This window comes from Candidatus Eisenbacteria bacterium, assembly GCA_005893275.1.
GTDB lineage: Bacteria > Eisenbacteria > RBG-16-71-46 > SZUA-252 > SZUA-252 > WS-7.
Genome location: VBOW01000035.1, coordinates 1 through 57,671 on the forward strand (window position 1 = coordinate 1; position 57,671 = coordinate 57,671).

The window sequence follows — 57,671 nt, forward strand, 5'->3', positions numbered from 1 at the left end:
GCCGAGCGCGAGGCCGGCAAACGCGGCGCCAAGCCCCACGGGGCCGAGCCCTGCCGAGAGATCGAGCGCGTACCCCACGATATCCTTGATGTAGCGGAACGCGAACGACCCCGGATAGTGTAGGACGTACTCCAACACCCCCGGCAGATGAGCGCCGAGCATCCGCGACGACGAATAACCTGGATACTGCGGCGTGTAGAGGAGCATCGGATTCCCCTGGATCGCGAAACCCCCGCGCGCCCCCTGAATCGCGGCGAGCCACGGCACGCAGAGCGCCGCGTATACCGCGGCGAACGCGAAGGCGCGCGTCCATCGAGGCGCGCCTGCGCTGGGCTCGGACCGCGCCGCTATCCAGAGCCAGACCGGGAGGAACAGAAGCGATTCACCGCGCAGGTACCACGCCCCGGCGGCGGCCACCGCGGCCGTGCCGGCAGCCGGGATCCCACCTGAGCCGAGGAGGAGGATCCATACCGCGAGCTCGAGCAGGGCGGCGGGTACCTGGCTCATCCCCGGATTGTAGAAGTCGAGCAGGAGCGGACAGGCGAGCGCGCATGCCGCGGCCCACGACCCAGCGCGGGAGGAATGAACCTTCGCGCCCCACCAGTAGGTCAGCGCGACAAGCAGGGCATGAGCCACCGCGCCCAGGTAGAGGAAGCCTGCCGGAAGCGGGACGCCGAGCTTGAGCAGAAGCGCGCCGAGCACCGCGTAGAGCGGCATGCGCCAGAGCACGGGGAACGGCGACCCTTCGTGGCCCAGAAAAACGGGATAGGTGTAGAGGGACGTGAAACCCTGGCCGCGCGCGATCTGGCGGGCTTCCTGGGAATAATCCCAGAGATCGCTTCCGGGCGCGATCCCCGGGATCGCCGCGAGGGCGAAGACGCTCGCCGCCGCCAGCGCGAGGATCGCCCAGAGGAGCGCGATCCGCAACCGGGCTCCACCCTGGGCCGATGGCCCTGAGAATCCCATGTCCGCAGAATACAGCAGAAAGCGCTTCGCGCGACCTGAGCCTACGCTGCGACGCGATCGTCCGCGCTCTGCCTCGCCCGCCTCCCGCGGCCGAGCATCCAGAAGAGCACGCTCACAAGGAGTCCTGCGTAGATCGGCTCCAAAGACAGGAAATAGGCTCCGGAGGGGCCGGGCCGGTATCGCGAGAGCAGCCAGGCCAGCGATACCCCGCCGCTCACCGCGATGCTCCACGCCGCCGCGGGAGGGCGCATCCGCCATCGAGGGTGATAGGAGCTTGCGAGAGGAACGAGGAGCGCCGGGACGCCAATCGAGCCCACGTCGTGCCATAGATCCACGGCGGAGCGGAAAAATAGCGCGAGCACGACCGAGATGAGCGCCGTCACGAGAAATCCGATCTGTGCGTAGCGGTTCACCCGCGACTCATCCCGTTCCAGGCGCCATCGCCAAATCAAGTCCCGCCCGAAATTCACGCCGCCGATGAAAGTGTAGCCGTCGACGGTCGACATCACCGTCGCGAGAAGTCCGAGATAGAAGACCCCCTGCACGACCGGGGGAAGAAAACCGATCGCGAGTGCCGGGTAGGAGGCGGTCGGGTTCGGGAGCGCCGGCATGAGCGCCCGGGCGTACATGCCGGTGAACGTGGTGAGGAAATCAAAGAGCATCCAGAAGCCGATCGAGATGAGTACGCCGCGTTGCGCGGTCCTTTCGTCTTTCGCCGCGAAGCAGCGCTGATAGAACGTGGGCTCGACCAGCGTCTGAAGGGCGATGAAATACCACACGAAGACGTACTGGGGCGAGTTCCCCCCGTGCCATACGAAATGGGACGGCGGGACGTGCGTCCGCAAGAAATCGAGGCCCCCGAACCTCGCGGCGAGGAGCGGCAGCCCGACCAGGAATCCCAGGTACATGAGAACGAATTGGACGTTGTCGACATTGACCACCGACCGCATGCCGCCGCGGAAGGAATAGGCCGTGGAGAAGAACGTCCCCACGAGCACGGCCGGAATGAGAGCCCAGCCGAAGATCATCTGGATCAGGATGCCGAGCATGAGAACGTACGGGGCGGGAGAGGAAAGCACCTGGATGACTCCCGCCCCGAGGAGCGCAGCCGGCCGGCCGTAGGCGCGATCCAGCTGGTCCGGGACCGTGTAGAGCTCCGAGCGGCGCGCGCGGCGCGCGAAAAAGATCGCGAAGAGCGCGGCCCCGAGATAGTACGGCACGCCAAAGACGAGCCAGTTCGAGACGCCGTAGCGGTAGGAATATTCCCCCACGCCGAGCACCCCGCCGTACCACGTGGAAACGAGGGTCGCCACGAAGGAGGGGAGCGCCAGGGTGCGTCCCATGACCAGGTATTCGACGGGCCCTCGGCGAGCCACTCCGAAGAGACGCGCGCCCACGTAGAGGAGAAAAGCCGCATACGCTGCGATGAGCGCCAGGTCTACGGGGTGGAGCGGTGCGCTCAGAAGTCCGCCTTCAGGCTCGCGAAGACAGACCGCGTGGCGGCAGGATAGAAATACGGGACCTCCGCGTACACATATCCGGCCGTCTCGTAGCGGAGGTCCGTGAGATTCATGCCCCGCAATTCGAGAGAGAGGCGGCGCGCGCCAAGGGGCCCGAACCCGCCGGTCCCGCCGAGATCGAACGAAAGAAGTCCGTTCCATGTCGCGTGCTCTTCGATGAGCTTTTTCTGATACCCGGGAGCGCTCTGGAGCGCCGGGTTCTTCCGGTTGTCCTCGGAGTTGTCTAGGTATTGGCGGCCGGCTTCGTTCAGCGTGAGCGCCGCGCGCGCACGGCGATGCCTGTAACCGACCGTGAGATTAGCGAGTCGGCTTGGGAACCCCGCGATCGTATTCCCACCGAAGTCGTTCACCGTCGTCGAATCGACGAACTCGCGATAATCGCGGAATCGATTCCGGCTCAGGGAGACGTTTCCGGACACCTCGAATCCGCTCGCGTGGGCCCAGCCACCTTCGAGCTCGACCCCTTGGTGCACGGAGCGGGCCGCATTCCCCGTGATCGGGACCCCGAGAGCGTCGATCTGCCCGTTGGCCACGATTTCGTTTCGGAAATCAAGCCGGAACCCGGTGAGCCTCAGGTAGGAGTTCCCATTCCGGTAGCCGAGCCCCGCCTCGTAATCGTTCAGGTGTTCCGGGTCGATCAGGGGATCCCGGTAAACATGGGCCGCGACATCGACGACCCGGAAGAGCGGAACCGCCGTGGGATCGTCCGCCCGGTAGATCTCGCTCAGAATCGGCTCGGTCTGCGTGTGCGCATAGTTTCCGAACACGTTCCACCGTTCCGTAGCGTTCCAGTTGAGCCCGATCCGGGGACTCAGGAACGAGTACGTGAGGTGGAAGTCATACCCCGAGTAGCGGTCCTTTCCAATCGCGTACCGGGTCTGTCGCCACTGGAGACTCCCCGTCAGCTTGAGATCGGGCCGGAGCAAGTACCCCTCCTGCACGAACCCCGACAGGGCCCTGACCCGGCCCGCGTAGTCGTAGAAAACGTGGTTCGGGTCCGTTCCCAGCGGCAGCGCCTGGGCCCAGGTCAGCTCGCCCCAGTGCCGGCCCTCGTGCTCGCGCCACTCCGCGCCCACGGTCAGCTCGCCTTTTCCGTGCGAATACCTCGCGCGGGGGATCCAGCCGTAATGACGGTTCCTCACCCAGAGCCGCTGCGTCATGTCCGAGCCGATCACGAGGAATCGGCCGTCCGGTTGCATCGCCGGCGCTCCGGTTGAATCGACGGCGTAGTAGCCCGCCGGGTAGAGCGAATCGGAGTCCACCTCGAAGCTCGGCAGGCGCCGTGATGAGAAGCTCTGGGGGCCATACGGGAAGTCATCGTAATAGCCCTTCCCGGGGAAATAGAACGCGGACGAGGTCAGGGCGACGCGCTCACCGAGTTTCACATCCTGGATCAGCTCGTAGTGCGGCTCGAAGAAATTGTCGGTTTCGTTTCGCCAATTGAGCGGGTTGATCCTTCGGTCCTTCCCGGCGTCGCCCGTGATCGCGCCGTCCAGGTAGGGACGGTCCACGCCGTAAAACGCCAGGTGGAGCTGCTCGGGGCCGCCGTACAGGTTGAGCCGCGACGTGATCCAGGAGTCGATCCGCGCGGCCGAGAGGTAATAGGACCAAAGTCTGGACCACGAGAGGTCGCGATAGCCCTGAGAAATGATCCGCGAGTAGCGCCCGGAAAGCGCGTAGGTGCCGTCGAGAAGCCCCGATTGATAGTCCATCGAGAAGCGCCGCGTGTCGTAGCTCCCGACGCCGGTCTGAATGGAGAGCCTCCGTTCCGTGGGAATCGCGACCGTCTCCAGATTCACCGAGCCCCCGACCGCGCTCGCCCCGTAGAGCGCGCTCCCCACCCCCCGCTGCACCTGAAGCGATTGCGCGCTCGAGACCAGGTCCGGGTGGTCCACCCAGTAGACCTCATGCGTTTCCGGGTCGTTGAGGGGAATGCCGTTGATCGTGACCGCAACGCGGCGCTGGGGGAACCCGCGAATCTTGACGTAGGAGTATCCGATCCCGTTTCCGGCGTCGGAGTAGGCGTAGACGCTCGGGGTCTCGGCGAGGAGCATCGGCACGTCCTGTGCCCAATAGTGCTCTTGAATCGTCTTTCGATCGAGGTCGGTGAACGCGACCGCGGACCCGCGCTCGGTCGCGCGCGTGGTGGTCACCTCCACGGGCGGAACGGGCACCGGCTTGGGCTCGAGCCGGAACTCGACCGAGACCGTGTCCGCGCCCAGGCTCACGCTCCGCCTTTCCGGCGCGAAACCAAGCCGGGACGCCTCGAGCTCGTAGGTTCCCGGGGCGACATTCGAGAACAGAAACTCCCCGCCGCGGCCGGTGGCCGTTTCCATGGCAGGAGCGAGGATCCGCACCCTGGCATCCGAGAGGGGCTCTCCGCTCCGTGCGTCGAGCACGCGGCCTGTGAGCGGCGCGCCGGGATCCGCCAAGGCATGGCTCGAGAGCGCAATCACGAGCGTGGCTGCAACGATAGGCAGAGCGGGGCGAAGCTTCATCGACAGCACCGTCCTTTCGAAAATAATCGAGCCGCGCTCCGAGGGAACGCGGCACAGTACGGAAGGTCGGACTGTCCCCGTTTCCCTACGCTGGCATGACCCAGATCAGGTTTTTAGGGTTTGCTCTCAGGCCGGTTTTCTTCCGGCCACCCCTAACGGTTAGAACAAGCATTGTGCCGGAGAGAGAGTGTGTCAAGCGGGAGTTGTGAAGCGGCGTCGGGCGCCGCGTTACTGCGTCGCGAAGGCAGCCGGGTCGGAAACTTCCACCCGGTCGGGGAAGAGCACGGTGAGCTGCCAGCGATAGACCGTCTGCCGCTTCATCCTCGCGCCGAGCTCTTGAGGGATGACCCAGGCGTTGTTCGTGAGCCGCGGGCTCACGAAAAGAGATTCCTCCTGCACGCCCATGACCTTGACCCTGTAGCCCGAGGCCCCGGTCACATCACGCCACTCGAGCCTGACGCGGTTCGGCTTCGAGAACGTCGAGTGCATCTGGTAGAGGATCGGGCCCTGCTCCGGCACCCTAGGAACCGGCTTCCCGTGCGGGGCCGCGCGCGGGGAGACGAACCCGAGATAGAGCCCGCTGCACGCGGTCAGAAGCGCGAAACCAGCGACCGCGATGACCGACAAGGCTTCCCTGCGATTTGCCATCGTTTCCCCTCCGGTGCTAGGCTGGCGCTGCGGCCACGTTGTCCGATGAGGCAGCATACCACCAGCCACGATTGCGACCCGCGCGATGCCCTACGCTGTCATTCTCACGAACGGAATGCCGCCCACCGCCGCCGCGCTCCGCCGGGCGCTCACCCGCTCCGCGCTCTTCGTCTGCGCGGACGGAGGCGCGAACACGGCCCGACAATTCGGCGTGACGCCGGCGGCCATCATCGGCGACTTCGACTCGGTGGCCCCGGACACGGTCAGCCATTTTCGGGACGTACCTCAGATCCGCGACGCGGGCGAGGATCGCACCGATACCGAGAAGGCGATCGAATACGCGCTTGGGAAGGGCGCCTTCGACGAGATCAAACTGCTCGGCGGCGGCTCGGGGCGGCTCGATCACGTGATCGGCCACATCGGCCTTCTGCGGAAGTATCTCGGCCGCGTGCGGATCGTGATGGAGGGAGGCGACGGTCGTGCCTACGTCGCGGACAAGGATCAAGAAATCGAGTGCCCCCGAGGAACCGTGGTCTCCTTCTTCGCCGTCGCGAGCCCGGTGGAGGGCGTCACCACCGAAAATCTCCGCTACCCTCTCCGGAATCGCACGCTCGAGCTGGGACTTCAAGATTCCATCTCCAATATCGTGGAGGCGACTCCCGCCTGGATCCGCTTCAAGCGCGGCACCCTCCTCGTCGTGGAAGTCACGAATCCGCGGACCGGCCGCGGGTGATCGAGATGCCGACCGTCGTTCCCCGCCCTTCCCCGGGACTATCGATCGTCACCGTGCCTCCCATCATCTCGACCAGTTCCTTGACGATCACGAGACCCAACCCGCTCCCGCCGAACTTTCGCGTCATGGATGCGTCCGCCTGTGAAAATTTCTGGAACAGGAACTCGCGCCGTTGGAGCGGAATCCCGATCCCGGTATCCCGCACCTCGATGTCCACGTAGGGCGAGCCCGAGGGTGCCGCTACCGAGACCGACACCGACCCCTCGCTCGTGAACTTGATCGCGTTCCCGATGACGTTCACGAGGATCTGGCGGAGGCGCGCGGAATCGGCCTGGACCACAATCCCGGGACTCAAGCCCGCAGAGCTGAGTCTGAGCCCCTTCGCGCGCGCCTGGACGTCGAGGGTCTCGATCACATCGGACAGCAGCGGCTCGAGCATCACATCCTCCAGCTCCACTTCGAGGCGCCCGGCTTCGATCCGCGAGAGATCGAGCACGTCGTTGATCAGGTCGAGGAGGTGCGTGCTGCTCGCGAGCGCGTGGCGAAGCAGCTCCTTTTGCTCGGCTTCATCCTGGCAGAGGTCGTCGATGATCAGGTTCAAGAACCCGATGATCGAGTTGAGCGGTGTTCGCAGCTCGTGCGACGTGTTCGCGAGGAATTCGCTCTTCATCCGGTCCGCGGCGCGAAGCCGCTCCACGAGACGTTCGAGCTGATCGTTCTTCTCCTGAAGCTCCGATTCGTGCTGCCGAACCGACTCGACCAGCCGCACATTCTGCACGGCAGTCCCGATCTGATAACCCACCGCACGCAGGAGATCCGACTCGCGCGAGGAAAGCTTCTCCCCCGCGATGCTCAGAATGGAGATCACCCCCACCACCTCGCCTCGCGCGAGGAGCGGCATATGCACCACGGTGGCGATGCTCCGGTCGAGAAGCTCCGACTCGGCGACCAGCTCCCGCGTCTGCATGGCGCGAAGCACCGCTGGGTTGACCGAGTCGGGAATCATGCGGGGAGAGAGCTTGATCGAGGGGTTCAGGTAGCTGGCTTCGCCGACCAAGCGGAGAGCCGATTCCCCCGCGTCGTAGCGCTGGATCCAACACGCGTCCATGCCGAGGCCTTCCACCACCTGGCGCGAGACGGCGCCGAGCATCTCTTGAGGATCGTGGCTGCTTCCCGTCGCGACCGCGATCGCGGCGAACGCGGCCAGCTCCTGGGCGCGCCGAAGGGATTCCGCTTCGATCCAGCGCTGCTGACCCATCTCCACGACGGTGGCGATGTAACGCACCTCCGCGGACTCGCCGCCGGTGACCGGGGTGATCGCGAGCATCATCGGACAGGAATCGCCGAGGGAGGAGCGGAAGTCCACTTCCCCGGCCCAGCGCCCCTCGCGGTCGACCTCCTCGAAGATGCGATCCTCGAGATCGCCGGCCTGGTCCGACCAGAGGAAGCGCCGGAGGAACGATCCGGGCAGGATCGAGGAGTTGATCCCGGCGAGGCTGGATAGGGCGTGGTTCACGGCGACGATGCGCCGGTCTTTCGCGAGAAGAATCATCCCCACCGGCGTGCGCTCGAAATGCTCGCGCAGGGCTTCGCCCAGACCGGGTACCTGGACCGACGCCGGCAGCATGGTTTGTCGAAGCGGAGCCATTCGCGGGAAGTCCCCCAAAAGCCGGAGAGCAGCCTACCCAACGACTTATCGTCTCAGGATGGGGCCTTCTCCAGCCGTTTCTGGGGGTCTGGACGCCGCCGATCTGGGCGGTTATCTTCCGGTGCGGCATCTCCGAAGGCATGCACCCCACCCGGGGAGGGGTACGAGATGACGAAGGTTTCGGCGGGGGTCTTGGCCGGGGTCTTGCTCGGTTTCCTTTACGGGTTGTTCAACGCCCGCGGCGAGGGCTCCGCGGCGGCGATATCGGCGAGCCTCCTCGGCCGGACCTCGCAGGGAATCATCACCGGTATTCTGGCCGCCTACGCCAGCAAGGGCTCCACGCCGCTCTGGCGGGGTGCACTCTGGGGAGTCCTCATCGGGCTGGGGCTCGGCGTGCTCGCCGGCCTGCCCGCGCACGCGATCCCGCAATCGCTTCTACCTTCGGCGCTTCTCGGGCTCGCCTGCGGGCTCGCCGCGGCCAAGGCGAAGCGCTAGCGTCCTCGCCGCCTTCCCGGATCGGAGGGGCTACCGAGCGGAGGGCTTCGCCTTCGCTCCGGCCGCAGCCTCTTCCTTTCCCACCGCGACCCGCGTGAAGCGCGCGGGATCGAAATATTTCCGCGCGACCGAAGTCACCTCTTCCGGTCTGATCTTTCGAAGCATCTCCGGATAGCGATCCGCGAACTCGTAGCCCACGCCGGCCGATTCGTAGAAACAGAGGCGCTCTGCCTGCGAGGCGTTGTCTTGGATACCCAGGTAGTAACGGGACAGCATCTTCGCGACAATGTCCTTGAGCTCCGCCCTGGTCACTCCTTCGTGGGTCACGCGCGCGATGTCCTCGAGAACCCCCGCCGACGCCATCGAGAAATTGGCCGGGGTCACCCCCATCTCGTTTTGCGCGGACGCCTGCCCGAACCGGTCCGACATGTAGAACCAGGATCGATACGCGACGCCCTTCTCGTAGACGTATTTGAAAAAGAGCTTGTCACCGATCAGGCCCACGGCGGCCCTGAGCGGCACATAGTCGGGATCGCGGACGGAGCAGGCCGGCCAGCCGGTATTGTAGGTAACCTGCTCTTGATCCTTGTCCACGAACAGGACGTGGCTCTCGGGCGGCGCCTCATCGCGCGGCGCCCCCGTGGCGACGGAATCCCCCGCGCGTAATTTCGAAAACGTGCGGCGCGCCAATTCCAGGGCGGAGGCGGCGTCGAAATCGCCCACGATCGCGACGACGAGATTTTTCCCGGAGAACATCGTCTCATAGGCTCGACGCAGATCGGCGAGTTGAATCTTGGCGAGCGAGACCGTGTCGCCATGGACGGCGTGTCGATAAGGGGAGTTCTTGAACAATAGATTCTGGAACTGAACGTTGGTGTAGTCGAAGGGCCTGTCTCCGAGGCTCCTCGCGCGCTGCATGAGATCCTCGCGAACCTTCGCCACCTCACCGACAGGGAAGGTGGGGCGCGTGACCACGTCACGGAAAATATCCCACGCCTTGGCGAAGTGGTGCGACGGCACGCGCCAGGAGACCCCCGCGTAATCGGGCGTCCCCTCCGTCTCGAGGGTCATGCCGAGGGCATCCGCCTTCTCGGAGATCTCCCGCGCGCTCATGGCGCCCGCGCCCCGGCGCAGGAGCATCGCCGTCATATTCGACACGCCCGCGAGACCCTCCGGCTCGATCCACTGCCCGCCGGCCGCCATCGCCGAAACCGCGACCACGGGAGCGGCGTGATCCTCCTTGAGGAGAAGCGTCACGCCGTTCGTCAGCACCTCCTTCCGCAGGGCCGTCGTCGGCGCCGGGGCGGTCTGCCCGGCCCAGCTCTCACGCCACGGCGCGAGCATCGCGCGCACGTCGTTCTCGGAGGGGCCGCTCGCGTCCTTGGGACGCACGACGGAATAGGACACCTGATCGGCGGAGAGGTACCGCCTCGCGACACGCTGGAGATCCTCGGCCGTCACGCTTTGAATGAGCGAAGGCCAGAGCGGCTCGAGAGATACGTCCGACATGAGAGCGTAAAGACAGAGCCGCTCCGCCCGTCGGAAAAACAGCTCCGAAGCGAACGCGTACTGGGTTTGGAGACTCGATTTCACCCGATCGAGCTCGGCCGGAGGCACCGTCCCCGTCGCGAGCCGCTTGAGCTCGTCGCGGACGATTCCGAAGACCTTGGCCTCGTTCCGGGGCGGAAGCTCGGCGGAGACGAGAAACATCCCCGGATCCCTGCGGACCTCGAAGTCGGCGTCGACCGAGGTGACGAGGTTCTCGCGTTCCTTGAGCGCCTTGTAGAGTCGCGACGAAGTCCCCTTGCCCAAGAGGGACGCGAGCACGGTGAGCGCCGGCGCGTCGGGATCGGAATAGGGGGGCACATGGAATCCAAGGTAGGTCCAGGTGCTGGGGGTCTTCATGGTTTCCACGCCCATGCGGAATTCTGTCTGGGGCATTTCGGTGAGACCCTGCTCGAAATCCTCCCGCCCGCGTTTATAGCCCGCGAACGCCTTGGCCACTTTCGAGCGGACGGAGGCGGCGTCGAAATCCCCGACCAGCGCGAGGATCATTTGGTTGGGAACGTAACGCTCTTCGTAGAACGTCCGGAAGGTCGCGAGCGAGGCGTGCTCGATGACGTCTTTCAAGCCGATCGTGTCCCGCTTATACGGATGGTCACGGAACATGAGCCGCTCGATTTGATAGTAGACCTTGTAATCGGGCCGATCCTCGCCCTGGTTGTACTCCTCCATTACAACCTGCCGCTCCCGGGCGACTTTCTCCTGCGTCAATTTCAAATTCATCCACGCATCGATCGAGCGGTCGAGCGCTTCGTCAAAATTCTCCTTGGGGGCGGTGAACCCGTAGCAGGTGTAGTCGTTCGTCGTGTAGCCGCCGCTTTCCTCGCCGATCCGCTGCATTTGCTTCCGGAACTCGAGCTCGCCCTGCTTCAGGGAACCGCCGCGGAAGATGAGGTGCTCGTAGTAGTGGCTCAGGCCAGAGAGGGCAGGGGTTTCGGTGCGGCTCCCCCCGTTCACGACCACGCACGCCGCTACCAGCGGCTTCGAGTGGTTCTCGACGAGAAGGACTCGGAGCCCGTTCGGGAGCGCTTCACGGCGGATGATCTCGGACGCGGCGGCGCGCCGCGGGGCGACGGCTGCCGGCGCCAAGGCCAGGCATAAAGCCGCGATGATGATGGGACGCGTGCGCATGAACCCCCCTCTTAATGATTCGGCCCCGCGTCGCGGGGCCGGATTCGCGAGACCGCCAAGGTCTTCTCGGGCTCACGTTACGTGGTCTTCTGGAGCGCTCCGATGATTTCCTTCGACTCGGGGAATCGGCCTACCGATTTCTTGGAGAAGATGACTTTTCCGTCCGCGGAAACTTCGAACACACCTCCACCGCCGGCGATCAGCTTCGATTCAACACCCAACTGTTTCTTCAGCTCGGCCGCCAAACTGGAGGCCCTGGGGAGATAGTTTCACTCGCTACAGTACACGATCTCGATTTTCATGGGGGCCCTCCTTGGTGGGCGCGGCCGGGCTCGTGCCAGCACCGGCGCGCCACGGGTATTCTCCGCCCGCCCCGACGTGCTGTCAAGCTGCTGGGGTCCGCTTCCCGGCGATCATCCGGTCGATGGACAGGTTCCCCGCGCCGCCGATCAGGAGCGCCAGCGAAACGAGGAGGAGCGTCAGGGGATACTCGTAGCCATGTCCCCGGCCGGCCTCGCCCATCCAGTTCAGGAAAAAGCCCCACTTCCAGTGCGTGGTCACGATCGCAACCAGCATGTTGATCGCGAGCCCGAGCGCGAAGAATCGCGTCAAGAATCCCAAGAGCATGGAGAACGCGCCGAGGAACTCGGTGAAGGCGGCGACGTATCCCAGGAATGAGGGCATTCCCATGCTGGCGACGTAGCCCGCGAATCCCTGCAGGCCGGGGCCGTGATACATGCCGAGCACTTTCTGCGCCCCATGCATCCAGAAGACGAGAAAGAGCGCCAATCGAAGCGGGAGTTGCCAGTTCGTCGCGGTCGTGGAGAAAATGGATTTCATCCTCAGTCCTCCATTTCCTTGTGGGAATTGTAGAAGTCTCCGCCCCCCATCGCACCCGAAGACCCCATAGAGGTATCACAATCAGAATGAAATCGGGAACGATTCGACCGAGGCAAGCCAGCGCACGCGCCACGGGCTTTGACCCGGCTCGGGGCGGCCGACCCAGAAAGGGATCGCGATCCGGAGCGGTCCCGCCACGAACGCGATCCCCGCGTCGGCAAGGGCGCGGCCCACGAGATCTCCCCCGGCCCCCTCGATCCGCCCCAGGTCGGCGAAGACCGTGACCGGGGTCCCGGGCAACCCGACGTCCGCGCCGGCGCCCCACGCGCGCTTCCCCAGCGCCGCCCGCCCGCGATAACCCCTGAGCCCGCCTCCTCCGGCGAGGAGATAGTGCCCGGAGGCCAGAAGGGGCCCGCGGTCGTTCAGGTAGAAGCGGTCGAGCGAATCGACGCGGCTTCCTTCGCCGGCGTCGAAGAGCAGCTCGCGCGGCGGGCGATGGAACGTCGAGCCGGCAAAAAACCTCCAGGAGACATGCGCGTTTCCACGCGGCAAGAGATCCAGCTCTTGACGCGCTTCGATGGAGGCGCGCTCGTAGGTAAACTCGGGATCATCGTTCGAGCGAAACGCAGAGGATCCGCCGCGGAGGTCGAGGCTCACGCGCTCGGCGCGGCGCGGACCCTGCGTATCGAGTGTGAAGGAAGCTTTGCCGTGAAGCCCTCTTCCGGGCGACCAGTAGCGTGGATCGACAGGTGCCAGGTCGTAACGGTCCCGGTAGTCGAGCGAAAGCTGCCAGGCACGAAACGGGTGGCGCCTCGAGGGGGCCGTGGCGAGGTTGCCCACGCGGATCCCGCTCCGGAGAAGGCCCTCATCGCGAGCCCCTTCGAACGCGAGCCGCCCACGGGCGCCGAAAGCGCCGAGCCGCCGCCCGACCCGGGCGCTCCACGCGAGGGCGCCGCGCCGCGTGCCGAATACGATACGCCCGCCCGCGTCCAGGATCCCCTCGGGGAAGTCGCTCGAAGGAAGATACCGCCCCGCCGTCCAGAGGCCGAGCCGCGCGCCCTCAGCATTGCCGTGCCAGATCATCGGCCCGTAGAGAAACGTCAGCGCCTCCGAGGAGCTGAAGTCGAAGAGCGGCTTGAACCGGAGCGGCGGCAGACCGTTCCGGTTGTCGAGGCCGATCTCCGCCGTCCCGGTCCCCTCGAGCCAGGGCCGAAACCACCCCCCGAGATCGCGCCCCGAGGCGCGTTCGGCGGCTTTCACCACATCGGCCGGTCGGGGATGCCCGAGAAGGTTCGAGCGGTAGTACTCGCCGATGAACTCGCCGAACGTAGAGTCGCCGAGGTGGCCGCGCAGGGCGTACAGCATCATCGCGGGCTTCGAGTAGGCGCCGACTGCGTAGCTCGCAAAGCCGTGATAAGCGTCCGCGGGTGTGGTCATGGGCTGCTCATCCCGCGCGTAGGCGCGGGAGAGGTAGCGATTCTCGTCCAGGAAAAAACCCCGGAGGGGGCTCGCCCAGGGGATGAGCTTCCGTCGCTGGAACAGCCCCCTGGGGTATTTCCAGTCGCCGTAGCGGTCCTCCATGTACTGTGTGAAGCCTTCATCGAGCCATGGGTGGGCGCGCTCATCGCTCCCCAGCATCCCGTAAAACCAGTTGTGCGCCACCTCGTGCGCGATCGTGACATCGAGCCGCGCGGCCCAGGGCGACGGCAAATCCGGCTCGTTCATGATGAGCATCGGATACTCCATCGCGCCCCCGCCGACCTGGCTTTCGGCGCTCGTAAGGGTGGGCCAGATGTACGGGCCGACTTCGCGGCTCATGAACGCCATCGCGGAGACAGCGAACGCCTTCTGGTCGCGCCAGCGATCCTGATCCTCGCGGAATGCGAGGGCGCGGATCGCGACCCCGTTCCATGCGGTGTCGCTGCGGACGTAGTTGGGGGACGCCACCCAGGCGAAATCGTGGACGCGGTCGGCATGAAACCGGAGGGTCTTGAGTGAGGGAAGGATGCTGTCCTTGGGCGTGCTCGCCCGCGCGAGGGACCGCAGCGTGTCGACGAGCGTCGTACTGCGCCACGCGAGGATCAAATGAAGGGGACCCGGCCTTCCCTGCGCGTCCGCCTCCTCCTGCGATTCCTTCTCGGTTTCGACCCACGAATAGGTGTAATGGACCGGCGCCCCGCGGGGCACCCGGAGCGTCGCGCCTTTCTCCCGCTTCACCTCGACCGGTCTTTTTTCAATGCCTGGGGGCGGGGCGAGATCGGACTCGACCGCGAGCATAGTCCGCGGCCACCGGCTCCGGAGCGAATCGGAAAGGACCGCGCGCAAGTGCACGGTCACGCTGTCGCGGTCGGTCTCGTACTCCGCGAGCGGGATCTGATTGTCGCCTCCTTCGGCGCCCCTCAAGACCCCGGTCGCGCCGACCCAGAACCTGTCGGGAAGCGTGATCGCGACGTCGAAGACGGCGTAGTCTCCGTAGAATTCGGACAGGTAGTGGTAGGGATCCGCGTGCCACCCCAGATCGTCGTAGACCGCGACCTTGGGGTACCACTGCCCAGCGGAGTAGGAATCCCCGACGTGGCCGAACCGAGCGAAGGGCTTGGGAACCTGGACCTCGAATCGGAGCGCGAGGGTGACCGAGTCCCGAGGCATGAGGGGCCGAGGCAGGTCCACCCGCGCCACGGTCTCGTTCATCGCGACCGACGCGGGGATGCCGTCGGCCGAGACCGAATCGATCGACATCCAGCCTCGCTGGCGCGCGCTCGCGAAGCGAAGCGCGTAATCTTCGCCCCACCGCTCCCCCTCGCTACCGAAGACCGTATGCGGGCCGCGGAACGCGTTCGGATAGGCGTGGAGATAGACGGAATGAAGGAGGGAATCCGCGCCGCTCCGGTAGGTGATCGCGGCGCGCCCCGAAAGACGGTGCCGGAGGGGATCGAGGGTGACGTCGATTCGATACCGAATTCCTGGAACCGTGGTGCCGCCGGCGAGGGAAGGGGCGGTGGAACCGAGGAAAAGCAGAAGCAGAGCCGCCGAACGGCGGGTCAGACCGTGACGTCCTCGATGGTCGCGAAGGTCGCTGCCCGTACCCCCTCCCCGAGTAGCGCGTGCGGCGTCGCCGCGGCGACGCGGACCGAGATCAGATCTCCAACGCGCTCCCCTCGGTGCGGGAACACGGTCGTCTTGAAATGAGCGGATTTTCCGAACCATTCGGCCGGGTTCCGCTTGGTCGGACCCTCGACGAGCAGCTCCACGACCGATCCGATATCCGCCTGGTTCTTGAGAAGGGAAATCCCCTTCTGCTGCTCGATCAGCAGGGTGATGCGCCGCGTCTTCTCCTCTTCGTCCACCGTCTCCGGCCACTCCGCGGAGCGGGCCCCGGGGCGCGGAGAATACTTGAAGATGAACGCGCTCTCATACCCGATTCGCTCCATCGCCGCACGGGTCGCCTCGAAGTCCTCCGCGGTTTCCCCCGGAAAGCCCACGATGATGTCGGTCGAGAGCGCGACTCCGGGCACGGCGCGCCGGATGTTCCCTACCAGCGTCCCGTATTCCTCCATCGTGTAGGTGCGGCGCATCCGTTCGAGCACCGAGTCTGATCCCGACTGGAGGGGCAGATGCACGTGTGGCGAAACCTTCTCGCAGGCCGCGATCGCCTCGATCGCGCGGTCGCTCATGTCGGATGGATGGGGCGAGGTGAACCGGATGCGGGCGATGCCCTCCACGCGGTTGGCGCGCGCCAAGAGCTCGGCAAAATCCACGGCGCCGTCGCGGTAGGCGTTCACGGTCTGGCCGAGGAATACGATTTCGCGGAAACCCTCCGCCGCGGCGTGCTCGACCTGGCGTAGCACCTCGCCGACGGGGAGACTGCGCTCGCGGCCGCGCACGTAGGGAACGATGCAGAACGCGCAGAACTTGTCGCAACCGCGCATGATGCTCACCCACGCGCGCACGCCGTCGGCCCGCGCGGGCACGAGATCGCCGTAGGTCTCGACGCGGCTCAGGCGCACCGCGAGCGTGGGCTCCTCACGCGCCTCGTCGATCAGCTCGGGGAGCCGACGGTACCCGTCGGGCCCCACGACTAGATCCAGTTGCGGAACGCGCTCGATGAGCTTGGCGCGAAGGTGCTGCGCCATGCAGCCCGCGACGCCAAGCACCACGCCGGGGCGGCGCAGCTTGTGCCGCGTCAACTCGCCCAGGCGGCCGTAGATCCGCTGCTCCGCATGTTCCCGGATCGCGCAGGTATTCACGAGAATCACGTCCGCCTCATCCGCGCTCTCGACCCGGCGGTACCCTGCCCGGCCGAGCTGACCGAGCACGAGCTCCGAATCGGCCACGTTCATCTGGCAGCCGTACGTCTCGATGTAGAGTCGCCGCTCCATGGGCCGGGAATTATACCCGAGGTTCGCTCACGAGAGATTCAAGTTTCGAGCCGCGGCTGCCGATGCATCGATCGGGTGTCCATCCGCGTTCCCAGCAAGCGAGGCCCCATGGCCGAATCCAAAGGCACGGTCCTCGTCGTCGATGACGAAGAATCGATCCTACAGGTAGCCTCCGACATCTTGAATTATCTCGGATACTCCGTCGTGACCTCACCGTCGGGCCAGGAAGCCGTGGACCGCCTGCTCCAGGGAGCGCGGCCGGACCTCGTCCTCCTCGACGTGATCATGCCCGGCATGGACGGCGTCGAAACCTTCCGGAGGCTCCGCGAAATCGAGCCGAACCTCCCGATCCTGATCTCCACGGGATACGCGGAGCGGAGTGCCGTGGAGTCCCTGGCCGAGGAAAGCGTGACCGGATTCGTGAACAAGCCCTTCGCCATCGAAACACTCGCGAAGCGGCTCGAACAGATTCTAGGTTAGCCGGCCCCCAGACCGCCCCGTTCCTTCCAACTCACCCGATCGGCCGTGGACCGGATGCGCCGGCCATGGCACAATGCCCCTACTCGAAGCATGCAGTAGAGGCCATCGTGGGACGGGGACACACATGATCAAGAGCGACAAGTGGATTCGGCGCATGTGCCGCGAGCACGGAATGATCGAGCCCTTCGAGGAGAAGCAAGTGCGCGAGCGGACGATCTCCTTCGGGGTCTCTTCCTACGGCTATGACCTCCGGATCGCCGATGAATTCAAGATCTTCACGAACATCAACAGCACGATCGTCGATCCGAAGGAGTTCGATTCGAAATCGTTCGTCGATTACAAAGGGGACGTCTGCATCGTCCCACCCAATTCGTTCGCGCTCGGCAGAAGTGTCGAGTATTTCCGCATACCACGCCGCACGATGACGATCTGCGTCGGGAAATCGACCTACGCCCGGTGCGGGATCATCACCAACGTGACCCCGCTCGAGCCGGAATGGGAAGGACACGTGACGCTCGAGATCTCGAACACCACGCCCCTTCCGGCCCGCATCTACGCCAACGAGGGCATCGCGCAGGTCCTGTTCTTCGAGAGCGACGAGGACTGCTCGGTCTCGTACAAGGACAAGAAAGGCAAGTACCAATCCCAGCGGGGTGTCACGCTCCCGCGGGTCTGAGGCGCCGCGCCTTTCTACAACGCCGCGCGCGCGACCCCGAAGTAGAGGTTGGAACCCGAGACGAGGTTGATCCCGTTGACCCGCTGGTAGACGGGCAGCTGAACGACCCCGTACAAGGCGGTCTTCCCCGCCGCGTTCACCCGGATCCCCGGACTCACGTAGGCCCACGTCCCTCCCGTGTGGCCCGGCTCGGCGTCGGTATCACCGGCGTCGTCCTTCGAGCGAACGCGGAAATCTCCCGACAGCAGCAGCTCGACGGAGCGCGTCACCGGATAGCTCAGCCCGAGATTCGACTGCAGCTCCGATCCAACCCGGTAGCGCTCCGTCCCGCGCCCGTTCGCCCGCCCCATCAAGCTGAAACGGACCGGCAGGGATCCGTAGGCGCCCCCCGGCATCTTGGTCGTGGTCGTCCACTGGGCTCCCAACCCGGCGAGAGCGCCCCAGGCCCCGTTCCCCGGGCGCGCCGGCGGCTCCGGCTCCTCTCCATTGAATTCCTCGACGTGGCGGATTCCCGTGGGCGCCTTGACGCCAACCTCCACGTGATATCGGGTCGATTTCTCCTCCCCACGGGCGAAGTTTCGCGAGACCTGCGTTTCCAGATCTCCAACTCCCTGGTAGCTCCACCGCATCCGCTCGGACGGATTTCCGGGCTCATTGTGGATGTGCTCGTGATAGCGGCTGACGAAGGGAAGCGCGGCCGTGATGGTCCAATGCTCGCTGGGCTGGTACACGGCCCGCGCGGTGGTGATCCGATTCACGGTTCGGACCTCGTCCTCGTGGCTCGGCAGTGCCCCGACGGCCGCGTCGTGCGTCCCGACGCGGGGCTGGTCCTGATCGATGTACTGCTGCGAAAGATCGAATGCGAGAAGCGAGCGTTCCCGGAGCATGCCCAGGTCGATGGGACAGTGCTCCGAGCCGCAGCTTGCGAGCGCGCCCTGTGGAAGGAGCGCGAGCACAGCAAACATGGCAACGACGCGCCAACGCATGGCGTTTGTCCTCCGAGGCAATCGTATGATTCGCGCTCCGAACGGAGCGCCGTGATTCGATGGTCGTTTGGGAAGCGTTGCCGCGCTAGGCGCGCGGAGGAGGATCGGTGGGCTTCGGCGTACGGGTCGAAGGGTCGTTCAAGGGGAGCCGGGACGGAGCGCCGGGCGCGAAATCGGCAGGCAAGGCGAACGAAGGCTCGAGCATGCCCGGGTCCGGTGCGCCTGGGGTCATGCGGGGGCTCTCGTCGGCGCAGGCGCCGACGCAGAGTTGCGGTTGGCTCCTCTGGCCGCTAGCCACCGCGGATCGAGTCGAAGCTGCGGCCGCGGCGCATGCCTCCTGCGGCTGGCACGCACGGACATGCATGCAGCAGGCCCTGGCGCCGCAGCAGGTCCCTCCGGAACGGGTTGGCGCCGATCGCGCGGAGCCGCTCTTGAGAAGGTCGGGGGCATGGGCGGCCACCATGATCGTGGCCAGGAGCATCGCAAGGGTACAGCGCATCGTGCCCTCATCATATACCATTGGTACCGGATTCGAATCCATCTCGGGATTCGTCGGGGGCGCGCATGGCGGAAGGATCGATTCGAAGCGTTGTCGTGGTCGGCGCGGGAGTCATGGGGAGGGGTATCGCCCTTGCCTCGGCTCGCGCGGGTCTCAAGACGAGCGTGATCGAGCCGAGCGACGCGGCGACCCAGTCGGCGCGCGCGGACCTCGACAGGATCCTCGAGCGCTCGCGTGAGAAGGGGGAGCTGGACGAAGATGCGGCCCGCGCCACGCGGGAGCGGCTTGCGTGGGGCAGCTCCTACGACGCCGTCGGAGGGGCTGACCTCCTGATCGAGGCCGTACCCGAGTCGTTGGCGATCAAGGCGGAGGTGTACAAGAGCGTCGCGCCGCGCCTCAAGCCCGAGAGCGTCATCGCAACGAACACCTCCTCGCTCAGCATCACGGAGCTTGCGGCGACATCGGACCGCCCGGCCCGATTCGTCGGCATGCACTTTTTCAACCCTGTCCATCGAATGCGGCTCGTCGAGCTGGTGCGGGGCCTGGAGACGAGCGCGGAGACGCTCGCCCTCGCCGAGGGGGCCGCGCGGGCGATGGGCAAGGAAACGGTGGTCGTGCGCGAGTCTCCTGGATTCGTGACGAGCCGGATCAACGTCCTGATCGGGAACGAAGCCTTCGCGATGCTCGAGTCGGGGGTCGCTTCGGCCCGCGACATCGACAAGGCCCTGAAGCTCGGGCTCAACCACCCCATGGGACCCTTCGAGCTGGTCGACCTGGTCGGCCTGGACACGCGCCTCAGCATCCTGGAGTATCTGCATCGAACGCTGGGCGACCGGTTCCGGCCTTCCCCGCTCCTCATCCAGTATGTGAAAGCGGGCCGCCTCGGCCGCAAGGTCGGACGCGGCGTCTACGATTACCCGAGCTAGAGGATGGCGCGCATGAACCCGACCGAAACCCTGCCCAAACCCGCCCTCGCTTCCGGCGGCCGCATGCTGATCGGCGGCGACTGGCGCGAAGCGCAGTCGGGCAAGCGCTTCCGCACGCTGAACCCGGCCACCGGGGACACGCTCCTCGAAGTCGCGGAAGGGGACGCGCCCGATGTGGATCTCGCGGTTCAAGCCGCGCGGCGGGCGCTCGACGGGCCATGGGGAAAAATGTCCGCCTCGGAGCGGGGGCGGCTCCTCTGGAAGCTGGGCGATCTTGTGAACGAGAAAGCCGCCGAAGTAGCCCAGCTCGAGACGCTCGATACCGGGAAGGCGATCTGGGAGTCCTCGAAAATCGACGTGCCGCTCAGCGCGGACACGTTCCACTACTACGCTGGCGCCGCGACCAAGCTCGAAGGGCGGACGATCCCGGTCAGCGGGCCTTACCTGAACTACACCCTCCTCGAGCCGCTGGGCGTCGTGGGGCTCATCGTTCCGTGGAATTTCCCGCTGCTCCTCGCGGCGCGCAAGGTGGCTCCCGCGCTCGCCGCGGGAAACGCCGCAATCTTAAAACCGGCCGAGGAGACGCCTCTTTCCGCGCTCCGGCTGGGCGAGCTTGCGTTGGAAGCGGGAATCCCGCCCGGCGTGCTCAACGTCGTGCCGGGGCTCGGGCCGACGGCGGGGGCCGCGCTCGTCGCGCACCCGGGCGTCCAGGGGATCGCCTTCACGGGCGAGACGACAACGGGCCAGCTCATCATGCAGAACGCCGCGCGCACTCTGAAGAAGATCTCGCTCGAGCTGGGTGGGAAATCCCCCAACATCGTGTTCGCGGACGCGGATCTCGAGTCGGCGGCCCGCGGATCGATCTTCGCCATCTTCTACAACAAGGGCGAGGTTTGCACGGCGGGGTCGCGGCTCTTCGTGGAGAAAGGGATCCATGACGCGATGCTCGAAAAGGTGATCGACCGCGCGCAGAAGTTTCCCCAGGGAGATCCGTTCGATCCCAAGACCCGGCTCGGCGCCCAGACCTCGGAGGCCCAGATCGAGAAGATCGCCCGGTACGTCGACATCGGCAAGAAGGAGGGCGCGAAGCTTGTCCTGGGGGGCGAGCCGGCGCGCGTCGGAAACGGCCGCGGATACTTCTGGAAACCGACCATCTTCGACAACGTCACGAACAGCATGACGATCGCGCGCGAGGAGATCTTCGGACCCGTGCTCTCCGTGATCGCCTTCGATGATTTCGACCGGGCGCTCGAGGAGGCGAACGATTCCTTCTACGGCCTGAGCGCCGCCGTCTGGACGCGCGATATCAAGAAGGCGCACCACGCCGCCCGGCTGCTCCAAACGGGAACCGTGTGGATCAATACCTACAACCTCTACGACGCGGCCTCTCCGTACGGCGGCACCAAGGGATCCGGGTTCGGCCGCGAGTCCGGCATGCAGGGGCTCGACTTCTACACCCAGACCAAGAGCGTCTGGGTGGACCTGGGCTGACCCGATGGTCGACGTGCTCGTCGAGCGGCGCGAGGCGTTCGAGAACACCGGCCGTGACTCCGGCGTGCGGGCGATCGTGGTCACCGGAGCACTGGCCGAAATCAAGCGCTCGGTCAGGGCCTCGCTCGGCTATACTCTCGAGCAGGCGCTCGAACGGGAGATTGAAGCCCAAGAGCGCTGCTGGAGCTCGAAGGACGCTCGTGAGGGCTTCGCCGCATTTCTCGCGAAACGCGAGCCGCGCTACGAAGGCCGCTGAGGCGGCGTAGACCGCGGAGGCCACGAGGAGCTTGAATCCCATCCCGAAGAAGGAGGGTCCACCCGTGACACCCGAGACGCAGACTCTTCCGGCCGCGGGGACGCGGGTTCTCTACCGCGTCGAAAACGGCATCGCGATTTTCGAGCTGAACGACCCGCCCGCGAACACGTACACCTACGAGATGATGCGCGACCTGGACGACGCGATCTTGAAGGCGCGCTTCGATCCCGGCGTCCACGTGATCCTGATCCGCGGCGCGGGCGACAAGTTCTTCTGCGCGGGCGCGAACATCAAAATGCTTCAGACCGCGGATCCAACGTTCAAGTATTTCTTCTGCCTCCACGCCAACGAAACGCTGAACCGCCTCGAGCAAACGCCGAAGCTCGTCATCGCCGCCATCAACGGGCATTGCGTGGGGGGCGGTCTCGAGATCGCCATGGCGGCCGATATCCGAATCGCGAAGCGGAACGCCGGAAAGATCGGCCTTCCCGAGGTGACGCTGGGGGTGCTTCCCGGCACCGGCGGAACGCAGCGGATGGGGCGCCTGGTCGGCAAATCGCGGGCGATCGAGCTGATGGCGACCGGATCCACGTTCTCCTTCGAGGACGGGGAGCGCTACGGGCTCGTGAACCACGTGTACGAGGCGGAAGACTTCGATGCGAAGGTCATGGAATACGCGCGCCAGTTCGTCCCGCCCGGCAAAGCCGCGAGGGCCGTCGGCCGGATCAAGCGCTCCGTGCAGTCGGGGCTCGAGGTGGCGTTCAGCGAAGCGCTCGCGATCGAGCGCGAGCTTCAGCAGCAGCTCTTCACGAGCGAGGACGCGCGCGAGGGGCTGAACGCCTACGTGGAGAAGCGCCCGCCCAAGTTCAGCGGCAAGTAGCCGGGCCGCGCGCGGTCACGCGTCCCGGATGGTGAATGCGTAGCCTTGCGCCGCGCGAGCGGATGGTCCTCCGTGCGGCGCGCGAGATCCAGGAGGGGGAGACCGTGTTCGTGGGAACGCGGCTCCCCCTTCTTGCGTACCTGGTCGCGAAAGACACCCACGCCCCCCATGCCGTCGCGCTCTATGAAAACGGCCTCATCCGGGAGGAAGCCGCCCGCGAGCTCCTGTTCACGATGGGCGATCCGCCGAACATCCTGAACGCGACTTCGGCCTCCACAACGCTCGACGTCATGGGCATGATGCAGGCGGGGCGCGTCGATCTGGGGCTGCTCGGCGGGGCGGAGGTGGATCGATTCGGCAACGTCAATTCAACGGAAGTCGAGGACCCATCAGGGCACTTGACTCGCCTCCCGGGGAGCGGCGGCGCCGCGGACATCGCCTCGCTCGCTCGCCGGACGGTGATTCTCATCCCGCACGAGAAACGCAGATTGGTGGAGCGGGTGCGTTTTCGCACCAGCCCCGGATATGGGGACGGACCGGGCTTCCGCGAGGGAGCCGGCCTGCCGCCCGGCGGTCCCACAGCGATCGTCACGACGCACGCGGTATTCCGCTTCGATCGCGCCATCGCCGAGGCGTACCTGTACGAGATCTTTCCGGGCGTCACGGTGGATCACGTCCTCGTGGACATGAGCTGGTCGCCGCGGATCGCTCAGCCGCTCGGCATGACGCGTCCATTCTCCGAGGGGGAAATCGGATCGCTCCGTCGAATCGACCCGGATGGCTTCTGGACCGGCGGGCGCGGTTGACATGTTACCTCCGGGGCCCCGCTCCATCGTTGACGATTGCGCCTCGCCCGCGCCGGTGCTAGAGTCCGTCGCCTCTCCATCGCCACCACAGGGGGAAATCATGAAACGAATCTTCGCGTTAACTCTGCTCGGCCTGGTCGTGGCGGGTGGGGCGGCCCAGGCTGGACCCGTCGGCGTCAGCATCGGCGTCTTCGGCGGCCTGACCATCCCCGTCTTACAGGATGTATCGACCAGCTCGTTCAGCCCCGGAGACGCGTTCGGCGCAACCGGCTCCCAGTTCGGGATCCGCGTGCCGGTGCGCGCCATCCCCGTGATCACCTTCGAGCCTTATTACGCGAAGTCCTCGTATAAGGATCGCGACGAGACGATCGGCGGGATCACCTATACGCGCGAGGGGTTCGACGGAAAGTCGTTCGGGCTGAACGCGATTCTCGGCAGGCCGGACGGGAGCGGATTCCACTTCTTCCCCTACATCGGACTCGGCAAGACCAAGCTAGAGCGCACCGGGGAGGAAATCAACAAGACCGGCTACAACTTCGGCCTCGGGCTCGGGCTTTCGCCGGCGGCCAAGATTTCCGTCCAGGCTCGTGGGGAGTTCGCGATGGTGGCAACCGGCGATACGTCGCGTAAATTCACGAACGCGACCCTCGGCTTGACCTACAGCCTCAAACCCTGAAAGGGCACCCATGAGACGCTATGGATGGATGATCCTGGCCCTCGGGCTGGGGCTGACGACCGGGGGATGCATTCTCACCTCGGGTCAGATTCAGGTTACCTTCGATCTACCCAACTTCACCGCGAGCAGCACGACCGGAATCGATGGAACCACGATCGATCTCAATTCCGAGAAGGAGTACAAGGACAACAAGGATAAGCTCAAGGATCTCTCCGACCTCGCGGTCTTGGGAAAGTTCACCAACAACTCCGCGAGCGCGGTGAACGTCGATGTCTGGATGACCACGACCCCTTCGAACCACGCGACCGAAGCGGCGCTCATGGCCGATCCCACCCGGATCAAGGTATGGGGGCCGTTCCAGGTCGCGCCCTCGGCGACCAAAGTGATCGACTGGAATCAATCGGCGTTGCTCTTCTCGACGGCAGGCAAAGCCGCGCTCCTGGGCGAGGCGAAGGGAGACGGGCAATTCACCTTGTACGTGGTCGGGCCCGCGGGGGCGTCCTATGATTTCAGCGTGGCCAATGGGGCCCTGGTGCTGGTGATCGACGTGGGCATCTAATCGGCTTCGAAGCTGGGTTCGGCGCCGGGTCCCGACGGACCCGGCGCTTTTTTTGTTGGCCCGCCGGGTTTAGACTCCCGGCATCCCCTTCCGTCAGCCAGGCCCACGTCGGAGGAAGCTTGCGCCCGCGCGTTCGATCCTACCGAGCCTTGGTTCCCCTGCTCGGCGTGCTCCTCGCCCCGCAAGCGCTCGCCGTGCCGTTCGTGACCCAAACCGTCGACTCGCTCGGGATCCGTGGCAACCACAACTCCCTGGCGCTCGATTCGCGCCAGGATGCGCATATCGCCTACGCCGGCGCGGGCCGCCTCTTGTACGCGTCTCAGCACGACACCACGTGGGCGGTCGAAACAGCCGACTCCTCCGGCAACCTGGGCTACTACACGTCGCTCGCTCTCGACGGAGCCGACGTCCCCCATATCAGCTACTTCGATCTCGACCATGAGGACCTGCGCTATGCCACGAAGGTGTCCGGATCCTGGATCACCCAGGTCGTCGATTCGGCCGGAAGCGTGGGGCATTACAGCTCGATCGCGCTGGATTCCGGCGGGAATCCAAGGATCACGTACTACGACAAGACGCACGGGGACTTGAAATACGCGGCGATGGCGGGCGGCGTGTGGACCATCGAGACGGTGGATTCAGTCGGCGACGTGGGGTTTTACACCTCGCTGGCGCTCGACGCCCTCGGCGACCCGAGCGTCAGCTACTCGGACATCGGGAGCGGAGGGCTCAAGTACGCGCACAAGGCGGAGGGTACGTGGACCATCCAGACCGTGGACCCAGGCGCCACGATCGGGGCGTACTCCTCCCTCGCGCTCGAATCGTCCGGCCGGGCCCATATCAGCTACGCCGACCTCGGGAGCCAAAACCTCAAATACGCCACGGAAAATGGCGCTGGATGGTTCATCGACACGGTGGATGGGAGCGGTTCGGTAGGCTATTACACCTCGATTCAGCTCGCCGGGGGAACGAGCCCGCGAATCAGCTACATCGATCTCGCACACAAGACGCTTCTCTACGCGGCGCGCGCGGGGTTCGGCTGGAATATCGAGACGGTGGACCAGGTGACGCAGGCCTCCTTCTACACATCCCTCAAGCTCGACCGCGAGGACAACCCGAAGATCAGCTACTACGACAACGAGAAAGGCGACCTCAAGTTCGCCGATTCGGCGGTTCGCCTCCTCGCACCCAAAGGGGGCGAGCGCTGGCCCTCCGGGAGCACCCAGCGGGTGGTCTGGACCGGGATCGGACCGGTCGAAGTTCAGCTCTCTCAGGACGGCGGCGTGAGCTACACCCCGGCCCTGCCTTCCCCCGTGGCGGAGCACGAGGTCTCTGTCCCGGTGCCATCGTGGACGACGACCCAGGGCCGGGTGAGGATTGTCAGGAGCTCGCCCCGGTCCTCGTCGGCAAGCCCGGGATTCCTCACGATCGCACCCGGCATCACCTCGCCTTGGTGGGTGAAGACCGTCGACGCTTTGGGTTCCACGGGATTCAATCCCTCGCTCCGCCTGACCGCGGCGGGAACCCCGCGAATCGCATACTGGGATCAGTCGGCACGCGCGGTCCGGTTCGCATCGCGCGTCGCCGGGGTCTGGAATCTCGAAACCGTGGACGTCACCGGCGGATCGATCACGGCCACGCCTCTCGCGATCAACGCCTTCGGGGTTCCCTCGATCGCGTACTTCGACAACGCAGTGCGGCAGCTCAGATATGCGGTCCGGTTGGAAGGCGCGTGGTCGAGCGAGGGCGTGCGAACGCTGACCGCCGTGGGCGAACATTGCTCGCTGGCGCTCGACTCGTATGCAAGGCCGCGGATCGCCTATTACGAAAGCTCGCCGGCCCGGCTTGTCCTCGCCGCGCAATTCGGCGATTCATGGGCCACGGAGGACGTCGACGCCGGAACCGATGTCGGCCTCATGAACTCGCTCGCGCTCGACAGTATCGGATATCCGTACATCAGCTACTACGACGCCGCCCATCAGGACCTGAAATTCGCCTCCAAGACGAGCGGGACGTGGGTGATCGAGACGGTCGATGCGGCCGGGAACGTCGGAGCCTATTCCTCGCTCGTGCTGGACGCCGACCGAAATCCGCACGTGAGCTACATCGACGTCGCGAACGGATATTTGAAATACGCCACCAAAGCGGGGGGCCCGTGGACGATCGAGACGGTGGACTTCGGAGGGCACGTCGATGGATCCACGTCCATTGCTCTCGACGGCAGCGGCCAGCCGCAGATCGCCTACTATGACGCCGCCGCCGCGCGGCTCCGCTATGCGTCCCGGTCCGCGGGGGCCTGGATCACGGAGACCATCGACCCGACCGCGGGCGGAGGGAGGCTGAGCTCCCTCGTCTTGGACGCGGACGGAAGTCCACGGATCGCCTTCCTGCACGTTCTCTCAAGCGATCTGCGCTACGCCTCGGGCGCGATCGAGCTTTCCACTCCGGCGACCGCGGTGGTATGGCCCGTGGGAGCGAATCGGGTCGTGCGCTGGGATGGAACCGGACTCGCGGACCTCTCGATCTCGACCGACGGTGGGGCCTCCTTCCAGACGATCGCGCCCGGGATCAGCGGAGGCGCCTATACGCTGCTCGTGCCACGGTCTCCGTCGACGCAATGCCGCATCCGGGTCCAACGCTCGCTCCCATACTCCGCTTCGTTCTCCGAATCCTTGTTTCAGATCAGGGCGGGCGTGGATCTCGTGACCTTCCGCGCGGACCCCGTGCCGTTCGAGGCGGGCGCGCTCGTCACGTGGAGAACCAACCCGGATATCATCGATCTCGCGGGGTACCGGCTCGAGAAGTCGGTGGGCCCGGGCGGCTTCGCCTCGGTCCTCGCGCTCACGCGCGAGCTCTCCTACCGCGATCCCGGGGCCGGTCCGTCCACCCGGTACCGGCTGACCGCGGTGAACGGCCTGGGGGATGACCTACTCCTGGGAGAAGCCGACTTCCTGCCCCAAAAACCGCTCGCTGTGGGACCGCTGCCGTACCGCGGCGGGAATCTGACGATTTCCTTCGCGTCCTCCGGCGGGCCCGGGGGCACATCCGCGCCAGCCGTAGTGGCCTTGTACGACGTCCGCGGCCGCTTGGTGCGCACGATCGTGCGCGGCGGGTACCCGTCCGGCTTCCAAAGCGCCGGGTGGAACGGCAAGGACGACGGCGGTCGTCGCGTCGCCTCCGGGATCTATTTCTTGAAATCGGCGAGCGGCGGGCACGAGGAAACGATCAAGATTTCGGTGCTTCGATGAGCGCGGTTGCCGGCGATCGCTGACCCCGGTCGCACGCTCGCGCCCGGAGATCCGTCCGGAGCCTCCCGGCCGCAGTAGGCTCGGATTCTATCGTGTGCTACGGTAGGAGCATGGCCGAGCGCGAAGTCGTCAGCTACATCTTGGAAGACCGTGTGGGCCGCGTCACGCTCGACCGCCCGCCGCTTCACATCCTGGATCTCGCAACGATCCGTGAATACTCGGCCGCTCTGAGCCGCGTCGAGCGCGACCGTGCCGTGGTGTGCATCCTCGGCGCCGGGGGGGACAAGGCCTTTTCCGCGGGGGTGGATATCGCGGACCATACGCGGGAGAAGGCCCCCGCGATGCTCGAGCAGTTCCATGGCCTGATCCGAAAAGTAAGGCGTCTCGAATGCGTCACGATCGCGGCCGTTCGAGGGATGGCATTGGGCGGCGGTTTCGAGCTGGCGCTCGCATGCGACATGATCGTCGCGGAAGAGGGAGCGACCTTCGGTGTCCCGGAGATCTGGCTCGGATGTTTTCCCCCGGTCGCGGCCGCGGTCCTCCCGAGGCACATCGCGCCTCAGAAGGCCTACGAGCTGGTCCTGAGCGGCGAGCCGATCACGGCGGCGGAGGCGACCCAGATGGGGCTCGTCAATGCGCTCGCGGCCCGCGGAAAGCTCGAGGAGACGCTCGATCGGTTCGTGGCGCGATTCACGGAGAAAAGCGGCGCCGCCCTGCGTGTTGCCAAGCGCGCCCTTCGGGTCTCGGAAGACGCCGCTTTCGGGGCGGCGCTCGAAGCGATCGAGCGGTTGTACCTGGACGAGCTCATGCGCACGCACGACGCGGAGGAGGGCATCCGGGCATTCCTGGAGCGACGCCAGCCGAAATGGGAAGACGGGTGAGCCGCCGCGGCCACGCGGCAGGCGGCCACTAGGCCTCCCAGCGCACCCCCAGCGACCGCATCATCCCGCGCGCTTTGACCAGCGTTTCCTCGTATTCCCCCTCCGGCGTCGAGTCGGCGACGATGCCGCCCCCCGCGTGAAACGACGCCGTCCCCGCTTCGACCACGATCGTCCGGATCGCGATACTGAAGTCGCAGGCGCCGCCTACGTCCCAATAGCCGATCGCGCCGGTGTAGAGCCCCCGCCGCGTCGGCTCGAGGATGTCGATGATTTCGACCGCGCGTATCTTGGGAGCGCCCGTGATCGACCCGCCCGGGAACATGGCGCGGATCACGTCGACCGGGCCCGCGTCTTCGCGCAACGTGCCCTCCACCCTCGAGACCAGGTGATGCACGTCGGCATAGCTCGCGACCTCGCAGAGGGAGGAAACCTGGACGCTCCCGATTTCGCAGATCCTGCCCAGGTCGTTCCGCTCGAGATCCACGATCATCACATTTTCGGCGCGGTCCTTGGCGCTTGCCTGGAGCGCCGAGGCAAGCGCGGCATCCTCACGAGGCGTCGAGCCGCGCGGCCGGGTCCCCTTGATCGGCCAGGTCTCGATCCGGTTCCCCTCGATCCGGAAAAACCGTTCGGGAGAGGAAGAGGCGATCGCCGCGCCCGGCATCGTGAGAAACGCGGAGAATGGGGCGGGCGATTCCTCGCGCAGCGAGCGGAAGAGAAGGGCCGGGTCCGGCGCCGACGTGAGCTGGAAGCGCTGCGCGAGGTTTACCTGGTAGACATCCCCCGCCGCGATATGCTCGAGCGCCCGCTCGACGACTCGGCAGTAGCCGTCTCGCGTGAAGTTGGACTCCACCCGGACCGGGACCGCGGCGCCGACCGGCGGCGCCTGCGCCGCGCGGGCGGGGGGCGCGGCTCCGCCGGCCGCGGAAGATGCTCCGACGATCCGCTCCCATTGACGCGTCAACCGCGCCTCCGCGCACGCTTCACGCGAGCGCGGGTCGGGCTCGGAGAGCCCGGTGGAGACGACCCAGCCGCGCCCGCTGCCTCGGTCCCACGCCCACGCGACATCGTAGAATCCGAGCGAAAGATCCGGAAGCGAGGACTCGCGACGCGCCTTACCGGGATACCGCTCGAGCTCGTCTTTCAAATCATAGGAGAGATATCCGGCGAGACCGGATACGAACGGCAGGTTGTTCGCGCCCCCCGGGCCCGCCGACATCGACGGGGCCTCGCCGTCATGAACGGACCGCGCGGGCCACATCCGAGCCAGCGCCTCCATCCCCCTCCCCGGTTGAGCGACCGCTCCGCCGCCGGCCAGCTTCCATAGCGTGCCGCCGCGCAACTCGAGGCGCCAGGCCGGCTCGAACGCGAGGATCGTCCAGCGCGCGCCCTCATCCACCGTTCCGAGCGACTCGAAGAGCACCGTGTAGGGCTCTCGCTCGACCGCGGTGAGCGCCTGAAGGGGCGTCAGATCGCGGGGAAGCATGCGAACGACGGGGTGGACCTGAGACCCGGTCCGCTCGGCCGCGTTAGTAGCCATAATCCACCGGTTCCGGGAAGTGGTGGTCGAGAGGAATGAGCGCCGCGACGCGCTCGTTTCCGAGACGCGCCAGGTACCCGCCGAGGCTTTCCACCCCTTCGACCCAATCCGCCCGCCAGCGCCCGTATCCCTCCGCACTCTTGGTCGCGCGGTGGTACTCCGAATAGGCCTCGTGATCCCGCCGGTAATAGCCCTGCACGGGAGAAGGGTGCGCGCCCCAGCGCGCTTCGCATACCGCGGAAACCGTGAGGCCCGGAATCACCACCCGATTCGGATCGCGCCGGATTTGCTCCGGCGTAACGATCTCCTCGGCGGTCAGGATCACCGCCCGGGCCGCCCGAACCGCGTCGGGCGTGATCCCGAGGCTCCCCCACATGATCCCGTTTCCGTGCGCATCCGCGCGTTGCACGTGCACGATTGCCGTGTCGGGAACGAGCGGCCGTACGGCGAGGACCGGCTCGCCTCCGAGCGGGCTCGCGACCGGCTGGAGATAGGGATTCCGCGCGATCAGGTCCGTCCCCAGCGCCGAGCGCGTCGGGAGGAACGGCGCCCCGATCGCGGCCGCGTGGAGGGCAAGCGCCAGGGTGAAATTCGAGAACTCGACCACTTCGAGCGGCCGCGGCTCGCCGTGTTCCACCGCCCGCCGGAAGCAGTACGCCGAGCCCATCATCACGTTTCCCACCCAGGCGGCCACCACGCGCCGCGCGAGCCCCGCGCCGATGAGTTGGTCGAAGCAGATGTCCGAAACGGGGCCGATCAGGGAAAGGTCCCCGATCTTGCGGCGGATGATCTCGTGGGTGGCCGCGAACGGAATCATTTGCTCGAGGCACGTGCCGAGCACGATCGAGGCGCCGGGCCGGACGAAGCGCTCGATCGCGTCGCCGAGCGGCAGCAGCTTCTCCCGACCGCGATGGTGCGGTAGCGCGTCCGGCCGCTCGGCCGCACGCCTCGGGGCCAGGTCGTCCATCCGGATGTCATGCGTCTTCGCCATCCCTAGGAGCCTGCCGTCGGCTTTTCCCTGACGAGCGCCGCTTCGCGCCAGCAGGAATGCTCTAAATTCACCGATCATCGATCGATCCTCCGAGGTGGAAACGATCTCCCCGTCCGCGTATCCTGCGCTCGCGCCCTGCGTCATCGAATGATCACCCGGGCCGCATGAAATCTACCAGACATGCTCCGATGGCTCGACAGCGTCTTTCCCCGCCGCGCCCTCTTCCAAAGGGACCGCCGTCTCCTGCACCTATTCCTCGGCCGCGTTCTTGCGTCGACCGGGTTCGCGATCGTCATCCCGTTCCTGAGCCTTTACCTGCACGGCGAGCGGCACGTCCCGATGAGCGCCGTCGGCGCGATCTTCTTTTTTGCGGCGCTCGCGGGCGCCCTGGGGCAGGTCGTCGGAGGGGAACTGACAGACAGGCTGGGGCGGAAGGTGGTGATCGTCGGAACCCAGATCGTCCGCGCCGGCGCCTTCGTCGCGCTCGGCGCCGCGGTGCTCGTGCACGCGCCGATCATCTGGTTCGGTCTGCTCACCGCGGTGAGCGCCCTGGCCGGCCGCGCCTTCGAGCCCCCTTCCGGCGCGATGGTCGCGGACATCGCGGCGGGAAGCGCGCGCAGCGAGTACTACGCGATTCTTCGCATCGGGGGAAACCTCGGCTGGGCGCTCGGCCCCGCGATCGGCGGCTTTCTCGCCGCGCTCTCCTACCCGACGCTCTTCATGATCGCTGCGTTGGTGCTCCTCGCGTCGGGGGTATTCATGGCGGTCAAAGTCGAGGAGACATCCCCGCACCGCCTCACGCACTCGCTCGAGGCGCAGGAGGCGGCGACCATCCTTCCCTCTTCGCCCGGAACGGCTCCGCTCGCCCGGTTCGGCCTCGAGCAGCTGGGACATGCGCTCCGGGACGCGACCTTCGTGCGGTACTGCGTCGTCTCGCTCCTCCTCTTCACCGTGATGTCCCAGCTCATCTCGACCCTGTCGGTCTATTCGGTGCAATGGGCGGGGATCTCGAAGGTGGAGCTGGGCGCTCTCTACACCTTGAACGGCCTCATGGTTGTGTTCTTGCAATTTCCGATCGTGCGCGTTCTCACCCCGTATCGGATGACCACCGCGCTCGTCGCCGGGAGTATTCTTTACGCGCTGGGCTACGCGATGATGGGGCTCGGCCGAGGGCTGCCTCTTCTGAGCATCGCCATGTTCGTCGTAACGACCGGTGAAATCGTCACGACCCCGGCTTCGATGAACCTGGTTGCCAATTTCTCGACCGTCTCCCTCCGAGGGCGGTACATGGGTGTGTACGGCTTGTTCAATTCCTTCGGGTGGTCGATCGGTCCCCTGATCGGCGGTGTTCTGCTCGACTTGGCTTCCGGACGATCGATGCTGCTCTGGACGCCGATCGGGTGCCTGGCTCTCGTCGCGGCGGCGGGGTATTGGGATTTGAGGCGGAGGATCGATCGCGCGATGGACTTGAATTACGAGTACTCGGCGGGAGAAACCGCCACGGCGTGAACCCCGACCACGAGGAGGAGCGCAAGATGAGCGCGACGCAGACGGACCGGCATCGATTCCTATGCCGCCTGGTGTGGGCCGGCGCCGCCCAGGGACCCACCACGAGCTACGAAGGCTATTCCCGTGAATATCGAATCGACATCCCAGGGAAGCCTTCGCTTCGCGGCTCGGCAGCCGCGGCCTTTCGCGGGGACGCGACGCTCCACGACCCAGAGGACCTCCTCGTGGCCGCCCTTTCGGCGTGCCATTGCCTGAGCTACCTGGCTCTCTGCGCTCGGGCGGGCGTCCACGTCGTCTCCTACGAGGACGAGACCGAGGGCACGATGGACAAGGTGGACGGCGTCGTGCGCTTCACCGAGGTGACGCTCCATCCGAAGGTGACGCTCGCGCCCGGGTCGGACCCCGAAAAGGCCCGTGCGCTCCACGAGCGGGCGCACGCGATCTGTTTCATCGCGAACTCGGTCAACTTTCCCGTTAGGAACAAGCCCACGATCACCGCGGCGGCGCCGGTTTGACGCGCCGGAGGATGTAGAAGTTTTTCACCGAAGACCGGTTGACGTAGCGTTCTGAGGCGAGCGCACGGTCGACGATCCGTTGCGGCTCCCCCGGCGGGAGCGGCCACGCGGTCCCGTCGGTGCGCAAGACGGCATAGTCGGAGGTCAGCTCCGCGCCGTTTCGAATCAGGGACTTTTCGCGGTCGTATCCCAGAACCGGGTAAAAACAGGCCATCGCCTGGACCGACGCCGTATCTGGAATCATCCGGAGCTCAAGAAGGAAGCGCGGCCGCTCGCGTGGTATCTCGGGGTAGCTCAGGTGCGCGACGTTCAACACGACGGCGACGCATGCGGCCCCAACCGCGAAGCGCGGGGCGACGAGCCGGCGAAAGGCGGGCGAGGCCAGTCCGAACGCGCCAGCGACGGCGGAGAACGCGAGGAGCGGGATCCCGTAGTAGAGACCGAGCGCCGCCTGCTGCGCGGAACCGCTCGTCGCCGGTACGACCCACGGGATCAGGAAAAGGAGCCACCCGGCGCCGGTGAAGAATGGAGCGAAGAGAAGGCTCGTGAAAAACTTAAGATAGGGCCACGCCAGAAGCCTCTGCGTGAGCTGAATCGGGTGGGTTGCGAACCCCCAGGCGATGGGGCCCCACCCGTGGCCCCATTCGTTCCAGCGCGAGAGAAACGAGTACCCGGGCTCGCCCCCGAACGCCGGCATCGCGACCCGGAGCGCGAAGGCCGTCCACGCCAGCCCCGCCGCCGCCGTCGAGATGCCCACCACCCGCCGTTTGCCCGCGATCGCCGCAAAGAGCCCAAAGCCCGCGACGTAAAGCCCCGCATCCTCTTTGACCGCGAGCGCTAGCGCCGCCGCGACGACATATCTCCCCATGGCCCCTCGCTGGTAGCTCAGGACCATCGAGAACACGAAGAGGGGCAGAAGGCACTCCATGTGGAACACGTACAGAAGCGTTGCGATTTGGACCGGGTGGTTGAAATAGACGAGGCACGCAAGGTTCGAGGTCGCCGGGGCGACACCCGCCCGGGCCAGAATCGACCGCAGGAGGACGCCGCTCCCCCAGAGCGCGACCGGCTGGAGCACGACGAGGAGGTAGGGGGATCGAACCGCCGCGTGGACCGGAACGAGCAAGGCCAGAATCGGAGAGAAATGCTCGCTCAGGAAGCTCCGCCCCAGGACCGGCGAGTAGAGGAGCGGCTTGTGCGCGTGCGGGACGAGGGCTTCGTCGATCATCGAGAAATCGTGCGAATAGGTATGGAACGACAGGTGCTGGGTCCATGCCGCGAGCACGTAGAGGGCGAGCATCGTCGCCGACAACCACGGAAAGAAGCGCGGGTGCTCGAGGAGCGCCCGGAGCCGGGCGGCCCACGCCTGGACGAACGCCGCGCGATCCCGTCGAAGGAGCGCGAACAGGGCGAGGGCACCGAAGAGAGCCCATGTCGGCTCCCGGAAGCGCTTGAGGTGGAACGAGCCGACGTGGGTCACGTTGAGCGCCACGAGGGGAAGAACGGCCGCGCAGACGAGAGCCAGCACGAGGGCTCCCCGGCGGAGGGCGCTCAACATGATGGTATGATGCAAACCATGCCGTGGACTCGAAGTAAGCGACCGGACGGCGCCGACGAATGAGCCCGCACAGCCTAGCGGAGCAGCGGGGCACCGTAAATCGGCCGATTCAGATCTACGTCCTCGTGGCGCTCTGGGCGGTCAAAGGTTTTGAGGAGGTGTTCCGGGGCGTGATCGGCGGCGTCTTCTACATCGTCCAGCAAACGTCCCAGGGAAAACTCGACGGCTATATGCTCCACCTCGCGATCCAGAGCGCGCTCTTCGCGGCGGTGATGGCGGCGGGAAGCTTCTACGTCATGACCGCGCTCTGGCTCGGGCGCGGCGCCGCCCGGGGATGGGGAATCGCGTTCGCGCTCGTGAACGAGCTTTCCGTGTTGGCCTACCTCATCACAAGGCCCCCGGAGTTTGGAGGCGACATCCCGATTATCCGAACCGTGATCATCGCCTCGATCGTGAATTTGGGAATCGTGGGGGTCCTGCTCTTCGACGGGAACCTGGCGCGATTTCTGGGCAGCGCGCGGCTGGTCGGCGGGTGGTCTCCTCGGCGGTAGGGCCGGACCGCGTGCCGGCGGGGCCGGGCTCCGACGCTAGCCCAGCGTATAGCCCCCGTCCACGATGATCACCTGCCCCGTCACCCACGAAGCGCGGGCGGTGCAAAGAAACGCGGCCACGTTCGCGACTTCCTCCGGCGTTCCCACGCGTCCCGAAGGCGTGCGCCGGGTCGACTCCCGAATGATCTCGTCGTACGAGGGAAAGATTTTCAGGGAATCGGTGTCGATGAATCCTCCCGAAACCGCGTTCACGTTGATATTCCGCGACCCCAGCTCGTACGCGAGATAACGCACCAGGGTCTCGATCGCGGCTTTCGATACCCCGATCGCCGCGTATCCGGGGATGTAGCGGTGCGAGCCGAGAGAGGTAAGCGCCACGATCCGGCCGCCATCGGGCATCATCTTCACGGCTTCCTGGGCGCAGAAGAGCAGCGCCTTCGCGTTCGTGCTCATCGCGACATCCCACATCTTGTCGTTCACGTCGAGCACGTTTCCGAAATGCCCGAGCGCCGCATTCGAGACCAGGATGTCCACCTTGCCGAAGCCGCTCTTCAGCTCCGCGAACATCTTGGGGATCTGTTCTTCGTTCCCGACGTTCGCGCGCACGGCGAGCGCCCGGACCCCCCGCTTCTCGATCTCCTCGGCCGTCGCCTTCGCCGATTCCCGGCTGCGGAAGAAGTTGATCGCGACGTCGGCGCCCATATCGGCGAGGGCAAGGGCAATGGCGCGACCGATCCCGCGCGTGCCCCCGGTGACGAGCGCGGACTTCCCCTCCAGCTCACCCATGCCACCTCCGTGTAAGTCTTTGAATGGGCGGCAATTCTCGGGAGGCCGCGCGGGATTGTCAACGGCTAAGTAGGCCGGGCTCTATCTACGTGATGCCGCGCGCTTCGCGGGCGACCAGCGTAAGGGCGCCCTTGCCACGCCAGCCCTCCACGATCGCGATCAACCGTACCGGCGTCCCACGGTCGGGGCGGGCAAGGGAGGGCGTCATGTCCAAGGGGAAGCTCTGTCCCGTATCCCGGAGGGTGAACGTGGTGGATCCAGCAGAGGTTCTCGCGATCGTCCCTTCGGCCTCGAAGAGGACGTCGACCAAGGTCAGATCATGGAGCCGGTTTTCCGCGAGGCGCCGGATCACGTCGCGGAGCGGGACAGGACGCGGTTTGGGGTAGCGCACTTCCACCGCTTCGGTCGAAACACGCGCTTCTCCTCCGCCGGAGCCGGCGCGCGCCATTTGCCGGATCGTGGCCCGGCAGTGAGAGCACGAGGTGCAGCCCCGAAGCGCCAGATAGATGCGCGCGAAAGGGACCGGTGGTTCGGTGGCGCGTGAACCCCCCGCGGAGGCGTGCGCCGTGAAGACGAGCGCCGCGATGGCGCCGATCAGAATCGAGCTGCGGAAGCGAGCGCGGATCATCGGGGGCCCCTCGCTAGAACATGAACGCGGCGCCGAGATTCACGCGATCGACCTTCGCGCCGGTGCCGTCTTTCCAATGCTCGATATCACCCTTGAACGCGACCTTCTCCATCGGGTAATAGGAGGCGCCGGCGGTCGAGACGGTCCGCCCGGCGGCGGGATCACGGATGAATCCCGCCGGGATCTCCTCGTTCGTGTCGAGATCTTCATGGCGACCGAAGAGAACGAGCGACCGTCTTCCTTCGGTGCGGTCTCGGCGCAGCACGTCATAGGCCGCCTCGACGTACCAGCCCTGCATCGCCGACCCGATCGTCTCGCTGACAAAGGCGCTCACCCTGTCCGCGCCATCCAGCGTGACCCGCGCGTAGTTGCCGCGAAGATCGAATCCGGCGCGACGATACCGCGCGTCCGCGCCCAGGAGCTCCACGGTCACCTTCCCCAGTCCCGGCGTTCGCTGGTCCGCGCCGCCGTAGTACGCCGAGCCGGCGAGCATGAACCCGCGGGCCGGCGCGATCTCGAGGCGGCCGACGCCGGCCAGGTCATCCGCCTTGGATTCGGACCCCTTGGAGCTCACGTCGTGCAATCCGCCGATCGAGGTGATCCTCGTGGCATCCAGACCCGCCGTGACGTACGCCCGGTAGCTCGCTTTCCCTGACCACGCCTGTCCGGCGAAGCCGGTGCCGTTCTCCTGCCAGGTGGTCGGGATGATGAAGCGCTCCACGTAGGGACGCTCCACGCTGTAGTAGAGCGGGGGCTCGTGGGATTCGTTCAGCGGCCCGACCGGCATGAGGAGGCTTCCAACCCGGACCGCGAGGGTCGGCGATAGGTCGCACTCGAGGAATGCTTCCTCCAGCTCGATCTCGCGGGCCGCGTGCTCGTAGTCGAGCTCTCCTTCCACGCGCATCTTGGCCGAGAACTCGTACTCCCAGCCGAGGACGAAGCGGTGAAAATCGAGCCCGTTCCCGGCAGCCGGCGACATGGCGTCGATCTTCGGGTTGTTGTAGTGGATCTCCCCGTAGCCGTGAAACTGGAGCCTATCCGTTTCCTCGGCGCTCGCGCCCTGCACAGGAGCCGTACGCCCCGTCAGGATCGCAACCGAGACCACCACCGTCACAGCCTGCATTGCCCCGAATTTCAACTGTACGCCGATCCCTTGTATGCCCCGCGGCCTCCAGAATCGAAGCCCCGTGGCGGTTCCGTCGTGATTCGCTTGTGAGATAGAACCCCAGTTAGTGCCTTATCCGGAGCGCGTAGAATCCTCTGTGACGCTCGCAATTTCAACAGCAAAGATGGGCGTGTGGAACGGCCCTTGCGCCGCACCTGATCCCGTGGTACCGCTTCTCGAATGAATTTCGGGAAGGTGGCCTTCGGCACACTTCTCCTCGCCGCCGGCGCGCTTCTTCTCGCGATCCGGCTGGGGTTCGTCCCGACCGACACCCTCGCCTTTCTTCTGCGGTTCTGGCCGGTCCTTCTCATCGCGTTCGGTCTCGCGTTCCTGGCGGGCGCGCTCAAGAACCCGCTCCTGGGATGCCTGGCCTCGATCCTGATCCTGGGGGGCATCGCGTTCGGTGCCTTGTGGATCGCCCACCGCCACAAGGAGGGCAAGGTTTCCCATGGCGCGGCCGCGATCGATCTCGGAACGTCGAAGGTGGGATCGCTCACCGTGCGCGTGCGCACCTTCGCGGGGAGCTTCGGCGTCGAGGGCGCTCCGGCCAAATCGCGTACCCTCGCGATTCATGTCCGGAACTTTGCGGGGGACTCGGCCGGCGGCTACCGATTCTTCGCCTCGGGAAAAACGGGGGTTTTCGAATGGCCGCGGCGCCTGGACGGCCTCGGCCTTGCGCCCCTGGGCGCCGGGGTGGACCTCCAAGTACCGGAGGCGATTCCTGTGTTATTCGATTGGCGCGGACGATTCTCGTCGATGCGCGCGGATCTCACCCGTCTCATGCCCGTGCGGTGTCGATTCCACGCGGCCTTCTCGTCGCTCCGGTTGGACCTCGGGGACGCCGGGCGGCCGGATGAGATTCGCATCGGGGGGTTTCTCTCGAGCGCCCGCATCGAGATACCACCGGATGTACCCGTGCAGGTCGTGGCTCGCTCCACGCTGATCATGAAGGCGCTTCCCCCGGATTTCGTGGAGCGCGCGCGGGGGCGCGGCAAGGGACGCGTGTACGCAGCCGAGGGGCGAGGTCGTCTGGTGAAGATTTTCGTGGAGGGGGATCTCCTTCACATCACAATCGAGCGTACCCGGGGGGAAGGAGTCGTACATGGCCGGAGCCGGCAAGTCGAGCCTCGCGTTTCCACTGATCCTGATCGTGGTCGGAGCCATGCTGCTTCTGAAAGAGTTCGGCTATCTGCACGGAAATATCTTGCGCTATTGGCCGGTGCTCCTGATCGTCTGGGGTCTCGGGATGATCTGGGCGGCGCGGAAGGGGTGAGGGGGCCAGGGATTCACCGTCGGGGGCCAGGGCCTCGGAACTTACGATCGGACTATGGGGTTGACAAGACAAGGCTTCGCGAAGGAAGCTCGGTTTGAGTCGGCCGTCGATCCAACGCAGGGGAACATCCTGAATACTCTGAGCCACATCCGTCGCTTCGACACCTGGTTCCGCGGGTTGCTCGTGCTCTACCTCTTGAGCACCCTCTTCCTCGCCGCGGAGCACCAGCACCACCGCCTCCAGACCGACAACTGCGCACTCTGCACGATTTCCCACACGCCCGCGACGGTCGCCTCGAGCGTCGATCACCAGACGGCCCCCGCGAACACTGAATACGTCCTCGCGATTACCGCAGATCAGGGCTGGGAGTCCCAGTCTCACCGCACCACTCGGAGCCGCGCTCCACCCCTAGTCTAAATCTCCGCAGTCCGGCGCATAGCCCCGCGCGCAGGTATTCGCGCCCATCCGAGCTGTGCGCCCATTCGAACCACACCGTCTGGTGGAATTCCGCCCGCGGTGAGGTTGCTCCGTTCCAACCACTCCCGGGAGGTTCCGTGCGCATGAGCCTTCGCATGTTTTCATGTCTCGTCGCCGCGCTGATTTGCGCGCCGACATTCGCGACCGCCCAGACGCGGTCGATGTTCTCGAACCTGGCCAACCCGTCCATCGGAATGAACGCCCTCTTCTCCGGGCAGGCTGCACACAACCTGGATCAGCCCTATGGTCTCCATTTCGACGAAGCGGAGATCAGCCTCATCTCCGTCGTGGATCCGTACTGGACGCTCGTGAGCAACATCGTCTTCCTCGACGGCGGATCGGTGGACCCGGAGGAGGTCTGGGTCCGCACCACCAGCATCCCCGCGATTCAACTCAAGCTGGGAAAGATCCGCGGCATGTTCGGGAAGCACGGGCTGCTCCACACGCACGCGTTTCCGTTCATCCAGGCCCCGGTCATCATGCCCAACACCATCGGCGAAGAAGGATTCAAGGACGCCGGTCTGGAAGCCGCGTGGCTCACCCCGCTGCCCTGGTTCGCCGAGTTGACAGGAGGCTTCTACGAAGGAATCGGCGCCGATGGCGACCATCCACTCGATTTAGGGTCCACCCGGCACGACAATGTCCCGTTTCTGGACCATTTCAAGAACCAGTTCGACCTGAACGACGCTACGACGCTGGAGGTCGGACAGTCCTTCATGCAGGGCCGCGGGAGCGACGGGTTCATCCACTCCGCCCTAGGGGCGGACGTGACCATCCGGAACGTGCCGCCGAAGAATTCGAACCGGCGCGGATGGATTCTGCAGGGCGAATACATCCAGAAGGGTTCGAGGGCCGGGGGGACCTACCGCAGGGAACAGCACGGCGGGTATGCGTCGTTCCAGTATCGTCTTTCGCAAGTCTGGTGGGCAGGCATCCGCGGCGAGCAGGCCCGCCAGAGCTTCACGGACTTTCTCGTCGACACCGCGGGAGATCCGATTCCAGGCAAGGTGACGCGGGGCAACGCCAACATCCAGTGGATGCCCTCGGAGTTCTCGTTCGTTCGATTCGAATACAGCCACGCCAAGGCGGACAACGGAGCTGGGATCAATCCGACGGACGACCGCTTCATGGTTCAAATGAGCTATACGATCGGTTACCACCCGGCCCACGCGTACTGAAAGCATCGACGAGCCGCAGAACGCGCGAGCCTAGGAAGCACAGGATTCTATGGAGGATTCTATGAAGGCGCTGATTCGATGGATGTTGGTATTGATACCAGGGCTGTTGGCGACCGCGCCAGCCTATGCCGATCTGAAGGTCGCCACCTCATTGACCGACCTGGCTTCCGTCGCCCGATTTGTCGGCGGGAAGCACGTGTCGGCTCAGAGCCTCTGCCGAGGCTACGAAGACCCGCACTTCGTCCCGGCCAAGCCCAGTCTCATGAAGGCGATTCAGCACGCCAACGTCTTCGTGTCGGTGGGCCTGGAACTTGACGCCGGCTGGTTGCCGCTCGTGCTTCCTGGAAGTCGCAATTCCAAGATCCAGCCGGGGACGAGCGGTTTCGTGGATGCTTCCGAAGGCATCGACGTGCTCGAGAAGCCCGTGGGAACGGTCAGCCGCGCCGAGGGGGACATCCACCCGCTCGGCAATCCGCATTACTACGTCGACCCGAAGAGCCTCGAGGTCGTGGCCGACAAGCTCGCCGAGGTCTTCTCCCGGCTCGACCCGGCGAACGCGGCCGACTATGCCGCGAACGCCAAGGCATTCGACGAAAGGATGGAGACGTCCCTGGCCAAGTGGGAAAAACAGATGGCGCCCTACAAGGGGGCGTCGATCGTGACCTACCACACGAATTTCGCGTACTTCGCCAATCGCTTCGGACTCAAGCTGTTCGGCAACGTCGAGCCAAAACCCGGCATCCCACCCACGCCCCGGCATATCGCCGAGCTTGCGGATGCCATGAAGAAGGCCGGCGTCAAGGTTGTGGCGTACCAGCCCTACTACAGCGCTGCAGCCAGCCGACAGTTGGCGAGCAAGGCCGGCGGGGTCGCGGTCGAGATCGCCACCGAGGCCGGCGGCCTGCCCGGGACGGACGACGTCTTCTCCAAGTTCGACGTCCTGGTCTCGTCGGTGGCGGGGGCGCTGTCCGGAAAGTCGGGAGGTGCCCAGTGAGCTTCCTTACCGTGATGACGCTGCCGCTGTTGGCCTGTCTTCTGTTGGCCCTGATTCTCCCGACGCTGGGCCGGCACGTGCTCGCCCGGGGCGTGATCTTCGTAGATCTCGCACTCGCGCAGATCGCGGCGCTGGGCCAGAGCGTCGCGTACCTGCTAGGGGCCGAGCCGCATGATCCCAGCATGTATTACTGGGCCTTCGGATTCACGTTGCTGGGCGCCGCCTTGTTCAGCTTCCTCTGGGACCGGAGCCACTCGGTGCTGCAGGAAGCCTTCATTGGGATCTCGTTCGCGGTGGCGACCGCCGCCACGTTGCTGATGCTGACGAACGCCCCGCACGGAGCGGAGCACGTGCAGGGGACACTGAGCGGGGAGGCGCTCGGTTGGGTCACTTGGCGTGACATTGTGATCATGCTGGCGATCTACACGGTCGTCGGCGCCTTCCTCTACTTCGCCCGCAGGAAGCTTCGGGTCTGCTCCGAAGATCCCGCGCGCGCCAAGGCCATGGGACTGTCGGTCAAGAAGTGGGATTTTTTGTTCTACGCGGCGTTCGGCCTCGTGGTCACGAGTTCGGTGAAGGTCTCGGGCGTGCTGGCCGTGTTTTCCTACCTGATCGTACCGATCGTGTGCTCGACCCTGCTCGCCCGGAGAGGCCGCGCCCGGATGTATTGGGCCTGGATCATCGCATTCGGGGCCTCCGTTCTGGGCGCAGTGTTTTCCTACCTCAAGGACTGGCCGATGGGTGCCACGATCGTGTGCCTGTTCGGGGTGACGGTGGCGGTCGTTTCGCTGTCGGTCCGCATGAAGTACGTGGAAGCCAAGGCGAAGGTGGACCAACCCGCGAGGCCGGAACTTCGATCGACGAGCGCCGATGCGATCCACCAATGACCGGCTCTTGCCGTCTCCCGGACGCGCCTTATAGCCCGCAGTTCGGTTCCGGACGGCGGGCGTGGAGGCTCATGGACACGACTGAAACCCGCCGACCTGTGCTAGCGTAAGGGCATCAAGGCTCCTTTGGTCCCTCCCTCGGAGAGAACCCATGTCCCGACGTGCCGGAATCTGGATCGCGGCCCTGGTCCTCATCTCGCTGGTGATGGGGGTCCTTTGGACCATCCGGCTCGCTCCCCCCTCTCCCGCTCCCTGGTGGTGGGGGAAGGAGACGGCCCTTCACGTCGAGGTCTGGGAGCCCGGGAAGGACATGGCCACGGTCGCCATGACGATGCCGAAAAAGACGATCGACACGATGTTCGCGCTGGGCCTCCCCGCCGAAATCAGCGCGGGCGGCCACAAAATCCGTCTGAACGAAGTTCGTTCCAAGATCGAGCGCCTTCCGCGCGGGGAGAAACTCACGGTGCGGGAGGGCGGCGCGACCTTCTACCTTTGGCTCGATGTGAAGAAGTGAGCCGGGGAGGGAGCAGGACCCCGCCCTAGGGCAAGAACTTCTCCGGGTGCGCGATCTTCTGCGGCAGATACTTGTCGATCACGTAGTTCAACCCGTGCGCGGCCAGGGCCTGCTGCTCCGCGCGGACCCCCATCGAGACCAGATGCTCGATCGCCTTCGCCCATTCTTTGTGATGCAGGAAGAAGGGGTCGTTCTTGAGCGCGTCCTTGGCCCGCTTCACGTCCACTTCCTTCAGAGGGTGCGTCGGTAGCTTGTAGTCGATGATGTCTTGGGGTGTGATACCCAGGAAGCGCGCCTGCGGCACGCAGAAGAACTCGTTGATGTGCGCCGCGTTCCCCGAGCCGACCTTGAATGTGCGATAGATGTTGCTGATCCCGTAGGGATCTCCGTCCACGAAGACGTAGACCGGGATCTTCTTCACGTCGGCGAGACGCCGGATGAAGCGTCTGCAGGCACGCGTCGGCACCCCCCCCATCGAGACCAGGACGCAGTTCGCCGTCTTCCAGTAGCCGTGCTTCACGAGCCGCTGGAACATCCCCGCGGTCTCGATCACCAGAATGAACTTGGCCTTGGTCTCGAAGCCCAGGTCCTCGACCGAGATCGGAATCGAGTAGGCGCCGGAGCCGAACTTGGTGCAGTCGATCTGGATCGTCTTCCCCGTGTTGGGATCTTTGTCGATCACGATCAGGTTCCCCGCGACGTCCCCTCCCTTTTCCTCGGGGACGAACCCCAGCTGCTCGCGGTTCACCTCGAAGAGCGCCTCAACGTCGTCCATCACGGTATCGGACTCCGTTTGCTCCAGAAAGCGCGCCTCGTCCCAATTCTTCGAGACGTAGTACGCCTCGCGCTTCGTCGCGATGTCGTCGGTTTCCACGAGGGTCTTCGAGAGGGCCATCATGCGAAGCGTCTGGGCGAACGTTTTCACGGTGTTCACGGTCAACGTCCGCTCCTTCTTGCGTCCGCGGATCTCGAAGTACCCTTCCTTCTCGAGATAGCGCACGTTCGCCAGGGATCGGATCGGGAATCGAAGGGAGGGCTTCTTCCTTTTCAAGATAGACTCCTCGACCCCTTTCGCCTCCTTCTTGATCTTCGGTACGACGCTCTCACTCATTTTTCCGGCTCCGTTCCAAAGTGTCTTTCAGGGTCGCGCAGACCTTCTCTTTCCGTTTGTCGTCGATTCCGAGAATCTCCTGGAGCGCGATCCCGATATGGGGAATGTATTTTTCGATGTACGAACGCTTCTTCTCTGCGTCCGCCTCACGCAGCCCGCGTCGGATGTAGAGCCCGAGCTTCCGGCCCACGTCCTGAAGGGCAAGCCGGATTTCCTTCATGATCTCGGGGTAGGAGGCGACCGCCTCCTTGCTCTCCGAAGTGAAGGGCACCCAGACCGAGGCGATGTGCACCATCAGGACCATCGGCGCCGACGGGAGCGCGCCCCGCGCCTGCTGGATCCCGTACGTTTTCCACGTGGTCTGGACCACCGATTTCGTCACCGCGCAGGCGGACTGCTGGTACAGGAGCGGCACCCGGTTCGCGAATCGCAAGAGCGTCATCAGCTCGTCCGCCGGGAGATGGCCGCCGCCATAGGCAAGGGCCGCCTCGACCAGGAACGGATTCCCGCGATACACCGCGGGGCTGCGGGAGGTGGCGGCGTAGAAATCGGCCGTGACCTGCTTCCTGAGCCCCTCGAGAAGAAGCTCCTCGCCGATCGGAGAAAGCACGTTCGACTGCGGCGCCATGAGCTTCGCGGCCTGAATCGCCGTGTAGAGCGCCTCCGCCTGCTCGCGGGCCGCCTTGTGCGGCGACATCGACGGGGAGAGGCCGGCGGCTTTCGCGATTTCCTCCGCGACCGGGGAGCTCACGCGCGAGAACTCGGTGTGGAGAAAGGATCCGATGTTCCGCGCCTTGGTCTCGTGGAGCATCTTGAGGAGGATTCCCAGCTCGATCCCGTGGGGGTGCGGCTTGATCTCGAGCGGCGCCCTGGGAAGATGCTCCGCGACACGCGGGTACTCGCGCCGCTCCCCGTCGGGAGCCGTGTACGCCACCCGGGCGTGCGGGTTCGCGATCGCGGTCTGCTCGACGTAACCGTCGACCGAGTGGCGGCCTTTCTTGTACGTCGCCTCGATCTCGAGCTCGACCCGTGTTCCGTGGGCGATCTCCCCCTTTTCGCCGCTCGAAGGATCGACGTCTTTCCAATCCCGCTCCCGGTCCGAGACGACGACAGGCTGATTCCGCTTGGTGTCGATCTGAATCTCGAACTCGTGCGCCGGCTTGGTCGGTCCGGTTTTCGAGACGATCCGGATCGGCTTGCCCGTCGTAAGCTGTCCGTACATGCCCGCCGCGGAGATCCCGATCCCCTGCTGGCCGCGCGCCTGCCGCAGCGTGTGGAACTTTGAGCCGTAGAGGAGCTGGCCGAAGATCTTGGGGATCTGGGCCTTCACGATGCCGGGGCCGTTGTCTTGGACCGAGACGCGGTACCGCGTCTCGGAAATCTCCCCGATCTCGATCACCAGGTCCGGCAGGATGCCGGCCTCTTCGCACGCATCGAGCGCGTTATCGACGGCTTCTTTGACCGTGGTGAGGAGGGCCTTCGCGGGGCTGTCGAATCCGAGGAGATGGCGGTTCTTGGTGAAGAACTCGCTGACCGATATCTCGCGCTGGCGAGCCGCGAGATCGTGGGCGGTCAGGCGAACGACGGGCTTGGGGGCGGCCTTCTTGCCGACCCGGCCGAACTTTTCTTTCCGAGCGATCCGCTTGAGCTGTGGTTGCGCCATGGCCTCCCTTGTTGTCGGATGGAGCCGCGAGAACCTGAACCCGCGAGAACCCGGGTCGCCGAGAATCTAACCGCTTTTGCATCCCGGCGGCTACCTATTTGCTAGCTGGCGCCCATCCAAGAGCATCCGCTCGATCCCCCAAAGCCCCTCTGCGCGCGTCGCTTGAGACGGATCGACGGCCCCTCCGACCCGGTGGCACATGCCTTGCGATTTACCGCATCGCGGGAACCGTTCGTTCCACCCAGGCGGCGAGGTGTGAACCGTGACCAGGTCCAATATTCCGACGAGAACCCTGACTTCCATCCTCGTCGAGAGCGGAATCGTCACCGAAGCCCAGGTCGAGCAGGGGCTCGTGCGCCAGCGCGAAACCGGGAATCTCATAGGAGAGAGCCTGGTCGAGCTGGGCTTTACCTCCGAGGAGAACATCGGCTGGGCGCTCTCGAAACAGCTCGGCATTCCCTATGTCGACGTGCGCCCCGAGGCCATCGATTCGGAGCAGGTGCGCCGGTTCCCCGAGCAAGTGCTGCGCAGGGTTCAAGCCGTGCCGCTCTTCGGTTCACGGAGCGAGCTGACGGTCGCCATGGCGGATCCGACCGACCAGGACGCCGTGGCGGAGTTGCGCCAAATCGTGGGCGGGTCCCTGTCCCTCGTCATCGGTGCCCCCGGCTCGCTGCGCAGGGCCATCGACGCGGTCTACGGAGGGCGGAAAGAGGGGGGCGCGGCGGCGGAGACCGCGAAGGTCACTGCTGGCGATGCCGGCTGGGAGACCGTTCGCCGCGACGTCGTCTGGGACCGGGCGGGCACGAACTTTCTCCTGTTTCATTTACACACCGCGCGCCGAAAGAACGCGTCCGAAATCCACTTCCTCCCCGCGGAAGGAGCCCTCTCCGTCCTGTATCGAACCGACATCGGACTGGAGCTGCAGCCCGCGGAGCGCCCCGAGGCAGCGCTGTACTTGAGAGCCCGCCTCGGCGTGCTGGGTATTTTCGATCTCGAGGGAACGAGGGACGTCGTCTCGGCAGGCTCCGTTCCGGTCGAAGTCGGCGGGGACCGCATGGTCTTGAACGTGTCCCACTGCCGGACCTCCTCCGGCATCGCGACCGTGGTGCGGCTCTCCCCGCGCCCCACGGAGGTGCCCGAGTTGAACACCCTCGGCGTTTCTCCGGTCGCGGAGGCCGAGATACGCGACATGGTGGACGGACCGGAGGGAATCGTGATCGTCCATGGGCCGCCGCGCTCGAACGGCTCGCTCGTTCTCGCGTCGTTGGCTTCGCTGGCCGCCCGTCCGGAGAGGCGCATGCTCGCCATCGAGCCGAACGGGGCCGCACCCTATCCAGAGTCGGTGGGCCGCGTGATCTACGGCAAGCGGGAGGAAGCGCTCGCCAACTGGGCCGAGCTGGTCGTAGGGCAGGGCACCGACGTCGCCATCCTCGACGATTTCCTCCTCGGGGACGCCGTCGGAGAGGCGCTGGGCGGCGCCTCGGTCGGGCGGCTCGTGTTCGTGCGAACCGATTGGCTCGACGGAAAGGCGCTCCTTTCGTATCTGGCCAGAAGCCGCCACGGGCGCGCCGTCCTCGCCGATCGGCCGTTCGCTCTGCTCGGCCTGCCTGCGGCGAGACGGGACGGCGCTTCGGTCTGGGACGTTCCCGAAAGCGGGACCGGGGGCATCACCGCGACCATCCTGACGGACGAGGATCGCGACTCGATCATGAACGAGAACCTCCCCTGATGCCCCAAACCATCGCGTCACTCCTCACGTCCACCCGGGACGCGGGGGCCTCGGATCTTCATCTCTCGGCGGGGATGCCGCCGCTTGTCCGCATGCGCGGGGAGATGGTCCGCGCCAACCTGCCCGCTCTGAGCGCGGACGAGACGCGCACGATGCTCTACGAGATCATGAGCCCGGACCAGCGCGCCCATTTCGAAACTCACAACGAAATCGATTTCGGATTCGAGATACCGGAGGTCGCGCGCTTCCGAGCCAACGTGTTCACGCAACGGCGCGGCCCCGGCGCCGTATTCCGAGTCATCCCGACCAAGATCCGAACGCTCGAGGAGCTGGGGTGCCCGCCGGTCCTGCGCGAGATGGCGATGAAAGAGCGCGGGCTCGTGCTCGTGACGGGACCCACCGGCAGCGGAAAGTCGACGACGCTCGCCGCGATGATCGATTACCTGAACTCGAACAAGCAGGGCCACATCATCACCATCGAAGACCCGATCGAGTTTGTGCACGAGAGCAAGAAATGCCTCATCAACCAGCGGGAAGTCGGGGGGCACACGAAGGATTTCGCCACAGCGCTCAGGAGCGCTCTCCGGGAAGATCCGGACTGCCTGCTGGTCGGCGAGCTCCGGGATCTCGAGACGACCTCGCTCGCGATCACCGCCGCCGAAACAGGACACCTCGTCTTCGGAACGCTCCACACCAATTCCGCCGCCAAAACGATCGACCGGCTCATCGACGTCTTCCCCGGGGACCGCCAGTCCCAGATCCGGACGATGCTGAGCGAGTCCCTGGAGGGCGTGATCGCCCAGACCCTGATCCCTACGGCCGACGGGAAATCCCGGGTCGCCGCCCTCGAGATCCTGATCGGGATCCCGGCGCTTCGAAACTTGGTGCGCGAGGAAAAGACGGCCCAGATCCTGAGCATCATGCAAGTAGGAGCCCAACATGGAATGCAGACCCTGGACCAAGCACTCAAAGATTTGGTCACGTCAGGCAAGATCACCCGGGATGAGGCGCTCAAGCGCACGACGAATCCACGCCTGTTCGAAGCCTCGGGCGCCGGTGTCAGCGCGGGCCCGGCGGGCGCGGGAGCTCGAGCCGCGGCGGGTGTGGGAGCCCGGGCTTGACGCGGCTCGCCGAGCGGTGGTACCAATGCGGCCGGTGACCAAGCTGCTGGCTCTGGCATTCCTCGCCGTCACGGCTCCGCATTTCTCCTCCGGCGCGCTCGCGGAGGAGGCGCCGAATGAAATCCGTCTCGGGCATCCGCCGCCGCCCGCGCCCAAGCCCGATCAGGCCGAAGTGCGCGCCGTCGAGCGATTTCTCGCAGCGAGACAGACCGCGAGCCTCGACCGTTCCCGGGAAGCGGCGGCCCGGCGCATTCTCGCGGGAGGGGCCAAGGTCGATCCCGCGACGCTCGCCGGGGAGCGCGGGGAGACGCTCATGGCCTTCGACTTCAACGATGGCGCGATCGTTCACCTGGCTTCGGGACGGTTCCGCCTTCCGGTGTATCTCCTGTTCGCAGACCGCGACGGAAGGGTCACGAGGAGCCGCGACGAAGAGCTCACGTTCGAGGGCGGGCGCGGCGCTTTTCTCTGCGCGTCGATCAAGGTAAGGGGCGTGATGAGCTGGGATTCCGGGGAGGTCGCCAAGACCGCCGACCGGCTCAAGGCGAGCGAAGCGCTCGAGCGCGCCGATGATTTCCTCCGGGCCTGGGCCAAGCGCCAGACCCGACCGGCCGGCTATTCGATCTCGGATCTTTATGCCGCCGATCCGGCGAGGGTCGTGATTCCCTGTCTTCGCTTCACGGCGCAGCCCGGAAAGCGCGGCTATGATGTGACCGATTTGCCGCTTATGATGAGCAGAGGTCCGAAAGGGTACCAGCTCGAGCCGGCCGCCAATTAGAACGAGCACCACCGAGACCGAGATCAGGATGCGTCTCGCACTTTTCGACATCGACGGAACGCTCCTCCGCGAGGGCATCGCCCCCAAGCTTGCGTTCGCGCGGGCCCTCCGGGAAACCTACGATACGACAGGACCGGTCACCGGCTTCCGTTTCGCGGGCATGACCGATCCGCAGTGCGTGGTCGAAATCATGCGGATGGCGGGCGTGCCCGACGACGTGATCCTCGAGCGCAGGGGCGCGTGCCTGGACCGCTATGCCGGTCACCTGGCACGCGAGATGAAGAACCACGACGGCGCGAAGCTCTATCCGGGGGTCAAGGAGCTGCTCCGACACCTGAGCGGGCGGCCCGACGTGATCGTGGGCCTCCTGACGGGAAACGTTCATCGGGGAGCGATGCTCAAGCTCCGGCGGTTTGGCCTCGGCGAATACTTTCGCTTCGGCGCCTTCGGGGACGAGCACGAGAACCGCAGCATGCTTGCCCGGATCGCGCTCGAGAAGGCGGCGGGGCTCTTGGGGCGGCGCGTCACGGGAGGCGAGGCGACCGTGATCGGGGACACGCCGCGCGATGTCGAGTGCGCCCGCGCGATCGGCGCGCGGGCGGTGATCGTCGCGACGGGCCTCGCGTCGAGGGATGAGCTCCTCGCGGCCGAGCCCGACGCCATTCTGGATTCGTTCGAGAATCTCGAGGGGACCCTCCGGGCGATCCTCCCTGAACCGGGAGCCGAATAGAACCGCGGTTCTACCGAGTGCGCTCCCCTCTGGAGCTACGCGAGTATTGCGACAGCTTGGCACCTGACGGAGGGCCGGTCCGATCTCTCGTGCATGGCGCGCGGTCCCATCACTCCTAGTTCTCCTGAGCGCCGCTTCCTCCATCCGTGGCGGCGCTTCCGAGCCTTCCCGGTACGTCCGCGCGCGCGGAGACCGGTTCGAGGTCGTCACGGGCGGCGGCTCGCGTCCGATGTTCATCCGCGGCGTCAATCTTGGCGCAGGCACGGCCGGGCACTTCCCCGGAGAGTTCGCGATCACCAAGGCGGACTATCGCCGCTGGCTCCGATTCGCGCGGGCACTCCACGCGAACGCGATCCGCGTCTACGCGCTCCATCCCCCCGATTTCTATCAGGCGCTCAAGGAAGAAAACGAAGCGCACCCCAGGGAGCCCCTGTGGCTCTTTCAGGAGGTGTGGACCGAGCTTCCGGAGCGGAACGATTTCTGGGACCCGGCATTCATCCGGGGATTTGATTCGGAGATCAAGTCCTCCATCGACGCGATCCACGGAAACGCGGTGATCCCGCCGCGGCCGGGCCACGCGGCCGGGCGCTACGCGGCCGACGTCTCCCCCTACGTGGCGGGCTGGCTCCTGGGCCGCGAATGGGAGCCGTACGCCGTGCGCGTCACGCAGCGGACGCACCCCGGCGTGACCTCCTTCCGCGGAACCTTTTTCTCGGTCGAAGAAGGCACGCCGATGGAATGCTGGCTGGGGCGTGAGCTTGATCTGGCGGCGTCCTACGAGGCGGATCGCTACGGTCTGAGCCGTGCCGTTTCGTTCGTGAACTGGCCCACGCTGGACGTGATGCGCCATCCGACCGAAACGGAGCCGGGAGGGCACCAGGCCGAACACGACGAGGACGCGTTCTCGGTCGATCCTGGGAAGATTCGACCGATCCGGGGGCCCTCGCCGCTCAACCGGACGCTGGGCTATTTCGCGAACTATCACGTGTACCCCTACTATCCCGATTTCATGAATCTCGATCCGGGGTACTCGGCGTATCGCGACAAGCACGGGGCATGCAATTACGCCGGATATCTCGCGGATCTCAAGGCGCACACCCGGGGCATCCCTCTCCTCATCGGGGAATTCGGCGTTCCGACGAGCCGCGGCATCGCCCACCTGCAACCTCAGGGGATCAATCACGGCGGGATGTCCGAGGAGGAGCAGGGGCGACAGGATGTCCGCCTCGTCGAGGACATCCAGGGCACGGGCTGCGCCGGCGCGCTCTTGTTCGCGCTCTTCGACGAATGGTTCAAGGTGAACTGGCTGGTCATGCGCGCGGAGCAGCCGCGCGACCGTGACCCCTTGTGGCACAACCTGCTCGACCCGGAGGAGAGCTACGGGCTCATCGGTTTCGATCCGCCCTCCGTGATCCACGTGGACGGGAACCCCGAGGACTGGGCCGGAATCGCTCCGTACGCCACGGCCGCGGAGGGGGCGCTCCTTCGCGCGCTGTACGTCACCTCGGACCAAAACCGCTTCTATGTGCGGATCGATCTCGCGGAGGCTCCTCGGCGCGGCGGAGAGGGACCGCGAACCGGTCCGGCGCCCCCGCCGATGATCGGAGTCTCCCTCGACGTGCTCGATCCCAAGCGCGGCGACCGCGGGCTGCCCCGGCCCCTTCGCGCGACCTGGTCCCGCGGAGCGGAATTCGTGCTGCTGATCGATCCGGGGGACCTGCGCGACCGCGGGAAGCGCCCGCCCAGGGCCGAGCTTTTCATCGACAAGGCGATGAACTATTCGGTTTGGTCGCGTGTGCTCGTGGACGGGCGCTTTGAATCCAACACGAGCCCGTTCCGTCCCGTGGCGAACGTGGACGGACGTTATATCCCGCTCATCATCGAGACGAACCGCGAGCGCGTCTCCCGAAGCGGCAAGGTGTACCCGTCACGACACCTCGACTGGGGCCGCCTGGAGCTCGGCCGCGAGCCCTCGCGCGCTCCCGCCTGGCCGGGCGGCGATTCGACCTTTGAATACGATCCGCACGCCGAGTGGGCCATGGACGAGGCGCGCGAAACGATCGAGATCGCCCTTCCCTGGGGCCTCTTGAACGTCGGGGATCCCTCGAGCCGGGCCGTTCTGGATGACAAGCCCGCGACGAGCGAGGTCGAAGTCTCCCGGACGGAGGGCATCGGGCTCCTGGCATGGGCGACGAGGCTTCCCCTGTTCCGGGCCGATTCCCTCGGGCCGGCTCGGACGGGGCTCTCCGCACGGATCAAACCGGGCGAGGTCGATTTCCTGGGCCCGCCGGGCACCGCTCAAGGCGTTGTCGCACAAGAGCTTCGCGTGACCGCCCCCGAATCCAACTCCTATGTGTGGAAAGGATGGGAGATGCCGATGATCTCAGAGCGAATCAAGAAGTCTGCAAAGTGGTTGCGGGATTCTTTCGAGGGAATGGACGCCCGTGAGCAACGAAACCAAACGGACCTCGACGCGAAACGGGAATAGCAAGGCGGGGAAACCGCAGATTAGAAAGGCGGCGGCGGCGCGCGTGGCGCGCCTGGCGCTGGCCGGCCTGATCGGCTCCGCCCTGTTCCCGCTCGCCGCGGCCGCGCGCTCGGATCCACCCCTGTCGCCCCCCGGGTTGATGCCGACCTCCGAGGCGGCCGAGGATTCCGTGGCCCGATCCGACGAGGCCTTGCGGGCCGCGAGGGAGTCGAGCGACCGCAAGGATTTCAGTAGAGCCGCCGCCACCCTACGCGAGGCCCTGAGGGATGACCCCGAAAACAGGGAGCTCCTCTCGCTCCTCGCGCGCGTGCTCGCGTGGTCGCGGCATTTCGACGAGTCGATCGCTGCCTACCGCAAACTTCTCGCGCTCCATCCCGACGACGCGTTCGACAGGGCGGGGTACGCCCGGGCGCTCGCATGGTCGGGCCGGAGCGACCGGTCGATCGCCGAGTTCCGGCGGGCGATCGCGGCCGACTCCACGGATTTGGAAACCCGTATCGGCTACGCGCACGCTCTCTCCTGGAACGGCGATCTCGCCGGCGCATCGAGGGAATACCTGGAGGTGCTCAAGGCGGATCCCCGAAACGGCGACGCCTGGCTCGGGCTCGCTACCGTGGCCCGCTGGCGCGATGCGCCGACTGCGTCCGATGCCTTCACGGAGAAGGCGGCGTCGCGAGGCGCCGATGCCGAAGGGCTCAAGGAGGAGCGCGACGCGGTTCGCCTCGCGCTCCGTCCGGCGGTGGGAAGCGGGTGGCTGAGACACCGCGAGCGGCAGATCACATCCGATTCGACCGCGTTCAAGCTCGAGACCGTGGGCGGGTTCATCGACGGGCGCGCCACCCTGGCCCGCTCGGTCGGGATCCTGGTCCGTGGCTCGAGGCTCCACCAGTGGGAGAAGAACCCGGGCAACCCGCCGGACACGACCCTGAACTACGACCTGAACAGCACGGGAATCCGCGGCGACATGAGCTTCCTCCGGCGCTACCCGGTGCAGCTCGCCGCGGGGCTCGCGTACCAGCGGTTCGAGAGCAGAAATCCTCGCGTGCTCTACCCGTTGGGGCAGGACGACGACTTCTTCGGCTTCCACTCGCGGCTGTGGGGCTACTTCGGACGTTTCTCCCCGAGCCTCGGCGTGAGCCGGGATTTCGTCGCGATCAAGACGGTCGATGCCACGGGCGGAAACGTCCTCGTCCCGGGCGGCGTGACCGACGCGGGCCTGGACCTTCGCTGGGACTGGAGCGGGCGCGGCCACGCGGAGGGCTCCTTCTCCAGGGCAACCTACACGGACGACAACGAGCGCACGAGCGTGGCCGGATCCGTGGGATACCGCATCAACGCAAGGCAACCACGGCTCACCCTGGACTACGGGCTCACGTGGTCCGATTTCTCCAAGCCCTCCCCGAGCTACTTCACACCCCTCGAGAGCGTCAAACACGCGGCGGGCGTGACCGCTTCCGGCTACTCCGAGCGCGGGGCGCTCGACTACGGCGCCCGGTACGAATTCTCGTTCCTGACCTCGACGAACTTCGACGACATCGCCTCCAACGTCTGGTCCGCGTACCTGAACGGGACGGTTCTCGGCGAGATCCCGCTGGGCGTGGAGGGCTACTACTCCGTGGACAACCACTCATACGCCACCTGGGGGCTCACGCTCTCAGGTTCGGTGCGCTGGTGAGGAGGATGGCGTGATCGACTACCAGGCCCTCCTGGTCACTCTGGGGCTCCTTCTCTGCATCGTGGCGCTCACGACCATCGCCGCCATTGCGAACAAGATCTATTCGGACCGCGAGGAGTCCTCGAAACGCGCCTTCCTGGAGCGCTTGAGGAAGCAATTCCTGCTCTTGAAGACCGGGATTCCCGAGGACCGCGCCGAGGCGATGGGGCAGATCGTCCATGCGCTCTCGGGCCGCTGGTCCGAGTTGGCGGCGGACGAAGTGAGCCAGCTCGAGCTGGCGCTGCGTCTCGACGTGATTCAGGCGATCGAAGAGGCGGGCGTCGTCCCCCGCTATCTCCGGAATGCGAGAAGCCCCATGAAGTGGACCCGCGCCCACGCGCTCCGGGTCCTCGGGGAGCTCAAAGTGCCGAGCTCCGTGCCGACGCTCCTGAGGGCGCTCGAGGATAAGGACGCCGACGTGCGAAACGTCGCGGCGCGTTCGCTGGGCCGAATGAGGCTCCAGGCCGCCGAGGAGGCTCTCGTCCAGCTTCTGGGAAAGCATGATCAAGCGGTGTCGGCCCGGATCGCAGCGATCTGTATCGAGATGGGACCGCGCACCGCTCCCCTCCTGATCCGAACGCTCCGAGAGGGAGCGCCTAAGGCGCGCTTCTGGGCCGCGCGGATCCTGGGCGAGATCAAAGACGCGCGCGCCACGCGATCGCTCGGCGGCGCGGTCGCGGACAGGGAACCCGACGTTCGCTCCGCCGCGGTCTGGGCCCTCGGCATGATCGCCGACCGTGCCAGCGCATCCCTGGTCGAGCCCTTGCTCCGGGACCCGGTCTGGTACGTCCAGGCGCACGCGGCCGAGGCGCTCGGCCGCATCGGAGACGCCAACGCGATCCCGGCGCTCGCCGAGGCGCTCAAGGATCGATCGTGGTGGGTCCGTAGGAACGCGCTCGACGCGCTCGTGCGGATGGGGGAAGCCGCGAAGGCAGCGCTTCTACGGACGCTGAACGGGGAGGACCGCTTCGCCCGCGATTGCGCGGTGGAGGCTCTGATGACGCTCGGAATGCCGCTCCCGGAGACCGCGGTGAGCGACGGAGGAGGTTCCTAGAGATGCCGGCGCTCACCGCACCCGAATGGCTCCTACCCGCGGTCAACGTGATCAGCTTGGTGATCCTCATCTATTTCAGCGCGCTTCAGCTTGTGTTGTTCGGGCTCTTGATTCTCTCCTTCTTCGACATGCGTCGCCGGCTCGCTCAGAACTTCTACGCCGACTACGAGGCGGTCGCGAAGTCTCACTTCACCTTCCCGATCACGGTGCTCGTGCCGGCGTACAACGAGGAGTCGAACGTGGCCGCGGCCGTGCGTTCGGTGCTGTCCCTCGATTACCCGCAGCACGAGATCATCGTCATCAACGACGGCTCGACCGACGGGACCCTGGACCGGCTGCGCAGCGAATACAAGTTGTCGCCCCGCGATACCGTCTATCGCAAGAGCTTGCCGATCGTCGGCCCCATCCGCGGCATCTACCGCTCGTCCACGAATCCGAACCTCCTGGTCATCGACAAGGTGCACGCGGGAAAGAGCGCGGCGCTGAACGCGGGCATCAATCTTTCGCACTACCCCCTCGTCTGCACGATCGACGCCGACTCGCTCTTCCAGGAGAATGCCCTCCTGCGCGTCGTGCGCCCGTTCCTCGAGGATCCGGACCGCGTCATAGCCGTGGGCGGCCAGGTTCGGGTGGCGAACGGATGCAAGGTGGAACGCGGGCGCATCGTGCAGCCCCGGCTGCCGCAGAACATCCTCGCGGCCTTCCAGGTCGTCGAATACCTGCGCGCGTTCGTGGCAAGCCGGCTCGGGCTTTCGGCCATGAACAACCTGCTCATCCTCTCGGGCGTGTTCAGCCTATTCCGGAAGGATGTGGTGATCGAGGTGGGGGGCTACCGCTCGGACGTGGTCACCGAGGATATGGAGCTGGTCCTGCGCCTGCATCGCCACATGCGGGACCAGAAGCGACCCTACGTCGTCCAGTTCCTCCCGGACCCCATCTGCTGGACCGAGGTGCCGCAGAAGATAGGCGCGCTCGCGCGCCAGCGAAACCGCTGGCACCGCGGGCTGATCCACTCCCTCTGGATTCACCGCTCGCTCGCCTGGGGAAGCCGGTCGGGATCGTTGCGTTGGATCGGCCTGCCCTACTACGTCTTCTTCGAGGTACTTGGACCGATCGTGGAGCTGGTGGGCTACGTCCTGATCCCGATCGCGTTTTTCCTCGGGTTCCTCTCGCCGCTCTACTTTTGGGCCTTTCTCTTCCTGGCGATCACCTCGGGGGCATTCCTCTCCATCTCCGCGGTCTTCCTCGAGGAGCTCTCTTTCGGACTGTACCGGAGCTGGGGTGATTTCGCCCTCATGATCGGGGTCGGCGTGCTGGAGAACTTCTCCTACCGCCTCCTGACTCTCCTCTTCCGCCTCGGCGCCGTGCTCGATATCATTCTGGGGCGCGGAGGTTGGGGGAAGCAGGAGCGCGCCGGCTTCGACCGCATCGGTTCCTCCCCCGCCAAAGCCTGACCAGACGGCCGCGCCACTCTCCTGCCGGAAGGGGGTTTTTGCGTGCGGCTACGGGTCACCATCGTCGGGGTTTGCCTTCTTGCCGGCCTTGCTCCCAAGGCTCACGCCGTCGCTCCGATCTTCACCGAAACGCGCCTCCGCGGGACGCATGCCGCCGCGGCCGCGCTGGAGCGACTCGCCCGCAAGCCCGCCGGGGTAGACCGGGCCGAACGCCTCCGGATCACGTCCTCACGGCACTACCGGGCGATCGTGATCCTTCTGCAGTTCCCGCCGGACCCGGCCATACCGGGGGACCCGGGAAACCTCGCCGACACCCTGGCCCACCCCACGTCCGCCTTCGATACGCTCCTTTTCAGCGTGGGGACGCGGCCGGGCGGAAGCCTCCGCGACTATTACCGGGAGGTCTCGAGGGATTCCTTCGACATCAGCGGCGTGGTGACGCGCTGGTACACGGCGCCCCACCCGTATGGCTATTACACGG

General features: G+C 65.8%; 50 protein-coding genes and 1 riboswitch (1 of these 51 running past the window's edge). Of the genes, 31 read left to right on the plus strand and 19 right to left on the minus strand.

All coding sequences use genetic code 11. The annotated features are described in order from the left end of the window. The 4 genes from E6K76_07715 to E6K76_07730 form a co-directional block, all read right to left on the minus strand. A partial coding sequence (locus tag E6K76_07715) for a hypothetical protein (GenBank protein ID TMQ58387.1) occupies positions 1 to 927 on the minus strand: 927 nt, incomplete at its 3' end. 80 nt (positions 928 to 1,007) lie between these two features. Next, complete coding sequence (locus tag E6K76_07720; protein ID TMQ58388.1) at positions 1,008 to 2,309, minus strand: sodium:solute symporter family protein; 1,302 nt, start codon at positions 2,307 to 2,309, stop codon at positions 1,008 to 1,010. A 116-nt stretch (positions 2,310 to 2,425) separates the two neighbouring features. Beyond that, positions 2,426 to 4,984, minus strand: coding sequence for a TonB-dependent receptor (locus E6K76_07725; GenBank protein ID TMQ58389.1), 2,559 nt, complete (start codon positions 4,982 to 4,984; stop codon positions 2,426 to 2,428). Between the two features lie 65 nt (positions 4,985 to 5,049). Next, positions 5,050 to 5,148, minus strand: a riboswitch (TPP riboswitch). Positions 5,149 to 5,212: 64 nt separating this feature from the next. After that, entirely contained in the window at positions 5,213 to 5,632 is a 420-nt protein-coding gene (locus E6K76_07730; protein TMQ58390.1) for a hypothetical protein, read from the minus strand. A gap of 85 nt (positions 5,633 to 5,717) precedes the next feature. Between E6K76_07730 and E6K76_07735 the strand changes: the two genes are divergently transcribed. Further along, on the plus strand, positions 5,718 to 6,365 hold the full coding sequence (locus E6K76_07735; protein ID TMQ58391.1) for a thiamine diphosphokinase: 648 nt from the start codon (positions 5,718 to 5,720) through the stop codon (positions 6,363 to 6,365). Here E6K76_07735 and E6K76_07740 read toward each other — a convergent pair. Then, complete coding sequence (locus tag E6K76_07740) at positions 6,337 to 8,013, minus strand: PAS domain S-box protein (protein ID TMQ58392.1); 1,677 nt, start codon at positions 8,011 to 8,013, stop codon at positions 6,337 to 6,339. The two genes, E6K76_07735 and E6K76_07740, sit on opposite strands and share 29 nt — an antisense overlap. A gap of 168 nt (positions 8,014 to 8,181) precedes the next feature. On the opposite strand from E6K76_07740, the gene E6K76_07745 reads away from it, so the two are divergent. After that, on the plus strand, positions 8,182 to 8,508 hold the full coding sequence (locus tag E6K76_07745) for a hypothetical protein (GenBank protein ID TMQ58393.1): 327 nt from the start codon (positions 8,182 to 8,184) through the stop codon (positions 8,506 to 8,508). A 30-nt stretch (positions 8,509 to 8,538) separates the two neighbouring features. Here E6K76_07745 and E6K76_07750 read toward each other — a convergent pair whose 3' ends face one another. The 5 genes from E6K76_07750 to miaB form a co-directional block, all read right to left on the minus strand. Further along, positions 8,539 to 11,202 (minus strand): insulinase family protein, encoded by a 2,664-nt coding sequence (locus tag E6K76_07750; GenBank protein ID TMQ58394.1) that lies wholly within the window; start codon positions 11,200 to 11,202, stop codon positions 8,539 to 8,541. A 77-nt stretch (positions 11,203 to 11,279) separates the two neighbouring features. Beyond that, a complete protein-coding gene (locus E6K76_07755) occupies positions 11,280 to 11,447 on the minus strand; it encodes a SelT/SelW/SelH family protein (GenBank protein TMQ58395.1) in 168 nt (55 codons plus the stop codon). Positions 11,448 to 11,586: 139 nt separating this feature from the next. After that, entirely contained in the window at positions 11,587 to 12,042 is a 456-nt protein-coding gene (locus E6K76_07760) for a DoxX family protein (GenBank protein ID TMQ58396.1), read from the minus strand. Between the two features lie 81 nt (positions 12,043 to 12,123). Continuing rightward, positions 12,124 to 14,781: a M1 family metallopeptidase gene (locus E6K76_07765; protein ID TMQ58397.1), complete on the minus strand. Its 2,658-nt coding sequence runs from the start codon at positions 14,779 to 14,781 to the stop codon at positions 12,124 to 12,126. Positions 14,782 to 15,083: 302 nt separating this feature from the next. Further along, the gene (gene miaB, locus E6K76_07770; GenBank protein ID TMQ58398.1) at positions 15,084 to 16,421 is read right to left on the minus strand and encodes a tRNA (N6-isopentenyl adenosine(37)-C2)-methylthiotransferase MiaB; all 1,338 of its coding nucleotides are present in this window, start codon (positions 16,419 to 16,421) and stop codon (positions 15,084 to 15,086) included. A gap of 108 nt (positions 16,422 to 16,529) precedes the next feature. Here miaB and E6K76_07775 point away from each other — a divergent pair, with 108 nt between their 5' ends. Further along, positions 16,530 to 16,901 carry a response regulator gene (locus E6K76_07775; GenBank protein ID TMQ58399.1) on the plus strand — a complete coding sequence of 124 codons (372 nt, stop codon included), beginning with the start codon at positions 16,530 to 16,532 and terminating at the stop codon, positions 16,899 to 16,901. Between the two features lie 124 nt (positions 16,902 to 17,025). Next, positions 17,026 to 17,577 carry a dCTP deaminase gene (locus E6K76_07780; GenBank protein TMQ58400.1) on the plus strand — a complete coding sequence of 184 codons (552 nt, stop codon included), beginning with the start codon at positions 17,026 to 17,028 and terminating at the stop codon, positions 17,575 to 17,577. A gap of 14 nt (positions 17,578 to 17,591) precedes the next feature. Here the strand turns inward: E6K76_07780 and E6K76_07785 are convergent, their stop codons facing one another. After that, positions 17,592 to 18,563, minus strand: a complete 972-nt coding sequence (locus E6K76_07785; protein TMQ58401.1) for a hypothetical protein — start codon at positions 18,561 to 18,563, stop codon at positions 17,592 to 17,594. Between the two features lie 564 nt (positions 18,564 to 19,127). Between E6K76_07785 and E6K76_07790 the strand changes: the two genes are divergently transcribed. From E6K76_07790 to E6K76_07830, 9 genes are all read left to right on the plus strand, one after another. Beyond that, on the plus strand, positions 19,128 to 19,988 hold the full coding sequence (locus E6K76_07790; GenBank protein ID TMQ58402.1) for a 3-hydroxyacyl-CoA dehydrogenase: 861 nt from the start codon (positions 19,128 to 19,130) through the stop codon (positions 19,986 to 19,988). Between the two features lie 3 nt (positions 19,989 to 19,991). Further along, a complete protein-coding gene (locus E6K76_07795; GenBank protein ID TMQ58403.1) occupies positions 19,992 to 21,479 on the plus strand; it encodes an aldehyde dehydrogenase family protein in 1,488 nt (495 codons plus the stop codon). A gap of 4 nt (positions 21,480 to 21,483) precedes the next feature. Next, complete coding sequence (locus E6K76_07800) at positions 21,484 to 21,735, plus strand: hypothetical protein (protein ID TMQ58404.1); 252 nt, start codon at positions 21,484 to 21,486, stop codon at positions 21,733 to 21,735. Positions 21,736 to 21,799: 64 nt separating this feature from the next. Further along, positions 21,800 to 22,615, plus strand: a complete 816-nt coding sequence (locus E6K76_07805; protein ID TMQ58405.1) for an enoyl-CoA hydratase/isomerase family protein — start codon at positions 21,800 to 21,802, stop codon at positions 22,613 to 22,615. A gap of 35 nt (positions 22,616 to 22,650) precedes the next feature. Further along, positions 22,651 to 23,421, plus strand: a complete 771-nt coding sequence (locus E6K76_07810; protein ID TMQ58406.1) for a CoA-transferase — start codon at positions 22,651 to 22,653, stop codon at positions 23,419 to 23,421. A gap of 100 nt (positions 23,422 to 23,521) precedes the next feature. Continuing rightward, positions 23,522 to 24,097 carry a porin family protein gene (locus E6K76_07815; GenBank protein ID TMQ58407.1) on the plus strand — a complete coding sequence of 192 codons (576 nt, stop codon included), beginning with the start codon at positions 23,522 to 23,524 and terminating at the stop codon, positions 24,095 to 24,097. A 10-nt stretch (positions 24,098 to 24,107) separates the two neighbouring features. Continuing rightward, positions 24,108 to 24,656 carry a hypothetical protein gene (locus tag E6K76_07820; GenBank protein ID TMQ58408.1) on the plus strand — a complete coding sequence of 183 codons (549 nt, stop codon included), beginning with the start codon at positions 24,108 to 24,110 and terminating at the stop codon, positions 24,654 to 24,656. Positions 24,657 to 24,775: 119 nt separating this feature from the next. Continuing rightward, a complete protein-coding gene (locus E6K76_07825; protein ID TMQ58409.1) occupies positions 24,776 to 27,904 on the plus strand; it encodes a hypothetical protein in 3,129 nt (1,042 codons plus the stop codon). A 92-nt stretch (positions 27,905 to 27,996) separates the two neighbouring features. Then, on the plus strand, positions 27,997 to 28,785 hold the full coding sequence (locus tag E6K76_07830) for an enoyl-CoA hydratase (GenBank protein TMQ58410.1): 789 nt from the start codon (positions 27,997 to 27,999) through the stop codon (positions 28,783 to 28,785). A gap of 28 nt (positions 28,786 to 28,813) precedes the next feature. Here the strand turns inward: E6K76_07830 and pabB are convergent, their stop codons facing one another. After that, entirely contained in the window at positions 28,814 to 30,325 is a 1,512-nt protein-coding gene (pabB, locus tag E6K76_07835; GenBank protein ID TMQ58411.1) for an aminodeoxychorismate synthase component I, read from the minus strand. Then, the gene (locus E6K76_07840) at positions 30,315 to 31,292 is read right to left on the minus strand and encodes a CoA transferase subunit A (protein TMQ58451.1); all 978 of its coding nucleotides are present in this window, start codon (positions 31,290 to 31,292) and stop codon (positions 30,315 to 30,317) included. Before E6K76_07840 ends, pabB begins: the two co-directional genes overlap by 11 nt. 204 nt (positions 31,293 to 31,496) lie before the next feature. On the opposite strand from E6K76_07840, the gene E6K76_07845 reads away from it, so the two are divergent. Beyond that, positions 31,497 to 32,825 (plus strand): MFS transporter, encoded by a 1,329-nt coding sequence (locus tag E6K76_07845; GenBank protein TMQ58412.1) that lies wholly within the window; start codon positions 31,497 to 31,499, stop codon positions 32,823 to 32,825. Positions 32,826 to 32,851: 26 nt separating this feature from the next. After that, on the plus strand, positions 32,852 to 33,340 hold the full coding sequence (locus E6K76_07850; protein TMQ58452.1) for an OsmC family peroxiredoxin: 489 nt from the start codon (positions 32,852 to 32,854) through the stop codon (positions 33,338 to 33,340). Here the strand turns inward: E6K76_07850 and E6K76_07855 are convergent. Next, positions 33,318 to 34,913: a DUF2079 domain-containing protein gene (locus E6K76_07855; protein ID TMQ58413.1), complete on the minus strand. Its 1,596-nt coding sequence runs from the start codon at positions 34,911 to 34,913 to the stop codon at positions 33,318 to 33,320. The two genes, E6K76_07850 and E6K76_07855, sit on opposite strands and share 23 nt — an antisense overlap. 44 nt (positions 34,914 to 34,957) lie before the next feature. On the opposite strand from E6K76_07855, the gene E6K76_07860 reads away from it, so the two are divergent. Beyond that, the gene (locus tag E6K76_07860) at positions 34,958 to 35,449 is read left to right on the plus strand and encodes a hypothetical protein (protein ID TMQ58414.1); all 492 of its coding nucleotides are present in this window, start codon (positions 34,958 to 34,960) and stop codon (positions 35,447 to 35,449) included. A gap of 36 nt (positions 35,450 to 35,485) precedes the next feature. Here E6K76_07860 and E6K76_07865 read toward each other — a convergent pair whose 3' ends face one another. The 3 genes from E6K76_07865 to E6K76_07875 form a co-directional block, all read right to left on the minus strand. After that, positions 35,486 to 36,235 (minus strand): SDR family oxidoreductase, encoded by a 750-nt coding sequence (locus tag E6K76_07865; GenBank protein ID TMQ58415.1) that lies wholly within the window; start codon positions 36,233 to 36,235, stop codon positions 35,486 to 35,488. Positions 36,236 to 36,320: 85 nt separating this feature from the next. Next, entirely contained in the window at positions 36,321 to 36,863 is a 543-nt protein-coding gene (locus E6K76_07870) for a hypothetical protein (protein ID TMQ58416.1), read from the minus strand. A gap of 13 nt (positions 36,864 to 36,876) precedes the next feature. Beyond that, positions 36,877 to 38,001: a hypothetical protein gene (locus E6K76_07875; GenBank protein ID TMQ58417.1), complete on the minus strand. Its 1,125-nt coding sequence runs from the start codon at positions 37,999 to 38,001 to the stop codon at positions 36,877 to 36,879. Positions 38,002 to 38,208: 207 nt separating this feature from the next. Here E6K76_07875 and E6K76_07880 point away from each other — a divergent pair, with 207 nt between their 5' ends. The 6 genes from E6K76_07880 (at position 38,209) to E6K76_07905 (ending at position 43,351) form a co-directional block, all read left to right on the plus strand. After that, the gene (locus E6K76_07880) at positions 38,209 to 39,399 is read left to right on the plus strand and encodes a hypothetical protein (GenBank protein ID TMQ58418.1); all 1,191 of its coding nucleotides are present in this window, start codon (positions 38,209 to 38,211) and stop codon (positions 39,397 to 39,399) included. Beyond that, positions 39,362 to 39,718, plus strand: coding sequence for a hypothetical protein (locus tag E6K76_07885; GenBank protein TMQ58419.1), 357 nt, complete (start codon positions 39,362 to 39,364; stop codon positions 39,716 to 39,718). The genes E6K76_07880 and E6K76_07885 overlap by 38 nt, the downstream gene beginning before the upstream one ends. Positions 39,719 to 39,861: 143 nt before the next feature. After that, a complete protein-coding gene (locus E6K76_07890; protein TMQ58420.1) occupies positions 39,862 to 40,956 on the plus strand; it encodes a hypothetical protein in 1,095 nt (364 codons plus the stop codon). A gap of 49 nt (positions 40,957 to 41,005) precedes the next feature. Further along, entirely contained in the window at positions 41,006 to 41,950 is a 945-nt protein-coding gene (locus E6K76_07895) for a zinc ABC transporter substrate-binding protein (GenBank protein TMQ58421.1), read from the plus strand. Further along, on the plus strand, positions 41,947 to 42,837 hold the full coding sequence (locus E6K76_07900) for a metal ABC transporter permease (protein TMQ58422.1): 891 nt from the start codon (positions 41,947 to 41,949) through the stop codon (positions 42,835 to 42,837). The genes E6K76_07895 and E6K76_07900 overlap by 4 nt, the downstream gene beginning before the upstream one ends. Positions 42,838 to 42,988: 151 nt before the next feature. Beyond that, positions 42,989 to 43,351 (plus strand): hypothetical protein, encoded by a 363-nt coding sequence (locus tag E6K76_07905; GenBank protein ID TMQ58423.1) that lies wholly within the window; start codon positions 42,989 to 42,991, stop codon positions 43,349 to 43,351. Between the two features lie 25 nt (positions 43,352 to 43,376). On the opposite strand, the gene E6K76_07910 is transcribed toward E6K76_07905, so the two are convergent. Next, positions 43,377 to 44,462 (minus strand): DNA topoisomerase VI, encoded by a 1,086-nt coding sequence (locus E6K76_07910; GenBank protein ID TMQ58424.1) that lies wholly within the window; start codon positions 44,460 to 44,462, stop codon positions 43,377 to 43,379. After that, entirely contained in the window at positions 44,455 to 46,125 is a 1,671-nt protein-coding gene (locus E6K76_07915; GenBank protein ID TMQ58425.1) for a DNA topoisomerase VI subunit B, read from the minus strand. The genes E6K76_07910 and E6K76_07915 overlap by 8 nt, the downstream gene beginning before the upstream one ends. A gap of 262 nt (positions 46,126 to 46,387) precedes the next feature. On the opposite strand from E6K76_07915, the gene E6K76_07920 reads away from it, so the two are divergent. From E6K76_07920 to E6K76_07960, 9 genes are all read left to right on the plus strand, one after another. Beyond that, positions 46,388 to 47,854: a hypothetical protein gene (locus E6K76_07920; protein TMQ58426.1), complete on the plus strand. Its 1,467-nt coding sequence runs from the start codon at positions 46,388 to 46,390 to the stop codon at positions 47,852 to 47,854. Beyond that, positions 47,854 to 48,975 carry a type IV pilus twitching motility protein PilT gene (locus E6K76_07925; protein ID TMQ58427.1) on the plus strand — a complete coding sequence of 374 codons (1,122 nt, stop codon included), beginning with the start codon at positions 47,854 to 47,856 and terminating at the stop codon, positions 48,973 to 48,975. The genes E6K76_07920 and E6K76_07925 overlap by 1 nt, the downstream gene beginning before the upstream one ends. A gap of 34 nt (positions 48,976 to 49,009) precedes the next feature. Beyond that, positions 49,010 to 49,750 carry a hypothetical protein gene (locus E6K76_07930; GenBank protein TMQ58428.1) on the plus strand — a complete coding sequence of 247 codons (741 nt, stop codon included), beginning with the start codon at positions 49,010 to 49,012 and terminating at the stop codon, positions 49,748 to 49,750. Positions 49,751 to 49,778: 28 nt separating this feature from the next. Then, positions 49,779 to 50,480 carry an HAD family hydrolase gene (locus E6K76_07935; GenBank protein TMQ58429.1) on the plus strand — a complete coding sequence of 234 codons (702 nt, stop codon included), beginning with the start codon at positions 49,779 to 49,781 and terminating at the stop codon, positions 50,478 to 50,480. A 229-nt stretch (positions 50,481 to 50,709) separates the two neighbouring features. Continuing rightward, positions 50,710 to 52,968 (plus strand): hypothetical protein, encoded by a 2,259-nt coding sequence (locus tag E6K76_07940; protein ID TMQ58430.1) that lies wholly within the window; start codon positions 50,710 to 50,712, stop codon positions 52,966 to 52,968. After that, positions 52,925 to 54,643, plus strand: coding sequence for a tetratricopeptide repeat protein (locus E6K76_07945; protein ID TMQ58431.1), 1,719 nt, complete (start codon positions 52,925 to 52,927; stop codon positions 54,641 to 54,643). Before E6K76_07940 ends, E6K76_07945 begins: the two co-directional genes overlap by 44 nt. A 10-nt stretch (positions 54,644 to 54,653) precedes the next feature. After that, on the plus strand, positions 54,654 to 55,736 hold the full coding sequence (locus tag E6K76_07950; GenBank protein ID TMQ58432.1) for a HEAT repeat domain-containing protein: 1,083 nt from the start codon (positions 54,654 to 54,656) through the stop codon (positions 55,734 to 55,736). A 2-nt stretch (positions 55,737 to 55,738) separates the two neighbouring features. After that, a complete protein-coding gene (locus E6K76_07955) occupies positions 55,739 to 57,190 on the plus strand; it encodes a glycosyltransferase family 2 protein (protein TMQ58433.1) in 1,452 nt (483 codons plus the stop codon). A 42-nt stretch (positions 57,191 to 57,232) separates the two neighbouring features. Further along, positions 57,233 to 57,671 carry the 5' portion of a M6 family metalloprotease domain-containing protein gene (locus E6K76_07960; GenBank protein ID TMQ58434.1) on the plus strand. 2,576 nt of this gene lie beyond the right edge of the window, so only the first 439 of its 3,015 coding nucleotides appear in the window; its start codon is at positions 57,233 to 57,235; the stop codon falls past the right edge of the window.

Excerpts from the sequence above, each read along its gene's own strand:
- E6K76_07910 (TMQ58424.1), bottom strand. The coding sequence starts at position 44,462 with ATGAGTGAGAGCGTCGTACCGAAGATCAAGAAGGAGGCGAAAGGGGTC.
- miaB (TMQ58398.1), bottom strand. The coding sequence starts at position 16,421 with ATGGAGCGGCGACTCTACATCGAGACGTACGGCTGCCAGATGAACGTG.
- E6K76_07895 (TMQ58421.1), top strand. The coding sequence starts at position 41,006 with ATGGAGGATTCTATGAAGGCGCTGATTCGATGGATGTTGGTATTGATA.
- E6K76_07725 (TMQ58389.1), bottom strand. The coding sequence starts at position 4,984 with ATGAAGCTTCGCCCCGCTCTGCCTATCGTTGCAGCCACGCTCGTGATT.
- E6K76_07760 (TMQ58396.1), bottom strand. The coding sequence starts at position 12,042 with ATGAAATCCATTTTCTCCACGACCGCGACGAACTGGCAACTCCCGCTT.
- E6K76_07730 (TMQ58390.1), bottom strand. The coding sequence starts at position 5,632 with ATGGCAAATCGCAGGGAAGCCTTGTCGGTCATCGCGGTCGCTGGTTTC.
- E6K76_07790 (TMQ58402.1), top strand. The coding sequence starts at position 19,128 with ATGGCGGAAGGATCGATTCGAAGCGTTGTCGTGGTCGGCGCGGGAGTC.
- E6K76_07800 (TMQ58404.1), top strand. The coding sequence starts at position 21,484 with ATGGTCGACGTGCTCGTCGAGCGGCGCGAGGCGTTCGAGAACACCGGC.
- E6K76_07735 (TMQ58391.1), top strand. The coding sequence starts at position 5,718 with ATGCCCTACGCTGTCATTCTCACGAACGGAATGCCGCCCACCGCCGCC.
- E6K76_07940 (TMQ58430.1), top strand. The coding sequence starts at position 50,710 with ATGTTCATCCGCGGCGTCAATCTTGGCGCAGGCACGGCCGGGCACTTC.
- E6K76_07780 (TMQ58400.1), top strand. The coding sequence starts at position 17,026 with ATGATCAAGAGCGACAAGTGGATTCGGCGCATGTGCCGCGAGCACGGA.
- E6K76_07905 (TMQ58423.1), top strand. The coding sequence starts at position 42,989 with ATGTCCCGACGTGCCGGAATCTGGATCGCGGCCCTGGTCCTCATCTCG.
- E6K76_07880 (TMQ58418.1), top strand. The coding sequence starts at position 38,209 with ATGAATTTCGGGAAGGTGGCCTTCGGCACACTTCTCCTCGCCGCCGGC.
- E6K76_07850 (TMQ58452.1), top strand. The coding sequence starts at position 32,852 with ATGAGCGCGACGCAGACGGACCGGCATCGATTCCTATGCCGCCTGGTG.
- E6K76_07865 (TMQ58415.1), bottom strand. The coding sequence starts at position 36,235 with ATGGGTGAGCTGGAGGGGAAGTCCGCGCTCGTCACCGGGGGCACGCGC.
- E6K76_07915 (TMQ58425.1), bottom strand. The coding sequence starts at position 46,125 with ATGGCGCAACCACAGCTCAAGCGGATCGCTCGGAAAGAAAAGTTCGGC.
- E6K76_07840 (TMQ58451.1), bottom strand. The coding sequence starts at position 31,292 with ATGGACGACCTGGCCCCGAGGCGTGCGGCCGAGCGGCCGGACGCGCTA.
- E6K76_07870 (TMQ58416.1), bottom strand. The coding sequence starts at position 36,863 with ATGATCCGCGCTCGCTTCCGCAGCTCGATTCTGATCGGCGCCATCGCG.
- E6K76_07785 (TMQ58401.1), bottom strand. The coding sequence starts at position 18,563 with ATGCGTTGGCGCGTCGTTGCCATGTTTGCTGTGCTCGCGCTCCTTCCA.
- E6K76_07820 (TMQ58408.1), top strand. The coding sequence starts at position 24,108 with ATGAGACGCTATGGATGGATGATCCTGGCCCTCGGGCTGGGGCTGACG.
- E6K76_07740 (TMQ58392.1), bottom strand. The coding sequence starts at position 8,013 with ATGGCTCCGCTTCGACAAACCATGCTGCCGGCGTCGGTCCAGGTACCC.
- E6K76_07775 (TMQ58399.1), top strand. The coding sequence starts at position 16,530 with ATGGCCGAATCCAAAGGCACGGTCCTCGTCGTCGATGACGAAGAATCG.
- E6K76_07860 (TMQ58414.1), top strand. The coding sequence starts at position 34,958 with ATGAGCCCGCACAGCCTAGCGGAGCAGCGGGGCACCGTAAATCGGCCG.
- E6K76_07750 (TMQ58394.1), bottom strand. The coding sequence starts at position 11,202 with ATGCGCACGCGTCCCATCATCATCGCGGCTTTATGCCTGGCCTTGGCG.
- E6K76_07815 (TMQ58407.1), top strand. The coding sequence starts at position 23,522 with ATGAAACGAATCTTCGCGTTAACTCTGCTCGGCCTGGTCGTGGCGGGT.
- pabB (TMQ58411.1), bottom strand. The coding sequence starts at position 30,325 with ATGGCTACTAACGCGGCCGAGCGGACCGGGTCTCAGGTCCACCCCGTC.
- E6K76_07810 (TMQ58406.1), top strand. The coding sequence starts at position 22,651 with ATGCGTAGCCTTGCGCCGCGCGAGCGGATGGTCCTCCGTGCGGCGCGC.
- E6K76_07795 (TMQ58403.1), top strand. The coding sequence starts at position 19,992 with ATGGCGCGCATGAACCCGACCGAAACCCTGCCCAAACCCGCCCTCGCT.
- E6K76_07890 (TMQ58420.1), top strand. The coding sequence starts at position 39,862 with ATGAGCCTTCGCATGTTTTCATGTCTCGTCGCCGCGCTGATTTGCGCG.
- E6K76_07845 (TMQ58412.1), top strand. The coding sequence starts at position 31,497 with ATGCTCCGATGGCTCGACAGCGTCTTTCCCCGCCGCGCCCTCTTCCAA.
- E6K76_07720 (TMQ58388.1), bottom strand. The coding sequence starts at position 2,309 with ATGGGACGCACCCTGGCGCTCCCCTCCTTCGTGGCGACCCTCGTTTCC.
- E6K76_07925 (TMQ58427.1), top strand. The coding sequence starts at position 47,854 with ATGCCCCAAACCATCGCGTCACTCCTCACGTCCACCCGGGACGCGGGG.
- E6K76_07745 (TMQ58393.1), top strand. The coding sequence starts at position 8,182 with ATGACGAAGGTTTCGGCGGGGGTCTTGGCCGGGGTCTTGCTCGGTTTC.
- E6K76_07955 (TMQ58433.1), top strand. The coding sequence starts at position 55,739 with ATGCCGGCGCTCACCGCACCCGAATGGCTCCTACCCGCGGTCAACGTG.
- E6K76_07935 (TMQ58429.1), top strand. The coding sequence starts at position 49,779 with ATGCGTCTCGCACTTTTCGACATCGACGGAACGCTCCTCCGCGAGGGC.
- E6K76_07765 (TMQ58397.1), bottom strand. The coding sequence starts at position 14,781 with ATGTCGATCGATTCGGTCTCGGCCGACGGCATCCCCGCGTCGGTCGCG.